We start from the raw sequence: 41,128 nt of genomic DNA, 5'->3' as shown, positions 1-41,128 counted from the left end.
GGCGCCCCGTGTCTGACCAGGCCCGGCCGTCCTCGCGAACGGTGTTGCCCCACACCCGCACCTGCTGGCGGGCGTCCTGGGTGTAGCGAGAGCTTCCTGCCCGTGCGCGGCGGAAGTTCGTCGGCAGTCCGACCGTCGCCCCGTATGCAGCCCGGCCGCCGCGGTGCAGGATCCGGTAACCGCGGAAGCGGACTAGCCGGTTGTGGGCCCGGGTCGACAGCAGCGTGCGGTCGCTGTTCTGGTCGTGCAGCACCTGGCCGGTGTTGCGGTCGACGACCTGCCCCTGCTCGTTGCGATACCGGTCGGGCGGGCCTGAGGGCCGACGCGGCCCGGTGCCGCGGGACCCACCGTCCCCGCCGTCCGACGGGCCGCCCGCACCGGGGTCGCCGTCGGCGGTGGGCTTGCGCCACTTGGCCAACTGCTCCCTGTCCGGCCGGCGGCCGATCAGCAGCCATTGCGCGCCCTTGGCGCCGAGCCGTGCGCCCAGCCCGCCCATGGCCGCCGCTGCGGTGAGCGGGGCCAGGCCGCGCCTGGCTTCGGCGGTGGCATCGGCGAGGATCCCCCCGGTGTCCACCGGCATGCCGGCGCCGTCGAACAGCGGGGTGAGTGCGCCCATCAGCCGCTGGCGGGTGCCGAGCATCCCGAACCGGCCGCCACCACCGCTGGTGAAGGCGCGCAGCCCTGCGCTGTGTCCGCTTGCGCTGGGGGAGTTCATGGCGAGCGCTGCGCCGAGCTCGGAGGTGTCGCCCGGCATGTGGGTTCCGCCGACCTTGGCGTAGCGCATCCGCATGGCCATCCGCCGGCCGAAGGAGGTTATGCCGGTCAGGAGCCTGCGGTGCCCAGCCGCGCCGGCGATGGCCAGGACATCGATGAGCAGGATCCGCTCCACCATCAGGTCGGGCCCGTTGGTGATGGTGGCGTCGACGGCGATCCCGAAGAAAGGGATGAATGCGCAGATCCCGACCACGGCCAGGACCGCGATGCCCCACAGGGACAGCCACTTCCACACGCTCTGCCGCGCGGGCCCGGGCAGCATGCCCGCGACGAAGGTGATGCCGCCGGCGGCCGCCGCGGCCGCGCAGACGCCCTGGGTGCCGAGCAACACGATGGCGCTGGACAGGAGCATGCCGCAGATGAACAGGGCGGCGATCAGCAGGAGGGCGGCGCCGCCGACTCGCCACCAGGTGGGCTTCTCGGCGTAGGCGGCGCACGACGTGCCGACGGTGCCGGCCCGTTTCATGTCCGCGAGGAAGGCGGCAAACTCACGGTCCTCGTCTGTGACGAGCGCATTCGATGAATCGAGCAGTTCCCCGCCGGGTGTGAGGGCCGGCAGATCGTCCTCGGTGTCCTCCCCGCTCGGCACTCCCGCTTCAAAGCCGCGCTCGCAGTACTTCCTGCCGGGGCCGCGGATCTTGCGGCAGACGTCCTTGCCGTGGGCCGAGACCTTGACGTTGCCTGCTTTGTACCCGCCGGTGATCCATTTGAGGTGGACGGCATACGCCTTGCGGTCAGTCTCCTGGGCCGGGTCGAGGATGCGTCCGTACTGCAGCAGCATGTATGGCTTCACGACGAGAGCGTTGGTGATCGAATCCTGGATGGGCCGGGCCACCTCCTGAGCTGAGACCGGGCCTTCCCCATCGCGCTGCATGCACTTGGTCTCCTGATGGCCGGCCATGCCGTCACAGGGAGCCTTGCTGGCGAGCTTGCCGCCCCAGTCGTAGGAGTTGACGCTTTGCTGGGCGACCTCGGCGGCCACCTGCTGGGACTGGCCCAGAGGGCCGTGAGGGCCGAGCAGGGTGTCGGGGCGGATGAGAGTTGAGGCGGCGATCGCCCCGATGAGCAGGGTGAGGAAGATTTCGCCCAGACCGCGGCCGACCCGACCGCGCACGATCATGAACCCGGCGAAGACGAACGCCCAGGCCAGCAGCAGACCCTTCAACCCCAGGGTGTCGACCACCACGTTGTCGTAGGTGTCGGCGACCTTCTGCGCGGGCTTGGTCAGGATCTTCAGCAGCGGGAACCGGAAAGCGACCTCGATCGCCCAACCCGCCAGCCCGACCAGAAGCCGGATCAGAGTGAACAGTCCCGACAGGGCGAAGGCCAGGGCCTGCGTCTTGAAGGCGACGATGGATCCGCCCTCGGCATTCAGCTCGTATCCGTCGATCGGCACCCCCTCGGAGGAGGTGATGTTCAGTGGGGCGAGCAGGTCTGAGCTCTCGCTGTTGCTGCCGGCCGCGTACACCACCTGGGTGTTCACCAGAAGGAACACGCCGGTGAGCAGCACGACGAAGCCGGCCGAACGCCAAGTCGCCCGGTCTGGACGGAACACTTCAGCGCCGCCTTTGCCCAGCCGCACGCCGCCGCCACATCACCAGGGCGGCCACAGCCGCACCGGCAGTCCCCAGCCTCCGCACGCCACCGGCCACGTCCCGCTTGTTGCCCGCGGTCGTCGTGGTGCCCCGCTCGCAGTACGCCTTGGCCGGTCCGATGATTCGAGCGCAGGGGTCCTGGTGGGCGGCGCGGGAGTCGGCGGCGAACCCCTGTCCGGTGTGCGGCCACCACGTCTCCGGCACGGACACGCAGAGAGCGAAGATGACCGCGCTGGCCACAAGGGCGATCACGGTGAGGACGCTCGCGGCAGCCGCGACGCGCCGGGAGCGGTCCCAGGAAGACGTGGCCATCAGGCGTGCTCCTTCAGACGTGCCTCCACGGCCTCGCCGGACAGCGGATCCGGCACGGAGGGGGAGACAGCGCTCGTGCGGCGTCCGGGCGTGGTGGTGATGGAGGTGGCGATCCGTGGGATGCGGGGGATGGAGACCTTGATGCGGCCGGTGTTCTGCCGGGGGCAGGTCAGCAGGAACTCGCCCTCCCGGCCCTTGTGACCGACCGGGGACAGACCAGTCGTCACCAGCCGCACCAGCTCGTCGTCGTTCGGGTCGAGACCGATGAACTCCAGGCCCCGGCGAGCACGTTCGCGGTCGGCGGTGCGGGCGAGTGCCCGGTAGGCCATCAGCCCGCGGTCCGGGCCGAGTTCAACGGCGTCGTGAGATCCGGCAATGAGCCCTGCGCCGTGCTTGCGGCCGTCGTGAAGGATCTCGTGCACCAGGGCAGTGCCCTCGGCCGAGCTGGTCAGCCAGTACAGCTCGTCCAGCACCACAGCTGTGAACCGCGCCGGGTCCTCGAACGCGGTCTGCCGGGCGATCGCGGCGATCAGGTAGAGCACCGCTCGGCCGATCAGCGCCTCCAGCGGCTGCTGGTGCAAGACCTCGGGCTTGTCGAACGCGGCCTTAGGCGGCAGCTTCAGCCCTGTCGTGGTGATCACGATCATGTCGGAGGCGGACGAGGCGTCCAACCTGACCGGCGGCAGCGTCGGGTCGAAGACCATCCGGGCCAGGGTGTTGGCGGCGACGACGCGGATGAGGCCGGCGAGGGTGGCGGCCGCATCCTGCCGTTTGCCCGTCTCGCGCGTGGCCATTTCTTCGAGGACCTTAAGGACGCGGTGCATGGAGGGCGCGTCGCTGAGGGCGGCCTGCTCGACAGCGTGGTGGAGGACTTCGCCGCTGGTGCTCATCGGGCCGATGCCGAGCTGCAGGGTGAGGTAGGACAGGGCGTAGTGGCGGCCTTCCGGCCCGGTGAACATCCGAAGCGGGTCAATGGACACTTCGGCCTGGGCGGCATCGATGATCTGGACACGGCCTTGGGCGGCGGTGCGGGCGAAGGCGGCCCACTCGCGCACGGGGGTGCGGTCGATGCAGATCGCGCAGCCACCGCGCGCCCATACCGCTTCCGCGATCAGCTTCTGCAGCACGCTCTTGCCCGCGCCGAGGTCCCCGACGATCCCCATGGACGCCGATGCGTCGACCTTGGGCGCATCGGCCACATTGATCATGACGGGGCGAGTGGTGCCGCAGTCCAGGTCGATGCCGAGGAACATCCCGTTCGGGTCGCCGACCTCAGCCGCGGTGAAGGCCCCCGACAGCGCCCAGTCCTCGCTGACCTGGTGCTGGGTGAACTCCCGCACCACACCCGGACGCACGGTGCCGGGCAAGCCGAGGGTGAACAGGGCCTCCTGCAGGCCGGCCGGGCGCACGGCGCGGTAGTCGGCACCCGCCAGCAGCGCGGCCAGCGCCCGCGCCCTCGCGTCGCACACGGCGGCGCTCGGCCCCCACACCGTCAGCACGGTCACCGACTGCACCTCCACCTCCACGGAGGTGCGGGACAGGCGGGCATCCAGCTCGCCCAGGTCGCGGGCGGCCTCGGTGAGGGAGGCGGGCATCCCGGTCGGGCGGGCGTCGTACTGCTCGGCCTGGTCGATCAGCTCGTTCTTCTTGCGGCGCACCTGGTCGCGGGCCTTCTCCGCGGGCACGAGCGTCAGGTCGACGGTGTAGTCGACGGGAAAGTCGAGCATCTCCAACTGGGCGAACAGGTCGGCGGCGTCCTGGCTGACCGCGGGCGGGCACTCGGCCAGCGCCAGCTGCGCCTGATAGCCCACCCCGGCGTCGGACTCGACCTGCAGCCAGCGCCGGCCGAGCGGCGAGCCGGTATTCACTCGCCACCAGGCCGTGCGGCCCGACCGCGTGATGCTGCCCGTGCTCTTGAGCCCGTCGACGTCGTCGAGCTCGGGGTCAATGCCGCCCTCCTGCAGGCGGACCTGACCGAGGTCGGCATAGCTGGGGGAGCGCAGCACCCCGTCCCGGATCTTCCCGCCATACAGCTCACTGGCCTCGGCCTCGGCCAGCAGCGGCTCGGCCAGGCCGCGGTGGAGGGCGTGCTGGATCATCCACACGATCTCCGCCGGGCGGGCCGGTCGGAAGGCGATGCCACCGGCGAGCGCGGCTTCCACCCGGGAGGCCTGCTGGCGGTAGGCGGTCACCTCACGCCGTGCCACCGGTGCCGGGCGCATGCCGAGCATCGGCGCGATCTCGGCCCACGCCGCACCGAGCGAGGCCGACACCTGCAGGCCGCCTGTCTCGGCCTGCAACGGCACGGCCAGCCACAGGGTGCGGCGGTGCATCTCCTGGTCGTCCAGCAGGTCCAGGGTGGCCTCGACGTTCTCCACCCACGGATGCCGGCCCGAACCGGGTGCCTGCTTGGCCGGCTCGATGCCCTCAATCATCTTCAGGGCGATCTCACCCGGGTCGACCTGCGCGCACAGACCGAACAACCTGGGCGCCCCGGACAGCGACCGCATCAGATGTGTGATCTTGGCGAGCTGTTCGTCGCGGACCGCCGCCGGCACGTACGTGCCCTGGACGGTCTCCTCACGCTGTCCCTGCGCGTCCGGGCCGGGGTGAAGGCGGTAGACGGCCCACACGCTGCCCTGCGTCGACCACACCAGGTGCCCGGCGATATGACGGATCGGAACCCTCAACGGGCACCCCCCTGCTGGGCGAGCGTGAACAGCTGCTGCACACCCGACACCGGCCCCGCTGCCACCGCAGCAGCAACCGACAGTGCGCGACGGGGTGCCAACGAGGGGCCTGGGGCCGGGCTCGGGTGCGGCGCCCGGGATGGACGCCGCTGAACCTGCCGGCAGGGCGCGGCCTGCGCAGCAGTCCCGGGTGCGGGTGCCTCCTCGATGGTGAAGCCGCCGAGCAGCGGGCGGGCAGCGCGGTCGCGGGCGGCCCGCCCGCCGATCCGCCCCCCGCGCGGCTGCCAGAGAAGCAGCACCCAGCCCAACGCGGCCTGCATCGGCGCTCGACCACGGATCTTCGGCCGGCGCACCGCCCAGATAGCCAGCACCCACGCGACGATAGGCAGCGGGAACATCCACGACCACCAGCTGATGGTCTTGATCAGAAGGAAGCCGCCGCCGACGGCGAGAGCGATCTGAGCAGGGGTGTAGGGACCGAGGGGGATCTTCCAGTCGGCGACCTTGCCCAGCACCCAGGGGTGCCGGCGGGCGGCGGTGTAGAAGCGGCCGACCTGGCCGGCCGCCGCCGCGCTCACAGCCCGCCTCCGACGCCCGGGGAATGGCCACGGGAGGCGGGGAGCTCGGACTGTACGACGCCGGGGACGGCGTGTGCGCCCTTGGCCGGGTTCTTGACCTCGTCCACGAACATGTTCGCGAGACTGTCGCGGGAGTTGTACAGCCCGAGCGCGATGATCATCAAAATCATGGCCCCGATCCCGGCCTTGAGGCTGAACTTCTGAACCATGATCACGACGACGAGGCAGATCAGACCCGCCTCCAGGCCCTTGGTCGCCCAGTCCTTGAACATGTTGATCCACGAGTCGCCGAGATCGTCCAGCTGCCCGGCGAGCATGAAGGTGTGCACCGTGTTCACCGCGCACCCCCGTCCCGGGCAGTCCCGCACTCCAGCGCCGCGACTTCCCACCGGCCAGAGCGGGCCTTCAGCGTGAGCTCGTACGCCAGCGGCCACCGGCCGGCGGCGTCCCGGGCCTCCACCGAGGCCTGAACACGCACCTTCGTGCCGTCGGCCGGTACCTCCCCGGCGGTCGCGGCCTCCTCGATGGCTGACACCTGCTGCACGGCGACCGCCGTGTAAGGGGCGGGGGAGAGCGGCGCGACCGTCACGCCGGGCGCGAGGTAGCGGTCGACTTCTCCGGCGCCCGTCAGGTAGGCGGCGAGGAACTCCTCGACTGCGGAGGACAGGTCCCCCTCGGGGACGGTCACGCCGTACGGCGACTTCGGAACCGAGGCGCGGGCCGGACCGGCCACCACGCCGGGGGCACCCGTCACCGTGAACGAGGTGCCCGCCCGGTCGGCGATCACCGGCAGTGCGTAGTACCGCACGGAGCCGTCGGCATACTGCACCGCCACCGTTACCGACCACGCACCGCCGTCGCGCTGCGCAGTGCGCACCGCCGTCACGGACAGTGGTGCCGGGTGCGCATCGGAGGCGGGGTCAGGCAGGTCGACGCCCGGCGCCATCGAGTGCGCAAGCCGCGCCTGCGCACTCGTCTCCTCGCCGGCGCTGCTGCGCAACCAGGCGCTGAGGAACAGCTGCGCATAGCCGCCCGGGTCGGCGGCGGCCACCGCGGTGCGCACAGCACTGGGCTTGGCCGCCGTGGCCGCCTGGACCGTGGTCGGGGTGGAAGCGACGGCGACGCACAGGGCGATGGGGCCGGCCGCGACGGCGGTCAACACCGCCACCCGCGACAGCCGTACCCGGCGCCGCATCAACTCCAGCCGTGCGCCGGCCGCCATTGCAGCAGCCGCCTCGCTCTTGGAGGCCTGCTTGCCAGGGGACATGGTCAAACTCCCAGGTCAGTACCGGATGTTGCTGACCTTGAGAAAACCCGTCGACCCTGACCTGACCACCGACCATCAGACCCCGACCAAGGTCACGATGGGGACACGAAGTGCATGGTCGGGGTCATGGTCGGCCCGACCACAGGCCTGACCACGGCTGCGGTGAGCGGATGAAGGGACATCGGGGCCCGGTCCACGGTCCAGCAGGGCGAGCGTCTGGCCGAACACGCGACGCTCGTCCACCGGTCTCTGCGATGCGCAGACGGCAGCTCCCGGGACCCTCGTCAGGCGCCTACGCAGTGCCCCACCCGGGATCTGCGCAGCGGAAGAACAGGAATCATCGGCCCGACTGCGCAGCCTGACCGCGCATGCAGGCTGCGCAGGATCCTCGACCGGTTGCGCAGGCCGATTGCGCATCGCCTGTCCGCCGCTGCGCAGTCGGGTGCGCAACCGCTGCGCAACCGTCATGGCCCCTGCCTGAACTTCTGACCCGAGCAGCGCGTGCTGATGCCCGGCCCGCGACGGCGCGGCCGGGGCATCAGCAGTCCAGGCGAAGCCCTGCGCCCTCACCGCGTGCGCGCTGCGGGGAGGCCTGGTCGGCCCGACCAAGAGCCCGACCGCGGCAGCTGGACGGCTCGTTGCTGGATCGTGACCGATGGTCGGGGATCATGGCTGTCAGCCTGGTCGGGGCCGGCGGGTGAGCTGTCCGCATGGAGTACTCGCACGCCTGCACCCCCAGGCCCAAGGCCCGCCTCATCTCGGCGGGCCTGGTGTGCTGCTCTGGCTACCGCGTGCGGCCCGATTCGGGAGCACGGCGGTGAGCCGTCTTGGGGCAGGGGTCCGCCGAGGCGTCATGGCGGGCGATCAGTTCACCCAGATCGCCAATGGCCTGTTCCGCGATGGCCGGTTGTCCTACAAGGCGAAGGGTATTTTCGGGTACGTCAGCACGCACCGGGACGGCTGGCAGGTCACCGTCGCCGATCTGGTTGCCGTGGGTCCTGATGGGCGGGAGGCGATCCGCGCCGGCCTGAAAGAACTGGAACAGTACGGCTACCTCGTCCGTGAACGACTGCGCCGGGCAGACGGGACGCTCGGCGAGGTCGTCTACTCCATCACCGACCGCCCCGCCGCCACCCGCGACGTCGCCCTGCGGGAAGCCACCTCCACCGCGCTCGCGATCGCAGACGAACACCATGCCGGCTTCGCGGCGGGGATCCGGCGCGGGGTGATGGCGGGTGATCAGTTCACCCAGATCGCCAATGGCCTGTTCCGCGACCCCAGACTGCCTTTCAAGGCGAAGGGGATCTTCGGGTACGTCAGCACGCACCGGGAGGGCTGGCAGGTCACCGTCGCCGATCTGGTGCGCCGCGGCCGCGAGGGGGTCGACGCGGTCACCACGGGGCTCAAGCAGCTGGAGCGATATGGCTTCCTCTGCCGCACCCGCGAGCGGAACACCGACGGCACGCTCGGGCAGGCGCTGTACTTCATCACCGACCTGCCCGCCCTGCAAAACCCCAGGTCGCAACCAGAGTCGGGTTTTCCAGGATTGGATGAGCCTACGTTGGCTGATCCCGGCACTAAGAACACCAACAGAAAGAAGACCAGCAAGCAGAACACCAGACCCCTCCGTCCGTGCGGCAGCCGCGGCGCCGCGCAGACACCCGCGCGGACGGACCAGCCGGCAACGCCGAAGCCTCTGCCGGCGCCGCCCGCCGCGGATGAGCTGCATCCGGGCATCCGGCTGCTGCTCGACCTCGGGGCACAACGCCCCGAGCTGCTGCTGACCGGGCAGGCGCTGACCGATCAAGGCCGCGTCGTGACCGTGATGCTGGAAGCCGGCTGGAGCCGCGAGCAGCTGCTGCACGTCATCGCCGACCGACCCTTGCCCAACCCGGTGCGGACCACGGTCGGCGCGATCATCGCCGCCCGCCTGCGCGCAGCCCAGGCCTACCCGCCGCCCGCCCTCGCGGCCGACCACCACGACACACCCGGTTGGAACGACCCGCAGCCGCTGCAGCCGACCGGGTCTTGCGCCGCATCGCGCACGGTGAGCGAGGCGCTCACCTACCGGGCCCTCGTCGAATGCGCCGGCTGCGGCCTTCCCGGGCCTGCTCCCGGCGAGGACCTCTGCCCCACCTGTCTCGGCTGGCCTGTGTGCCACACCTGCCCGGGCCCCACGCCCCGTCGCGCCCACCCCGACGGCGACGGCCGCTGCACCACGTGCGCCTCCGCCTGACCCAATAGCCAGAAAGAAGCAGCCCGTGACAGACCCCCTCCATGCCCCGCCGCCCGCCGGGACCGGACACCGCGAGCCCTTCACCCGCGATCCCGGGCGGCGGAAGAAGGAACGCCCCCCGCGCCCTTTGGCGGCCGAGCCGCAGACGGTGCCCGCCGAGCTGGAGGTCACGGCCCGCACCCAGGACGGCATCGTCATGGGCCTGCGCCCCGCGCCCTGCGCGCCGGCCACGTCCGCGACCGCACCTGTTCGGCTGGCTGCGGGCTCGTACTCGTCTGCGAACGCACTGCGCCGCTCGTGCGAGGTCGGCCGGCACCTGCTGTGCGATGCGAACCTGCGCGGAGCCGGGACCAGGCTCCGCCTCAGCCGGACTGGTCGCCGGTGAGCCGGCGATGCTCCAGCTTGCCAGTTAGGTCACCCCCACCCACATCCTGCAGCGCATCGCCACCGGGCACGTCACAGGGAACGCTGCGGACGACAGATGTGAACCCGGGCGGCCCGTGAGCGCACATCCGCCGGGCGTTCGGCCGACGACCCGTCCGGTATCTCAGCACACGCCTGCACACCACCGTTGAAGGGAACTCGTCTCATGTCCCAGCCCGAGTGCACCCCGGTTGTCCGAACCCCGGACGTCTATCTGATTTTCGCGCACGAGCCGTACTACCCTGGCCCCGGGATCCAGGAGATCAACACCACCGTCGTCGCGGCAGGCTCACTGCTCCACCCTCACGTCCTGCAGCCCGACGGCACCCGGATCCACGGCCTTCTCACCCAAGGACGCCGGCCGGGCGAGATCATCCCGCTGGCCACTCTCACTCACGAACTGAACGGCGGCGCCGACTGGCCGAGCGTCGGCAACTGGGAGCGCGTCACCATGGACCTGGTGCACCTTGTGCGGAGCCAGATGTGCGACGCGCTCAGCCTGGGACTGCCCGACGTTGCCCGGGCCCTGATCTGCACCGGCCCCGACAGCCACGTGCGCGCCTTCGATACTGCAGCCGGGGAGTTCATCGTCTACGGACCGGACGACCGCACGAAGGTCCTGGCCGACGTCGGCATGTTCCTTACCGGCGTCGCGGCCGAGCAGCCCTTGTGGCCGGGCGACGGGCTCCTGCCGCCGCGGTGGAAGAGGGCCTGACAGCGAGGGCACGCTGATCAAGCGGCCAGGACAGCTCGAGACATACGCCTGCCGCCCCGGGAGTAGCGTCCCGGGGCGGCAGGATGGTCAACTGCTATCGCTCACCTGGGCGACTCATAGATCCGTCCACGGGCGAGGCTTGCCGCCGGCCAACGGCCTCCACACGCTGGGGGCGGGACCGTGCTCCTCCAAGTCTTCCAAGACGGCGGCTCCCATCCCCACTTCCCGGGCGAGTCCCGCTACGAGCGGGTGCTGAGCCACCATCGCCTGCAGATCGCTCATCCGGTTCTCCAGCCTGGCGCGGGAGGCACCGGTGAGCACAAAAAGGACACGGGGAAAGGCCGGATACCAGCGCAGCCAGCCAGGTCCTGTGGCGCTCTGTTTGCGCCGGCCGACGGGTTGGGCCTCGTACTGGAAGAGGCGGGCGTACTCGATCAGTTTCCCGGCCAGACGCTCACTGCTCATGGTGCTGCGATCGACTTCCACGAACGCGCGCAGCTTTCTGCGGTGTTCGCCCTCGACGACGGTGTAGTACATCACCGCGTCGGCCACGATCCGCTCGCCCTCGCCGATGGAGTGGGACACCTCAGGGGTCCAGTCCCAGGGGCCGTGCTCGTGTCCGAGCCGACGGGCGTTGGCGGCGAAGGCGAGGTGGGCGCGCACGACGGTGAGCGTATGCGGGGTCTTCAGCGACGCTGCCGTGGTGGAGGTGATGGGGTAGGGCGGCCGCCCCCGCAAGACGGGCAGGTCGCGGGTCAGCCGCGCGCCCTCCTGCGTGAGGTACCAGGCGTGGGTACGGGTGCGGCTCGCGCCGGGCAGCACAATGCAGTCGACGACGCCGTCGGAGCGCAACCTATTCAGCACACGGGACATTAGCTGTCGTGTGCCGTCCGGGCGCAGCATCCGGCGCAACTGGCTGGTCGTGGCGATGCGGTGCTGGGCAAGCCCGGCCAGCACTTGGTGGGCCAAGGGCTCAGCGGGACTCGGGGCCAATGTCGTTCCCGGATTGCTCCCTACGGCGCTGCTCATGACATGTCCTTCCACGGCCATGGCGGTCTGCTGAACAGACCGTCGGTTGCTGCAGAGGAAACCCCTGAGCCCCGACCAGACCCCCCACCACCAGGCGCCGACCGTGGTCACGAAGTCGAAACAGCCTCGTGCTCCGCGCCATTACCGGCCTCCATGGGCCCGACCAAGGGGCGTGCCCGTGCGCAAGAGCACTCTCCTTCCGGCGGGGGAGTGCGCCACCACTACGGCAAGGGCTGCGGTGCGAACAGCAAACGGCTGCTTGGGAGAAGTTCGGCGATGGCCGGTCCGCAGCAGCCGGGGCTGCTGCGGGGCGTGGTGGCGAGCCACGCCATGCCGGCCATCGTGCGACATCCGGCCCGCAAGGGACCAACGCCCCGTAACCGGATGCCGCGCCTATGGGACGGTGAGCGAAGAGGCGCTCACCGCCGTTTTGTGTCCCGCCGTTGCGCGGCCTGCTGAAGGATCCGTCGGCGCGTCCACCTTCGGCGTGCGCCCTTGTCGGTGAGCGCGTCAGGAGTTTCCAGGAGGGGAAGGTTGCCCTGGGACAGGCTGCTGGAGAAGGAGTTGAGGCTCTTGAACCCCAGCAGCGCCGCGGCTTGAGTCGCGCCCAGCAGCTCGTCGGGATCGCCGTCGACGGGAACGTCGGGCAGTGCGGGGGCCGTGCGCTTGGCGCCGGCTTGCCTGCCGCGACCAGGGCGGGTGGCCATCCAGCCCAGCAGGGTCTGCACCCGCCACAGCTGCCGGCGGTAGGGGTTTTCGGCAGTTCCCAGCTCTTCGACGACATCCGGGTCGGGGAAGTAGCCGGGATGATCGCGGACGAAGGTGGTGACCTGGTTGGGGTTCTTGTACCCCAGGAACCTCGATGCCTCGGCAGCGTTCAGCAGGTCCTGAGGGTCACGGGCGGGCGGTGTGTGCTTGCGCAGTCGTGCCGGCGGGCGGTTCGCGAACCACTCGCTGACCTTCGCGTGATCCCACAGGCGGGCGCGGCCGCGCATGGCGGCGATCTCCGGGAAGCCGTTCTGGGCGCGGTCGTTGTAGAGGCCGCTGATCCGCGCTGGCGTCAGGCCCTGTTCTGCCGCGATCTCGGCAGCGTCGGCCAGGCGAGGCTCACGGCGCGAGGTCATGGCACAACTGTCCGTCCTGTCGGAAGTGAGCCGGCCCGCCCGGCTCACCTCACATAATGGCAGGAGTTAGAGAGGGGGGTCCAGCAGGCTGCCCAGGTTTCCCGGCTGGGGCGAAGAGGAAGTCATTCCTCGGGAAGCAAACACACCCCGCGGCGAGCCAGGTCCTCCGCCATCTCCGAGTAGGCCAGGGCAGCAGGAGTCATCTCCCACTCGGCCAGGGCGAGCAGCACGATCAGCTCCTCACGGTCCTGAGAGGCGTCGCACGGCACACCGGCCGCGGTCACGGCCGCCAGCAGATCCTGGCCGGACAGCCCGGCGCAGCGGTCCGCCACCCTCTCCCGCAGGTCTGCAAAACCCTGCTGGTACAGCTCGCTCGCTTCACGCAGGAGCAGCACCAGGTCCTCGTCGTGGCCGGCCGATGCGGCCGCGGCGAGGTCGAGGAGGCGCTGGGTGGTCGTCATCATCAGCAGTATGCCCTTGAAGAAAGCTCAGAGGCTTCCGGGAGATCTCAGAGCGGACCGGCACAGCCGTCGCACGCGACCGCCGAGTCCGCCGGGCCGCAGGTCGGGTTCCCTGCGCGGCCCCTCCCGCAGGGCTGAGCGGACCTGCTCCACGAGGGCCGCGAACTACAGGCCGTCGTCCGGGCAGGCCACGCCGGGGTCGGGCGCTGCGCAGGCTGCGGCGTGCCGGATCAGATCGATGATGCGGCAGTCGGCGCGGAAGCTGTCTCCTCGCACCTGTCCCACCGCAGCGTACGGGGCGGCCAGCCGCGGCCGCCGGCCGATGGAGAGCAGTACGTCGTGGCGGGAGGCGAAAACACACAGCGAGCAGGAGCAGCCTTGCCGGACCACGGGTGCACTGTATAGCAGCATGTATCTTCGGATAGGTGAGTCGGCGAATTGGATGTGGCTGTCAGTCGGGACCGCCTGGCCGAACAGATATGCGTTCATTCACTCCGCATGCGGATCCGTAGGATCCGCCCCCGGGATTCTACCCAAGTGGCGAAACAGAGTGTTTGTTTTTACGTGATTTTGAAGGACAATGCCGATCTGTTCTTTTTGCAGGGCTATTCCGGTCGCCTCTTGGAGGAGATTGCCGTAGTCTCGCAGCGCCAGCAGGTGATCCCGCAGCTTGAATATTGGGCTGAGCGGCCTGTTTAGCCACCAGTTTCTCAGCCACTCAACGGGGCGCTGGACAAGGTTCTCGGCGTACTTTTCAACGTTTAGCGGATCGGCGGCCATGCTTGCAACGCTCGGAACTATGTCAAGCGCCTGATTGACGAATGCTGGATGCGGGTTATCGAACTTCTCGGATATTCTAGTGAGCGACTCGTTGAACTTGCGTTTTGCTGTCCGTGCTTGACCCAAGGTCGCGCTATTCGATATGTCTTCCTGGTATTTCGCAAGCATTTTTCGCAGCGGGGCGTATTCTTCCCTTAGATGGTCTACCGATTTGGTGATGTCCTTCCCTCGGCGGAACGTTTCCAGGAACAAGGCAAGTGCGGGAGGAAGGTAAAGAATTGCGGGTTGCTCACCCTCGAATACTTCACTTACTGTCGACCGGAACGCATCCGCTACCGCACCATAGACGCGCTCCTGCGCGGATTCTCTGACGTATTCCGTCATTCGATGGTATTCAGCTAGTCGGCGAAGTGACGGAGAGAACGGCATGTTCGCATGCTCAGAAAGTCTCCAATAGACGAACGTGCGAAGATGGGAAATTCCCGCGATGACACTTCCACTTTCGAAATAGCCGATGTGGTCCAGTAGTTCAAGTGCAAGGGCTCGTAGAGGGTCCTTGTGATATTCGCGCTCCAGCTCCTTGACGCGCTCGACCAGCCAGCGGTCGGCTAGCACGCCTTCGAGAGCCCCGCGTAGACCCTCAGCGAGGTCTTCTTTGGGCTCGTAATGGCTACTCCACCCCGATGGGGGTGTGGAAAGTTCGAGGCAGGCTCGCACCGTCTGAGCCACTGCACGTGGATCGGCCAAGCTGTGCCACGTGTCCAGACGGTAACCCGTTGAGTGAGCGTTGGCTAGGAAGGATTCCAGTTCGGAGGATATGGGATGTGAGTAAGGCCTCGTATCCAACACTCGCAAGATTCCTCGATCGAGAAGAGCGCTCCGCAGAGTTAGTCGATCGCCGTCTGGTGGATTCTCGGAAGCGAGGACGAACAGGTTCTCGTATAGAAGTATTGCATCCAAGAGTGCGCTCAGTTCGATCAAGCGCTCCTCGTTTGAGGGAAGCCACCACGATTGAATGGCCGTCCTGTATTGCAGGCCAATTCCAGAATAGAGCCCTCTTCCCAGGTAGAATCCGAATTCTCGCCCAACTGGAGCGTGATCCAGAAGTCGTGAGCTTTCACAGACTGCAGTTTGGTCCACAATTACTGCACTGCCGCAGGAATGTTTCATCTCAGATCCGATCGCCATGCCGTCTCTTCCAGGCTGCAGCGGATCGACTCGCGAGGCCACTGGAGAAGATCAACAAACGTAGAGCTGATCGACAGTACGACTTCGGCCAGTGCAGGCTGAACCGGTCCAGGACGTAGGCCTCGCACTGCTGCCGGTCCCAGCCCCAGTCGATGAGAGGGAACACGCCCGTGCGCCCGGGGACCTTGAGGCGGCCTGGTCGCCGAAGCGGCGGCCTTCCTCGTTGGCTTTGAGAGGGCAGGATGTGAGCTGATGTACGTTTCGTCGTTGTGGATGAAGTAGCCGTCGCCTGACGACTTCGGACGTGGCAGGTGAACAGCCCCGGCTCTGGCTCGGTCAGGATGTCGCGCCGGGTCAGGCGCCCAGGTCCATCGCCTCGCACACGCCCCGTGCCCGCAATCGCCCGTGGTCTGCAGGTGGGCATCAGCCACGCGGTCTGGTCGAGTCTGGGCACCACCCTCATCGTGCTCGTAGGCGCAGGTGCCTGCTGTTGTCGCGGCGCACGTGCCGCTGCCAGGCGTCGGCGGGGGAGTGGTCGGCGAGGTCGGCGGCGACTTGGTCCCGGGAGAAGCGGGCGGTCGGCGCGGGGGGCCACGGGGGACGGGGTGGGTTCGGGCGTGGTGGCCTGTCGGGCAGGGCGCGGCGCCGGCAGGCGAACCGGTGCCGCGCCGGGGTGGGTGGAGAAGGGGAAGACAGGGGTAGGGCGTCAGTGGCCGGTGTGAAGGGGGGAGCTGTCGGCGCCGGAGGCGGCGTTGGACCAGCCGGAGGACCTCTGTTCTTCCCAGCAGGCGGGGGGGATTGCCGGTCTGTTTGGTGGGAGGAGGGGGTGCGCTCGGGGCAGCGGGCTGCGGCGCAGAGGGAGAGGTGACGGGGCGGCGGCCGGGTGGGGGAGGCTGACTTCGGTGTAGGCGATGCGCTGGCGCAGGCTGATGCCGAGGTCGTCGACGCTGAGGTAGATGGAGTTGCCCTTGATCTCGGTGATGCGGCCCTTGACCAGGACGGTGACTCCGTTGGTGAGGGATTCGGCGGCGTTGCGGGCGAGGTTGCGCCAGGCGGTGCACACGTAGCGGATCGGGGTCCCGTCGCGCCACTTCTGTGTGGCGGTGTCCCACTGGCTGGGGGTCTCGGTGAGGCGGAAGCGGCAGACGGCGATGCCGGATTCGGTGAAGCGGCATTCGACGTCGCTGGTGACGGTGCCCGACACGTGCATGATCGACGGGGCCATGCGAACACCTCCTATCTCAAATAATGGTGTATTCTGAAGGGGGGTCAACGCCTCGTCCGCTGTATCCAGCGGCGCACCCGTCGCGGCCACTGCCGCCACCCTCCGGCTGCCGCTGGCGCCGGTGTGGCTCCTGCGCTGAACACGGTGGAGTCATCGACCTCCATATGCAAAGGCACCGTCTGTCCGGGGTGGACGAGCAGTCCGTCGGGGGTGTCGAGGTGAACTGAGACCCGCACGGCCTGCATGTCGGCGTCCAGGTAGGCGAAGACCAGGACTCCGGCGATCTCGATGCACGGCAGACCTTCGTCGTCGAGGCCGGCCATCGGGTGGAAGACAGCTGCGCTGTTGACCTCGGCGCAGACCTCCTCGTCCGGGAAGCGAAAACCGTCCGGAGCGGGCAGGGTTCGCGCCAGTCGGCCGATGGTGTCGGCGTACAGCGAGTAGTGCTCGTCTCCACGTGCGTGGTCCGCCCCGTAGTACAGGTCGACGGCCTCGCGGTCGTTCCGGGGTGGGTGCTGCGGGATGCCGTCGTCCCCGAGCAGGTTGTCCCAGCTGCTGCGGACGTGCCCGGCCAGGTCGGCCAGCGCGGAGTCCTCGTCGTTCCACAGCGTCACCTCGTCGACGTGACGGTCCTGGCGGCGCAGCACCCAGACGCTGCCCGCGACGAGCCGTGTGCGGGGCACCGGGCCGGTGAAGTCGAACCGGTCGAGCCATGCGCCGAGGATGTCGACGGTGTCGGCACCAGGCCAGTTGCCGGTGTGGTCATTGAGCGCGTTCATCTGCTCGTAGAGGTCGATGACGGCTGCGCCCTCGGGCGTGGCCGGGTCGGGCCTGATCACACAAGCCTCCTTCAACGAAGGGATGGGGCGAGTGGGGGTCACGGGTGGCCGTCCAGGAGGCTGCGCACCAGCCCCGTCAGGCGTTCCTGCTCGGCTGTGAGCTGGGCGGTGCGCAGGAGTCGCCTGCGCAGGACGGGCACGTCGAGGCTGATGCCGGAGGGAACGTCGGGCCGGTCCGGCGGGAAGACCAGGCGGTGGTACCGGCTGTGGATCATCCATGCCTCGTACCGGTCGGCCGGGCTGCCGCTGCGGGCGGCGTGGCCCTCGTCGGGCGATAGCGAGGGGCACGGTCAGGACGGATCGGTGCAGGGCCGCCCGGCCGGGTGGCTGGCCTGGACCGGACGCTGCCGATATTGCGTGGCCGTGCCGTTGAGCATGGGACAGTGCGCGGCGGCGTACGGCAGGCACTCGGGCTGTAGCGCCGGTTCCGGGGAGCAGCCCTGGGTCACGTCGGCCGGGCGCGCGATCAACAAGCACCGCTCGTCCAGGTGCTGGCCGCAGATCTGGCACAGGCGGTGCAGGAACGCGGTACGGGCCCGCTCGGCGTCGAGACTGCCGAATGCCGCGTGGCCGCCGTGGATCACAGACACCCACGGCACCACCAGCCCGCCTGCCAGCGGCTGGCGCGCACAGCGCTGGGGGATCGGGTGCATCGGTGATTTCCTTCGGATCGCGGGAGGGCGGGCCGGCTGGGAATGGCGACGGTCGGGCATCAGCTGTTCTCCTGTGGGGGCGGTTCGGGCAGGAGCGCTTCCCAGGGGGCGTAGCGGCAGTCGGTGGCGGCGTGCAGGCGCAGGTGCAGCCAGGCCAGGTCTTGCCCGGCCGGCAGGACGGCTTCGGCGCCGATGGCCGCCGCCCGGGGATACGCCGTGGCGTCGTCTGGGTCGGAGGCCCCCTCAGGCCCGGTCGGCGGGGCATGTGTCGGAGCGTGAAGTTCGTGGAGCTGCGGTCGTCCAGGAGTACGAGCGGAGCGCGCCGGAACTCGTCGGAGGTGAACAGAGGTGAGGGCACGTGCTTCAAAGGGACCGGGCACGGCAGCAGCCCGATCGGGTCGTGGTCGAGGCGGTCGCTGATGACCAGCACCGACTGGTGGGGTCTGTCCTCGAAGGCGTGTGCGGAGGCGGACATGGTGGGTGACACGTCGCTTTCGTCAGGGGGCGGGACAGCCGGCGGGCTGTCCCGCCTCGCGCGGGTCCGGATCCGCCTGCGCCGCACGCGGCATTCGTGATGGGGCCGAGGGGTCGGTCTGGCGTTCCGGGGCGGGCACCGTCTTCCGGCACCCGCCGGATCCGCGTGGGTCAGGCGGCAGCGGTGGGCCGGTGGCTGGCGACGGCCTGCTGCTCGACCTCGGACAGCTGGTAGCTGCCGTCGTCGGCCTGGCCGAGGGATTCCAGGAGCAGCAGGTAAGCGGCCTGGAGCCGGTCGGGGGACTCCCAGAGGTAGACGTGGGTCATCCGGGCCGCATCGAACTGCTTGGGTTCGCGGATGGCGTCCTCGAACGCGGCGGCGATGTGGGCGAACAGCACGTTGGCCAGACGGTTCTTGGGGAAGCTGGCGGCGGTCTCGCAGGCCGAGTCGTTGTCGGGGTCCTTGGTTCCGAGCAGCAGCGCCACGGTCTGGGTGCGCTGCTTGTCGGCCCACTTGCTGTAGAAGCGCGGCAGGTCCATCAGGATCTGCTGGGCGAACAGCCGGGCCTCGTCGGGCAGGGTCTTGCCGCGCACGAGCCGCTTGACGAACTCCTGCCTCGGTCCGGCGGCAGCCTTCCAGGCCCGGTTGCACGCCACGATCCGGGCCCGCTCCTCGGCCTTGTGCTCGTCCTCCTCGGTCCTGGGCTTCTTCGGCCGCGCCCGGACCTTGTGGCCGTACGCGGCCGGGTCGGCGCAGTGCCACACCGGCCGGTGCTCGTCGTCGAGGCGAGCGCTGTGGCCGGGGCAGTTCGCGTGGTTGTCCTCGGTGAGCCGGTTGCCCAGCCCGCTGGTGAGCTCCGTCAGGGGACGGGAGGGGTCCTTCTCGCAGGACGGCACCCGGCCCAGCAGGGGGATGTTCGCCGCCCTCAGCTCCTCCTCGGCCTTTGCGCGGGCCTGGGCGTCGGCGAGCTCGGCGCGCAGCAGGGCCACCTCCTGATCCCAGTGACCGCGCCCGCCCTTGCCCTCGGCGTGGTCCCGCTGGAGCGCACGCATGAGCCGGTCCTCCGCGCCCCGCACACCCGCCACCTCGGCGAGCTGGGCCGTCTGCTCCAGGTCCATGCCTGCCGCCGCTGTACGGCGCAGGGTGGCATCGGTGAGCTTCTGCGCCGCCTTGGCCTGCCTGGCCGCGTTGCGCCCCACACCGAGAGCCTTGGCCGCCGTGCGCCGGTCGACGTCGCTCATGTCGATCAGGGCGAGTTCCTGGGCCCGCAGCGTGTCGCGCTCGCTCATGCCCTCGCGGTGGTCGTTCTCGACCAGGGACAGAAACCGCGTCCAGCCGTCGCGGCCGACCAGGTCCTCCCGCACGTACGCCTTGACCAGGCGTACGGGGCGGCCGTCCTGCTCGGCGGCGGCGTTGGCGGCTTGGGCCGCCTGGGCACGCCTCCAGCCCTTGAAGACGCCGTAGGTCCCGTCGGGCCGGGGCCGGACGCTGATGGGCTCCTCGACGCCGAGTTCCTTGACGGAGGCGATGAGCTTCTCGTCCGGCTCGGTGTCGTGCTCGCGCGCGTTGCACTCGTCGCGCACCAGTAGTGCCGGGTCGAGCCTGACGACCTGCGGCGGGGCCTCCTCGTGCTCGTCGGTCGGGTTCGAGACGGCGATGGCCATGCGGCTCTCCTCCTTTGCCTCATCGGCGAATTGCGAGAAACAACCAACTCCCCATGAAATAAATAATAGTGTGTCTTGTTGTGGAGGGTAGATACCCCTTGACCTGCGCAAATGTGGGTCTGCTGCGCTGTGTTGACCGCTGAACTGCCGTGCGTCTGGGGTCCGTTGGCGCCGGGTGGTCGGTTGCCGGGCTGGGCCGGGGTCAGGTGGTGGGCGGGCGTCGGCTGCGTAGGTGGGTGGCCCGGTTCTAGGCGTCCAAGTCCGGGCGCTGCCCGGATGATGAGGGCAGCGGTGCGTTGCGGACGTTCATGGCCCAGGTGAGCAAGCCCAGTTGCGCGGATGGCAGCACCCAAGGACCTGCTCGTCGGTGTCCAGGACGGCCAGCGGGTTCTCGGCGGCCTGAACGTCCTCGGCGTGCCTGTACACCCGGGGGGCCGGTCGAGCCGCAGGGCGAGGGCCAGGCTCGCGCCCCGCTGTGGTGCGTGACGGCGCTGGGCAGGCGTGATCACCTGGTGGCCGCCCGGAACTGAGATTTCGTCGCGCTGGAGCCGCAGGTAGATGCGATGGTGTTCTTTTCGGCAATCTACCGGTCGAGGTACGTCAGGATCTTCCGCCGGATGGGCGATTTGCTTCGCATTTCGGGCCCGCATCGCTTGTGCGCAGCTGGCGCTGCGCGCCGTAGGCTCCTCGCGTGATTGAAACGTTCGTGTTCGACGTCGGTGAGACCATCACCAGGGATGACCGCTACTGGGCCTCATGGGCCGATTGGCTCGGCATCCCCCGCCACACGCTGTCCGCTCTTGTCGGCGCAGTGGTCGCCCAAGGAGTCGACAACGCTGAGGCGCTCCGCTTGGCCCGGCCGGACATCGACGTTGCTGCCGAATATCACGCTCGTGAGGCTGCCGGCCGGGGGGAACAGCTGGCGGAGAGCGATCTCTATGACGACGTGCGCCCGGCGCTGACTGCCCTCCGGCAGGCCGGTGCGCGCGTGGTCATCGCGGGCAATCAGACGCCGCGTGCGGGCGAGCTCCTTCGCGCCCTCGATCTGCCGGCTGATCTCATTGTGACGTCGGGCGAGTGGGGGGTCGCGAAGCCGCAGCCGGAGTTCTTCCAGCGGGTCATCGATGTCGCGCAGGCAGCCCCGGAGGCCACCCTGTACGTGGGAGACCACCCGGCGAACGACGTCTTCCCGGCGAAGGCGGCCGGGCTTCGTGTGGCGCACCTGCGCCGTGGGCCGTGGGGGTACTTGTGGGCGGATGACCCGGACGTCAGGGAAGCGGCGGACTGGCGGATCGACAGTCTCGCCCAGCTCGTGGCGCTTGCCGGCGACTGACCGCGCGGGCCGCGGCCCAGGCACCTGGCGTCTGTCACCACGCTCCAAGTCGTGCACTGAGCGTCTCCGTGCCGGTACGGTTTGAAATGACCGTACTGAACTGGAGCCGCAGTGGCAGCACTTGGGTATGGCGGGGTAGGACGTCGCATCGCCTACTACCGGCGGCTGAGGCGCATGACGCAGGAGCAGCTCGCCCAGGCTGCCTGCGTCGCGCTCGGGACTATCCGGAAGATCGAGCGTGGAGAGCGAGGGGTAGGCGACGCCACCCTCGAAGCCATCGCTGCCGCCCTGTCCCTCGACCCCCCGCTGCTCCGCACAGACCGCGGCCCAGCCCACACTCCGGTGCACGACGCCCTCCCCGCCCTCTCCGCGGTCATCGCCACGTACGACGTGCCCGAAGACGGCCCTACCCGGCCCCTCCCGGAGCTGCACGTCGCTGTCAGCGAGGCCGCCGACTGGCGCCTGTCCGCTCAGTACACGCGCATTGCCCGCCGGATGCCTGACCTGCTCGCAGAGCTGGCTCGCGCCTACCACGCCACCGCGTCAGGCCAACGAGCCGAGCTGGCCGGCCTCCTGGTCCAGGCGTACCGCTCAGCCGACGCAGTCGCGTACAAGTTCGGCGCGCGCGACCTCTCCGCGCGACTCGTTGAGCTCATGAGGTGGGCCGTTCCGGAAGCAGACGATCCGCTGCTGACTGCGTCCGTCGCCTACGTGCGCACCGAGACCTTCTTCGCCGCGCGCGCCCACGCCGCAGGCCTTCGCGCTCTCGAACAAGCCCTGGACGCGGCCCCGGCACCCGCCAGCACACCCGACATCGCGGCCCGCGGAGCGCTCCACATGCGAGCCGCAGTCATCGCCGGCCGAGCGCGCGACGCATCAGCCGCCGTCACCCACCTCGACGAGGCCCAGGCGCTCGCCAGCCGGGTACGAGAAGACGTGTACCACGGCACCGCGTTCGGACCCGACTCCGTTCGCATCCATGAGGTATCCGTCGCCGTCAGCCTCGGCGGCGAGCACGTCGGCCGCGCCCTGGACGTGGCCAGGGAGTGGAAGCCACCTGCAAACCTCCCAGCCGAGCGGCGATCCGGGTTCTACATCGAACTGGCCAGAGCGCAACTGTGGTCGGGGATGGCCGACGACGCCTTCGAGTCGCTGAAGGTCGCCCGACGCATCGCGCCGCAGCACACGCGCGAACACCCCTGGGTGCGGGAAGACGCCTCCACGCTGCGCCGCTTGAAGCGCGCGGACTCCGAGACCCTCTCCAACTTCGCCGAATGGTGCTCCGCAACCTGAGCTCAGCCGACCCCCCTGCGGCTACCCCTGGGCGGGGTACTTAGGGTTCCCGGCAGCCCCCACCATCTGTTGCACGCGTAGGAAGCAGCAGATGGGGGACGCGGTGCCCGACACACAGCTTGCGCCCACCGTCATCGATGGGCGGCTGAGCATCGCCCGGCTGCACGGTGAAGCCTGCTTCGACTGTGGGGCAGTGAACAAGACCCTGCGCGCCGCCGGTCACGTCGTGCTGCGCGGCAGCGATCGCGTGTGGCAGATCGTCACATGCGGCTGCCGCGCAAGGAAAACACCGGCGTGACCGCCACAACCCCGGCAGACCCCGGCGACCGCTCGCGACGGCCCCGGGGCGTGGCCAACGCTACGTAGGAGCGTCGACATGACGAACGGTACCTGTCCCAGCCAGGACTGCTCACCCGGATCGAAGATGACGATCCGGGTCTACACGGTGGACCGCTACGGCACCGTCACCCAGGACCGTGGCAAGGTCAGCGTGCTGCCCGCACAGGAGCCGCCGCCGGCCACGTCCGCCTTCCCCCCGTGCGCGTGCCCGCGCTGCCGCGGCGGACAGGCGGCCGCCCGGTGAACACCGTTATCGAGAGCAGCAACGCAACCGCCCCTGCGGACATCGCCACGATGCGCGAGACAGCGACGCTGCTGCTCGGCCCGGAAAACGGTCGTGAGATGCCGCCGCCGGCGCCCGACGATCTGGAGACGCTGACCGCCCTGCTCCGCGGCCACCTGCAGCTGCTGATCCCTCTGGTGGAAGCCAGGGCCGCACGACAGCCGGAGGACAGCATCGCGCGCTACTGCGCGCTCGCCTGCGTCGGTGAGGCCCGGCGCAAGCTGAGCGAACAGGCAAGCCCCCGCTACGGGGGTGAGGCCGGTCACGCCCGGCGCCTGGCTCGCGTGCTGCGCGCCCTGTGTGACCACTACGAGGCCAGGGGCCACGCACAGCGATGAAGACGATCACTGGTCTGCTCGTGTACGTGGCGGCTGTGACTGCCCAGGTCCTCGCCCTGGTGCTGGCGCGGACGTCCAGCTAGCGCACGCCCAGGGCGGTCGCAGGGTCAGGGCCGCACCGCAGAAACGCCCCTCCCGTCAGCGGACCGCAGGACCCGGCGGGAGGGGTCGCAAGACACCCGCCCCAAGCCCCAACCCTGGACAGGTCGAGCCTTGGGGCGGGTCTTTTCCCTGAAACACAGCCACTGCCAGAGGTTCTGGACGGCATCCGGCCTGGTCTGCTCGCGCTGGATGCCGCACGACACCGAATGGAGAAGATCATGACGACAGCTTTGCAGCGGGACGCGTTCCCGCTCACCCCGCCCGAAGGCCGTACCCCGTTCAGCGCGGAGGCGCCGTCGGAGCCGGCGACCCGGCCGTGGGCGCTGCGGTTCGCCCGCGTCCCCGACTCCACCAACGCCGTCCGTATCCCGGCGCACGTCTACGACCACGGTCGGCAGGTCAACGTTTGCGACGACGGCGGCCTGCTCACCTGCATGGCCAACACGCACACGCCGACGGTGCCGGGCGGGTCGACGACGAACCCGCCGCCGCTGGACGAGGGGCCGAAGGACTGATGGCCGCGCCCGTCCTCATCGTTGCCGCCGCCGACGACTGGCCCACCGATCGGGTCGTCGTCGAGCTGGAGGAGCGCGGAGCAGAGGTGTTCCGCATGGACACCGCCGACTTCCCGCTGCGGCTGGCCCTGTCTGGCCGCATCGGCCAGGAGGACGCGTGGACGGGCGATCTCACCACCGATCACCGGACGGTGGAGCTGTCCCGGGTGGGCGCGGTGTACTACCGCGCCCCCAGAGCGTTCCAGTTCCCCGAGGGGATGTCCGGCCCGGAGGAGAGATTCGCCGCCGCTCAGGCCCGCGCCGGCCTTGGCGGTGTCCTGTCCGCACTGGAGTGCCGGTGGGTGAACCACCCGACCGCGATGGCGCGAGCGGAGTACAAGCCCGTGCAGCTCGCCGCCGCGCGTTCGGTCGGGCTGACCATCCCCGACACCCTGATCACCAACCGGCCCGACGACGTCCTCGCGTTCGCCGTCGACACCGGCCGGCCGCTGGTGTGCAAGCCGGTCGCCTCGCCCGTCCTCATCGAGGACGGGCAGCTCAAGTCCGTCTACACGCGCCGCCTGACCCCGGAGGATCTGCGCGACCTGGACGGCATCAGCACCACCGCCCACCTGTTCCAGACCTGGATTCCCAAGGCGTACGAGGTGCGCCTGACCGTGGTCGGGACGCGGATGTTCGCGGCCGCTATCCACGCCGGCAGCGAGGCCGCCCACGAGGACTGGCGCAGCGACTACGCCTCCCTCACCTACGAGATCACCACGGTGCCCCGGCCCGTCCGCCGCGCGATGCTGCGGCTGATGGACGTGCTCCGACTCCGGTACGGCGCGGCAGACTTCATCGTGGACCCCGAGGGGCAGTGGACGTTCCTGGAGGTCAACCCGTGCGGACAGTGGGACTGGATCCAGGTGGCGACCGGCCTGCCGATGGTCGAGGCGATAGCCGACGAGCTGCAAGGAGGCTCCTGATGGACTGGAAACCGCGCGCGGCCGCGCTCGCCGAGCAGGTCTCGTATCCGGGCTCGGGCTGGTGGGCGGCGCTGCGGGAGACGCCCCGGCACCTGCTCGTGCCGCGCTGGCTTCATCCCGGCCCGCGCGGGTGGTCGGTCGTGGACGGCCCGGCCGACGAGGAGGCGTGGGCGACCGCGGCCTACTCCGACGCCACCCTGGTCACCCGGGTCGGGGACGTGCACGCCGACCATGCCGGCGTCGGCCAGGTGGTCACCGGCCTGCCCACGTCCTCGTCGACACTTCCCAGTCTGGTCGTTGCGATGCTGCGGCACGGCCGGCTCACTGCCGGGCTGCGGCTCCTCGACCTGGCCACCGGCTCCGGGTACAGCGCGGCCCTGGCCTGCCACCGGCTCGGTGACGACCTGGTGACCACGCTGGACGTCGATCCGTACCTGACCGAGGCGGCCGCCGAGCGCCTGGACCGGATCGGTTGGCACCCCACCGTTGTCACCGCGGACGCTGGCCGCAGCGAACTGCCGGGCGTGTTCGACCGGATCGTGTCCATGGTGTCCGTGTCGCGCATCCCTGCCGCGTGGCTGGCAGCGCTCGCGCCGGGCGGGCGCCTGGTGACGACCCTGGCGGGGACCGGCCTGATCGTCACTGCCGACAAGAGGGAGGACGGAGGGGCGAGCGGGCGGGTGGAGTGGGATCGGGCGTCGTTCATGGTCACGCGCGCCGGTGACGACTACCCGCCCGGCCTGGACGACCTGTTCACCACGGCGTGTCAGGAGGACGGTGAGGTGTCCTCCTCGCCGTTCCCCGTCCTGGACGTCATGCGGGCGTGGGAGGTGTGGTCGATGCTCTCTCTGACGGCCCCCGGCATCGAGCACCGCACCGGCACCGCCGACGACGGCAGCCGCCTCACGTGGATGCTGCATCCCGACGGCTCCTGGGCCCGGGCGCGCACAGAGCCCGGCGACCGGCACACCACCGTGCACCAGGGCGGCCCGCGCCGCCTGTACGACCTCCTGGAACAGATTCGATGGCGGTGGCTGGAGCACGGCGAACTGCCTGTGTACGGGGCGAAGGTCACCATCACCCCCGATGGCGAGACGACGCTGTCGCGCGGCGGGTGGACGGCCACGCTGTGAGGCCGGTGGGCGCTTCCGGCCCGCGGGGCGGGCGCGGCACACTGGACGGACTCGACGAGGGAGGGACACGGGATGGACGACGAGCCCCTTGAGCAGTGGGCGGCACGCCGCGAGCAGCGTCGGCCGGCGCCCGGGGAGCGGCGGGCCATGCCGCTCGGCGACGACTCTGAGCGCGGTTCCCACGTTGGGCCCGACGCGCCGCGCGGCATCCAGGAGTGGGACGGCCACCAGTGGGCACCGGCCGGGATTGCCGAGGACTTCACCACCGCCGCGGCCGAGACGGGCGAGGACGCCATGGCGCGGGCCGAACGGGTTCCCCTGCCGAAGTTCGGCAAGCTGCCCGCGCGGCCTGAACCGTGGCGGCCGACCGAGGTCTTCCGCCGCCCCGCCCCGCCACGCTCCTGAAGCACCTCGGCAGCGCAACCCGGAACCGCCCCGCCCATCTGCCCCGTGGCAGATGGGCGGGGCATTTCCCGATCAGCGGGTGAGGACAAAGACGCGAGTTTCCAAGGCGTCGGCGATCCCCAACAGGTCACCGTAGCGCGGGTCGGTCTCGCCGGACTCGATGCGCTGGAGGTGACTGCGGCACAGCTCGGTGGCCTCGCAGAGCGACTCCTGCGTGTGGAGTGAAGCGATCCGCAGGTCAGCGATGCGTTCGCCGAGCTCCGACGCCGTTCGGTGATCCAGTCTGGAATGTCCGAGGCACTCGGCGGCCGACTGAAAACCATGGCCAGATGTCCGGCGGACATGAGCGTCTCCAGGCGGTCGTAGCTGGAACCTCCCATCACGGAGAGCATCTCGTCCAGCGAAGGCTCCAGGCGTATGCGTACCGGCGCAGGATCCGCGGCTCGGCGGCCGCTGGGCCGCTCTGGGCGGCGTCGAGCCTCTCTACGGCCGCGATGACGCCGGTCGGTCGCAGGCCAACTCCGGCGCCGCGGCCTCGGCGGCCGGACCGGCCGAGCACGTACCCGTGCAGATTGACCACGCTCTGGTGGGCCGCGTGCTCGATGACGGTGTACCGGACGGGCGGCTGGCGGCGGCGTCGGGGCATGACGGAACTCCATCTGTGCAGGGGACCTGCGGGATCGGGGGCGGATGGCCGGCTGGAGAGGGGCGCCAGTCAGGCGGTGGGCAGAAAGGCGTAGGAGGAGAGGACGTAGTGGCCCAGTTCCCGCAGGGTGTCGGCGGTGAGTTCCACAGCTGCGGGGCTGTTGTCGGTCGGTCGGGTGAACGCCTCGATTTCGCTGTTCCAGGCGAATCCCTGGGCTGTGAGGGTCTCCTCTGTGCCGGGTGAGAGGTCGTCTGAGGACCTGGGGGCGGCGACCAGTCCGTGAGCGGGGTCGAGTACGACGAGGAACACCGGGTCTCCTTCCGGCGCGGGCCGCCCGCGCGGGGCGGCCCGCAGGTCAGGGCGTACGGCTGGTCAGTGGGTGACGGTGATGGTGTAGTCGGCATCCAGGGCGGCGAGCGCGGCACGGATGGCGGCGCGGGTCTCCGGGCTTGGCACCGAGTGGGGGAAGTCCAGGGCGTGCACGGCGTCGTCCAGGTCGAGGTCACTCATCGGCAGCGTGTAACCGCTGCGGTAAAGGGCGACGGCGGTTGCGGTGGCGGCGCGGCTGCGGTTGTAGGCGATGGCTTCCTCGGCAGTGACGTCGGTGCTGAGCGCTTCGCGAGCGGCGGGCGATAGCGCTGCGATGCCGGCGCTGAAACGGCGGGCGGTATCGGAAGCGCCGATCGCAGCGCGCGGCGCAGCGTTAGAAGCATGGCAACTCCTGGGGCTGGAAGGAGCAAGGGGCCGCCATGCTGTGAGGGAGGTGACGACCCCGCTTCATTGCTAATAATAGTGTGAGTATTGTGAGTGCGAACCCACCCCCTGACCTGCAAAAACGGGTGAATTGCGGTGCTTGCAGACCATGATGCGCGCCATGGCCGACGACCGACGCGGCGGGCGTTCTGGCGCGGCAGATGGGGCGGCGGGTGTCGAGCGATACAACTTCGCCCCGGCCGCCCAGCTCTCTCTGGACTCTTGCCTCAACCTGGCTGCGGTCGGCCCGCAATCCACAGCGGCGGCGACGACGGGAGTGCGGACATCCGCCCGGAGTGGTGAATCCCGCGAGCGGCAAGTAGGGAGCCGTGAGCATGCCGGGGACGACGGCGCCTGCACCAACGGGACGAAGCGTTGCTGTTTCGCTATGCGCCAGACGACAGCCGACCCGCGGCCTGCTCCCACGGCTGAGGCTCGACCACGTCGCCCCCGTCGAAGGCGTCCTCCTCGAACCAGCCCGTCCCCGCGAGCCATATCTCCAGCCACGCTGCGAGGCTGGCGGAGTCGAGGAACCAACACTCATCCCACGATCCGCCGCTATACGGGCTCGGCTCGAAGAGCAGGACCTGACCGTCGTCACTGAGGCAATCAACGCCTGCATACATGCCACAGCCCCAGGTCAGGATCGGTACGACGCCTTCGGGCCACTCCGGGTGCTCCACTCCAACCGACGCCTCACGTCGCGTCAGGTATTCGCCAACGACGCTGGAGCCCGGACCAAGCAGTGGCAGCAGTCGGTAGTCAGGGCCGAAGCCGCCGTCAGCAACCTCGCGATACAGGCGCGCAAGTAGGGGATGCAGCGCGAAGCCCAGTTGCCTCTCGGCTTCCGCGATCTGGGCGTTGTCGACGGGCGCGGGAAGGTCCTTGCTGTCCGATGCGGCCCGGGTGGCAACGCGTTGCACGAGGTCATCAATGTCGGTCATGGCCGTGATGCTGCCAGAGCCCACTGACATGTCGGCGCCCAGATCCGCCGGGCAGACAGGTAGGCGACAGGAAGTTCAGAGAAGAAGGACGCGTGCGTTGTCGCGGACGGAGCGAGCCCTGCGGCTAAGCCGGTCCTGGACATCTGGAGCGGAAGCACGGCCTAGACCGGGGCCAGCGTCACGGCCATCACCAGGTGGTACTGGCTACGTGTCCCAGGCACGCACCCCAGCCCGGCCGCGGGCTCACGCCGTCGCGACCTCGGCCGCCGACGGCGCCGCCTTCCTCGCGGCCGGCTGGTCGGTCTGCCCGATCACGTGATCCGCGAAGTTGTGACCGACGGAGAGAACCGCCCATACCGCCTAGAAGGTCGCCAGGGTCGCGATCTGCTCAATGGAGGTCATCGGGGGTACTCCTGCCGCCGCCAGGAGACCGTGGTCCACAATCAACGCATGGACGTCCCCGAGCTGCTGGAAGCCGCCTCCCTGCTGGTCCCCGCAGAGATCGCCACCGAGAACGACATCACGATCAACGATGTCTGGGACTACCTCGCCCACGACGAGTGGGAGACGGCCTTTGGACTCCTGGAGGAACTCGGCGACGTCCACCCGCTTCCGCTCGACTTCTGGGAGAGCCTCGCCACGGCCGCCGGGCAGATGCGGATGGAGAGGAGCGCGGCCTGGTGCCACTGGCGCTGCTACGAATCTCGAAACGGGATCATCCGCGCCGATCTCACGCTTCGGCCGGCCAGCGAGAGCCGACGGCAGACTCCGTTCTCCGGAGCCGGTGTTCTGCGGCCGATGTGGAGCATCGGAAATCGAACACCAACCGGTGAGGAAGCCCTCAACATCGCACGCCTTTGGGTCGAGTTCACCCCCGCTCTGGGGCCTGGCGAGCGTTCCTCGGTGCGGCTTGCCCCCCTCGACCCCTCGCAGTGGCGACACCTCCAGCCCGGCCAAACGATCACGATGCATGAAGACCGGACCATCGGTGGCACGGCTGTCGTCCTGAAAGTCCAGGGGCCTACGGCCACGCCCGCCCGATAAGACCTGCCGCCCCTGGCTCCTGCCGTTGGTGCAGAGAAGATGCACGTCATGCGGTCCCGCTTCCACGTGGCCGGGCAGCGGCCGTCGCGGGCGGCCGGGCTGTACGCCTGGTCAGTGATCGTCGCGTCGGTGTACACGGCGCGGATCCGGTACCGGGGCGGAACGGACATGGCCCCCGGTGGTATGTCGACGAACGGACATGGCCCCCGGTGGTATGTCGACGCGCACCCCCCGGGGGCCCACGGGTTTTGCTGTGCTGCCGTTACGGGACGTTCGGGGTTGTCTCGCAGGACTGGGTGGCTCTGTCGGTGCCGGCCTCGCCGTCGCAGACGTCCGGGCCGTCGGCGCCGCCGTCGAGGTCGTCGTCGCCGGGGCCGGCGCGGAGGGTGTCGGCGCCGGCGTCGCCGCGCAGGTCGTCGCGGCCGCCGGCGGTGCCGACCGTCCTGGTGACGAAGAAGTCGGTGTTGTCCCCGAAGATCTGGTCGTTACCGCCGCCCCCCTCGATCCGGTCGGCGCTGGCCGAGCTGAGGTTGGCGTCGACCACCGAACTCTCGCCGACCAGCAGGTCCGGCCCGCCGGTGCCGATGATGTGGTCACGGCCTGAGCCCGTCGCGTAACCGCCGAACTCGTCATGGATGTTGTGGTCCCCGATAACGAACACACTGGCGCCGCCCGCGATCAGGGTGTCATCGCCGCCGTTGCCTTCGACGGTGCCGTCGGCGTCGCTGTCGCCGACCATGCGGTCGCTGGCGCCCGCTCCGCTGAAGAGCACGTCGTCGCCGGCGCCCTGGGCGGTGCCGTGAAGGGCCCGGGAGTCGCCGCCCATGTCGTCGGTGCCGTCGCCGCCGTCGAGGTAGTCGCGCCCGCCGTCGGACGCGTTGGTGCCGTAGCTGTCGCCGATCATGACGTCGGCGTCGTCGCCGCCGTACAGGCGGTCGTTCCCGCCGCCTGTGGCGTCTCCGCCGTCCACGGACCGACTGTCCCCGATCAGAGTGTCGGCCTCGTCGCCTCCGATCAGAAGGTCGTTGCCGCCGCCCGTGGTGTTGCTTTGAACGCCGAAGGTATCGCCGACCAGCTCGTCGGAGCCCGTGCCGCCGTCGAGCTGGTCGTTGCCGAGTCCGCCGCTGACGACGTCGGTGCCACCGAGGCTGCAGATCCGGTCGTTCCCGCCCAAGCCGTGGATGATGTCATCGCCTGAGGTCCCGATGATCACGTCCGCGCCGCTGGTCCCGTTCGTCGTCACGCCGGGCGTGGTGATGACGATCGTGGCCGGGCGGCCCAGGCAGGTCGGCGCCGCCGCGCCCGCGTCCGTCGCGCCGAGACCGAGGACGCCTCCGAGCACGAGCGCCCCCGCAAACCCGCTCGCGGCGGCACGACGGAGCCGCTTCCTGGCTCCGGTTCCCTGACGACTGCTCATCATCCTTCTGCCTTTCGGTCGGCACGGTCGTCCGTGCAGACCGATGCCCCTGCGGGGCGCGGCCAGCAACGACGCGGGCTCGCAGTGCAACCGGATGGCGGCGCGAAGCAGCCCGGACGGATCCTCCGATCCGTCCAGCCGTGCCTGTCATGTGTCAGTGGTTGCGGGGGAAGCCCAGGTCCACGTCCGCCGGGGGCCTTGGACGGGTCGGGCCAGCGGGTGGTGACGACGTTGCCGCGGGTGTAGAAGTGCGTGTCGTCGTTGCCGTGGATGGGGTGGTCGCCGACGACCACCACACTGTCGCCGACTGCGGTCAGGGTGTCGTCGCCGCCGTTGCCCTCGATGACGCAGGTCGAGCAGGAAACCCTCCTCGCCGGCAGGAACACACCCACGCCGTCCGCGGCCGAGCGGGCCTTCAAAACGGCTCGGCCGTGTCGCCAAAGCCACGGTCGGTGTTGTGGCCACCACCCTCGCCTACGGGCCCGGCAGCGCGCATGTCGGCGCGAAGGTCACCACCGCCAGCCCGGAGCGGTTCCCCGGCGCGGAGGTGGAGCCCCGTCGCGAGCTGGAACTGGGTGGGGCGCCGATCGTGAAGACGCTCACCCTGGGTGGCGAGGAGCAGCAGCGGGCGGGGACCACGATCGCCTATGACGAGGCGGAAGGGCCGGTGACCGAGACCGCCCCAGCGGCAAGGTGACCACCACCGGATCGTCACCACCGGCAAGGATGGCCGCACCGTTAGGACCCGTCAGTAGTTTTACGACGACAAGAGCGGGCGCCTCACCGCCCTTTTGGGAGCGAGGGCGGCGCGGCGGGCTCACTGCGGCAGGAGTTCGATCTCGATGGCGAGCGCGCCGAGCGCTTCCTTCTCCGCCGGGTAGATCTCGCGGATGTTGGTGAGCTGCTGCTCGCGGGAGGAGGCCGGGTTTACGTTCGCCGGACCCTCCCCGTCGAGCAGCTCCTCGAAGGTCTTGTACTCCGTGACGCGCTTCACCAGGACGTCACACGTCTCGTCCGTGCCCTTGATGCGGAAGCGGATGACGTTCCCGGCGGCCAGGTCTTTGAGGTGGGGATATTTCACCCGCACTTCGATCGTCTTCTGGCCAGCGGCGACAAGGTCGAAGTACCGGCGGTAGAGGTTCAGTTCGTGGACGCGCGCGGCGGCAGTTTCCGTCATCGGGCGGGAACGCTCCTAGCAGTTGCAGTGGACATGAGTCGGCCGAGTTCACCGGCCGAGTACGAGCGGAAGAAGTGGCGGGGGTCGGCGAGTAACACGTCCGTCAGACCGAGCAAGCGGTCGACGTACTCACCCAACGAGCCGGGCCACTCTCGGGTGTCGAGCATCCACGGGGCCGCCCCTTCCGGCAAGGGTGCGCGACCCTCGCGGATGAGGGACTTGGACAGCTTCGCGCCCGTGTCCGTGACCACCTGGGGGCAGAACAGCCGGGCGGGCAATTGCCCGGGGGTGAGGCCGACCGCCTGGAGGGCACCGTCGACGAGGATGCAGCCGGGCATCCAGTCGCTGCCCTTGACCATGACGTACAGCGTGCCGACCGCCCCGCTGATCATGAGTTCCTTGACCAGGTTCCGGTAGAGCGTGGCCAGGTCCAGGTAACCGCCGTCCGTCGGTTCGATGACCACCTCGTACTCGCCGTGGTGGAGGCACACGGCCGAGACCGTTGCCCGCTCGAAGCCGTCGTCCCGTACACGGGTGCGCTCGGCGTACTTCTCGGCCCACCCGCAACCCGGACGCGGGCAGGGGACACGGACATGCGGCACGCCGGACGACGGGGACAGGTACCAGCGGGCAGCGTCCATGCGCGGCAGCACCCGTAGCCAGGTGCGTCGGAAGTGCGGGGCCGCTTGCTGCTGGGTATACGTCTCGACCGAGAACGGCACCTTCAGCCGCTCGGAGAGCGCGGTGAACAGCGGCCGGTAGAGCTTGTCGATCTGCTCGGCGATGCCGGCTGCGCCGAAGGCGTGAGCGTAGGCGCGCTGGTAGCGGTGGCCGCTCTCTTTGTCGGTGATGATGGCGTACGGGGCGTTGTCCAGTGCGCCGAGCTGTACAACGGCCGGGACGCCGAACCGGTCGCGGATGCGGGCCGCGGTGGCGAAGGTGAGCGACTGGACCAGGGACGTTCCGATGTGCGGGGCTCCGTTGATCTGCGTTCCCACCACGAACACGATCCGCTCGGGTTCCGCGTTGACGATGTGCGGCCTGAGCAGGTCTTCCGCACTCGTGAGCGCGTTGGCGAGCACGGTGTTCGGCGATACGGGATAGGTGGTCACCGCGTCTTCCCCTCGGTAGATGGGCAGGAAAGCGCCGCAGAGCGGCGGGTGTGGTTGGGCGGTCGAGTGGTGGACCCGCCCCCGCGCCGGGAGGGAACCAGGAAAAGCCCGGGGGCGGGAGTCATCGGAAGGTGCGCCGCCCCGTGGTCTTCGGTGGCGGCCCGTCCCCTCCGGGCAGTGGGGTGGGCACCGGGCGGGGACGGGAGCTTGCGGGGGCGCTGGTCGACGGGTGGGCAGCGGATACACGCCCAGGGAGTACCGGGCGTCGGAGTCCGTCACGGTGAACATGAATGCCCGGCCCGTGGCAAGGGAGCGCAACGCGTGCTCGTAGGCGCGGTCATCGTCTGCCCACGCACGCAGGTCTGCGTCAGGGCGAGGAACGTCTGGGCCAGCGGCAGTGAGGGGCGCGTCTCGGAGGTACAGGGCGTCAGGGGCCGGGGACAGCAGCCGGGCGAGGTGGTGAGCTTCCGCGCGGAGCCAGCGGGCGGCGAGGCGCGGGGAGCGGCCACGGTAGGTGGCGAGCAGCACCTCGCGGGAGCCGCTGAGGTCGTGGGCGGTCGCCTCACAGCGGAAGGCTATTGGCGACCGCATTGGGGCACGTGCAAAGGCCGGCGGGGCGAGCGTCAGCACGGCCGGGCTCACCGCGCGTGCTCCCGTGCCGATTCCTTCGCGGCGATGAGCTGTGTGAACTGGATGGAGTACAGCTCAACCTGCGTCGGGGTGAGCACGAGCACTGTCTCGCAGGTGCCGCCGTCTTCGTAGTGGACGGTTACGGGCAGCGCGGCCTGCCGGGCGCGGTGATCGTAGATGGCGTCTCGACGCATCGGCGTGACGTGCGTGACCGGGACGGGCACGGGGCGCAGGGTGGTTCCGTCCGACTTGGCCCGCCAGTCTTCGCCCCCACCCGGCGGGCGCAGGTGGTACGACGCCGAGGTGTCGCTCGGCAGGGCGACGCATACGCCGATCTTCCCGCCCTTGGCGAGGTCGAGCGCCAAGTCGCCGAGGCGGGGGTGGAACGGGGCGCCAGCGCTTAACGCAGCGCCATGAGCGGGAAGTTGCTTCGCGGTTCGTTCGGCCATGCCCCGAAGCTAGAAATGTCTCCGGGGCCCAATATGAACCGTAGGAATACGACCCTCACCCGTCGAGGTGAAAGCGGTCTGACATGCGACGCAGCTTCTCGCGGGTGCTCGCCCGTTCGGCGTACACGATGCTGCGCAGGGTTGACCGGGCGATGGGGTGGTTGCGTACGAGCTGGGGGGCGATGCGCTCAGCCTTCTCCAATTCCTTCAGCGCCTTGTCGCGGTTCCCGTCCCACAGCCAGGCCCGCGCCAGGTCCATGTGATGGTGTCCCTGACGAGAGTTGGGAAGCGACTCGATCACTTCCTTGCTCGTGCGCCGGTTTATCGACAGCGCCTCGCGTTGCTCGTGCATTTCCAGGGCGACGCTGATCGCGTGGATCTGCACGTTACCCGGCGAGAAGGTGAGGCTGTGGCGGTCGTAGACCGGAGGGCCGGCGGTCTCCATCCGCTTGGCGGCAGCCCGTGCGTGCTTGATCCGGTCTTTCGCTTCGGCCTTGCGACCACCCCGCGCAGCCGAGACAGCCGCACGCAGTTGCAGGGACCCCCACGCCCGCACGGCCAGCGGCTCACCGCGGTCGTATTCCTGCTGCACGCTTCGGAGCGCTCGGTCAGCCAGGGCCATGGCGTCATCCCAGTCCGCCGTGGCCCACATGTCCCACATACGCATCCAGTCGGCGACGGCAGGTATGACCGGGTCGCCCGACAGCCGCGCGGACCAAGCGGCCCGTTCACATGCCATGGCGACCAGCTCAGGGTGACCCAGGGCGTGCGCGGACGTGTGAGCGAACTTGCAGCACACCGCGTAGATCGCGTACGCCTCTTCCCGCTCGTGGCCCGTGGCGACTTCGGCCAGGGCGCGCGTCTCGCGGAAGAGATCGGGGAGTACCTCCATGATGGCCGTATTGGCCGCAGCATCGCGCAGGCGGTGCAGCCGAGTGGTTTCCTGCCACAGCTGACGAGCGGGCCGGGGTGTCCCGTCGAAGACGGGAGCGAGGTCGTAGCGGCGCAGTTCGCGCATGATCGCTGCGGCAGAGACCTGCCACTGGTTCTCGGCCGGAGAGCTGTTGTACGGCCGTCCGATCAAGTCGTTCGGATGTACGTGCAGCTCCGAGGCGATCAGGTTGAGCAGTCCGACGCGATCCAGTTCGATGAGTCCGCGTTCCATCTTGGACACCCAGCCCTGCGTCTTGCCCAGGGCGGTAGCGAGGTCGGCCTGAGTCATGCCCAGGCGGAGCCGGGCGCGGCGTACGCGGTCGCCGATCTCTTCGGCTTCCTCAAGCATCAGCGCGCCCCCCTGTAGGTGAGGCGCCGGCGATCCAGCAGGCTGCTAGGCATCGTGCTCCATCCGTCAAGGCTCTTAGCCTCGACGGTACCGAGACTGCGCATCGAGTGTGCAGTGGTATGGGTCGGGGAGCGCCCAAGGGGATGCAATCCGCGTCGGGGATCGGAGTGTGACAGCAACAACCGCAGCAGGGCGGGAGCGTCCCGCTGCCTGGGAAGGATCGCGGGCTGGTCGTCGTGCTGCGAGACATGGGCGGCGCAGGCGTGCAGGACGGCGGTGAGCGTCGTCGCCGTCTTCTCGGACGGTTGGTGTCCAGCGGCGGCCTCCATCTGCTACACCGAGACGTGGGGGCGGTGGGTGAAGTCGTCTTTGTGAAGGGTCAGGCTGCCGCGGTAGCCGCTGCTGCGGGAGAGCCGCGGCAGGTCCTCGTCGGGGGTGGTGGTCTCAAGGCGTTGACGGGGGCCCAGGCAGGCGCGCATTGCGGTGAACCGGTCCCAGTGGCGGGGGGTGGTGGGTGCCGGTGACGTGCACCGCGCCGCGGATTGCCCCACCCAACTCGAAGACGACTGTGTCGTGCTGGCGGGGGCCGGCGGTGGCGCGCACGGGGCCGGTGGGCGTGTCGATGGTCAGGTTCGGTGGTTCATGACTGCTGCTCCTCGGCGGTTGGTCGGTTGGGTGGGTTGGGGTCTGCCGCCCCGCGCTCGCCGAAGGGGAGGGTGCGAGCGTCGGGGCGGCAGTTCATCGGCCAGTGGCGGACTGGCCGGGTCGGCCGTTTCCGTCTCCCTGGGGGAGGGGAGGCGGGAACGGCGTCTGTGGGTTGGTTCTGGGGTGGCTTGTGGCGGCGCAGGTTGGCCTGTTTGGTCAGGGACACTTCCTTGCCGCACGGGCAGGCGCCGTAGCGGCGGCCGTGCAGGTGGAAGAACTTCGCGCCCGTGTTCGTGGCGTTGGCGGCGTGGATGGTCCCGGGGGGCGGGGTGGTGTTGGTGCAGTAGCCGTTGGCGGTGACGGCGGGCTTGTCAGCTACGGGGGCCGTCGGTGTCGGGGATCTGGGGCAGGACCGGCGCGTCGTAGACGTCCGGGCGTGCGGCGGGGACGTCTGGGCACGGGATGACGGCCTGCTGGAGTTCGGCTGTGTCCATGGGGTGCAGCCACCTGTTCCGTACGGTCCAGCCGCACGCGCGGGGGTGAGGCTCGGCGGCCGTGGTGGCGACCAGGACGGCGCTGCGTACGGTGCTGCCTTCCAGCGCGAACACCAGCAGCGTGCGCAGCGCGCAGAAGTCGTCCTCGTCCAGCACGGCCAGGCGCAGCGGGGCGGTGCCGACGCAGAGGTCGGCCTGAGCCCGGACGAACGTGTCGTCGGTGCGCTCGGCCACGAGGTTGATTGTGTGCTGGCCGTCGGCGAGTGCTTGGAGCAGGGCGGCAAGCGCGGTCAGGGTGCGGCTCATGGCGGTCGCTATGGCGGCGTCGGCGGGGCGGGTGAGCTCCGGGCGTGCGGGCATGCGGGTACTCCTTGCGGACGGGGGCGGTGGGCACCGGGGGCCGGCGTACGGGTCTCGTGGCGCGGCGGGGTTCTTGGGGGCGCCGCGGTCTGCTCCGCAGATGCGTCGCGCTGCCGCTGCGCGGCAGAGGGAGGGGCGGGCGCGCTCCGCGCTGGCCGGATGGGGGAGTGTTCCGCGCGCTGGGGCCGGGCGCGCACCCCCGGGCGGTCCGGGAGGGTGCCCGCCGGGTGCTTGGGCGGGGCGTGGGGCCCGTGCGGGCCGGGGCCAGGGGAGGGGGAGGTTCCCGGCCCGCACGGGGTCTGTCAGCCGTGGGCGGCGGCGGCCGTCAGGGCGGGCAGGGCGAGCGCTTCGAGGGCGGCGGCCTGGTCGGCGTCGGTGAGGGTCTGCGCGGTCGACGTGACGGCCTGCATCACGCCCCCGGCCGTCATCTGGCCGCCCCGCACGAAGTGCGAGAGGATCATGTCCTTGGCCTCGGCACCGATGCTGAGCGTCTTGGTGACGTGCTCGATGGTCTTCGTCGGCTCGGCCAGCGTCTTGGCGGCGGCGGCCTCCACCTGGCGAACCTTGGCCTCGACGTACTCGCGTGACAGGAAGGTGCGCACGGCGTCGGCGGTCTTGGAGGTTATCAGCTCCAGCGTCTTACGCTGGGTCTGCCCGGACCAGGACACAACGCCCTCGTCCTGCTTGCCGCCGAGGTGCACGGCGCGCATGACGTCCTTGGTCTCGGTCAGACCGTTGCGGCACACCTGGATGACGGCGCGCGGGGTGATGGTGTAAGCACCGGCGCCGACCTCGCTGTTGGTGATGACGAAACCGGCCGAGATCATCGGCAGTTCGTCGCCGCTGCGGCCGTCGAACGGGGAACGGTAGCCGCGCAGCAGCTCGCAGGCCTGGACGGCGACCGCTTCGGACTCCACACGCACATACATGCGCCGGTCGGTCAGGTCGCACCCCGTGACGCGGGTGGGGTGGCCGGACTGCCGCACCCCGTCCAGGGCGGCCAGCAGCATGTCGAAGTTGTCCATGAGCTTGTAACTGTCGGACAGCAGCGCGCGGGCCACGCCCTCGCCCGGCGGCACGCCGGGGCCGCTGTCGCCCCGGAACGCGCGGAGCATGAAACGGCGCTCCGGCTCCTCGCGCAGCCACGCGTTGACGTTCTCGTCCAGCAGCGGGACGTTCTCGGCGCGCATGCGGCGCAGGTAGGCGAGCGGAATACGGAGCTTGTCGGAGATCCCCTCGTCGGCCACGCCGGTGGGCCGGTAGATGCCGTCGACCTCTGTCACCCCGTCCTCGGTGATCAGGGACTCGATGCCCTCGACGTGCAGGTTGCCTTCCCGGAAGTGCAGGGCGGCGGCGGGGGCGATCACGTCGAGCTTGTGCCGGTTCTGGTCCTCCAGGATGCGGACCAGGTCGCAGAGGTCGGCGTTGCGGGCACCGGTGGGGGCCACGTTCGTGGCGCGCTCGGCGAACTGCTGAGTCATGCGGTGTTCTCCCCTTCGTGTTGGCTTCTGCGGTTCGGGGGCGGGGCCACCGCCCCCGAACAACTTCAATAATAGTGTGTTTCAGGGTTGTGTGAACCCACCCCTGACCAGCACACTCAGACCGTGGCGCGGTACTCCGGCAACGGCGTCAGGCTCGTACGCCGCACACGCGTGACCACAGGCACGACTGCCACGCCACGCATCTCACATAGGTCGTAGCGCAACTCCGGCTCCCCGCCGAACGGGTCCGCGTACGCGTGGATGGCGCACACCCAGTACGTCCCGTGCCGCTGTGTCAGGCTGCCGTGATAGTCGGCCTTCTGCCACAGCACCGGCCCAACGTGCTGCGGGTCCAGACTCCGCGCGACCGCGATCACCATCGGGTCCGCCATCCGCTGAGCCAACAGCAGGACGAACGCACGCGCGACCGTGGAACGGTCCACAGGGACACCGGCCATGGCCAACCCGGTGTGCCCGGTGCGTACCCCCAGAGCCCAACCCAGCTCGAAGAACGGCCGGACCATCTCCAACTGCTCCAACGGCACCCGCAACGCTTCCGGGTCACCCAAGCTACGCGCTAACTCCTTTAGCGCGTACGCCGCCTGCTCCTGCTCCGCCACCGTGAGCGGCACCCCGGCCTCTTCGGCCGGCTGCGCCATTCGTGTGCTCTCCATGGCTCCCATCCCCTTTGATGTCAGGTGGGTTGGGGGGCGCTCACCTTGAGCGCCCCCTGAGCGGATTACTTGAGGAATCCGCGCGAGCGGAGGAACTCGGCCGTCAGGTGCGCGACTCCCTGGGGCTTGTAGATCTGCGGGAATCGCCGCATTTCCACTTCCGTGCGGCCCTGCGCGTCGGGCTCGATGAATTCGTGAACGAGCCGGTACGGCTGGTCACCCATCGGCATTTCCAGCACCACCGGCCCAACCTTGGTGTCGAACCGGATTCCGGTGTAGCTGGCGTCGGAGTTGTGCACGACCTTCGCCCCTACGCGCTGGCAGATGAGTGGCAGGAAGTTGGCGATGGTGCGGGCCTGGATGGCAAGGCCACCCATGGGGACGTCCTGGCCACGTAACCGGCGCACGATGCCGTCAAGGATCTGGATTTCCACGTCTTCCCCTTCGTTGGACTTCTGCGGTTGTCGGGGTTCGCCTCCCCCAACACTTCAAATAATAGTGGCTGTGATGCGGGATAGGAAGCCCGTTGCACCTCGCGTTGCGTACGCGGTTTCGCCCGATGTTGCGTCAGGTGTTGCACTGGTGGTTGCGGCGACCTCGTGGCCGGCTTCTGCGTCCCTGCTGGTCAACGGCCTACAGACAGTTGGTCGGACAGCTGACAACCCCTCTGCTGCCACTTGCCCCGGCCCGGTTGGAGAATGAGTGAGGAATGGGGTGCGGTGTTGGTGACTGCTTCGGGGATAGGGGACGGGGCGGTGTTAGTTGCGCGTCGGCCCGAAGCCGCCGCGCGATGCCGTCGTGTGTGGCGTGTGTGCCTGTGAGGGGGTGGGCCGGGCCAGGCAGCTGCCCCGCTCTCCCTGTCCCTTGCTGCTCTCTCCTCCGCACTGCCCGGGCGGTCTGCTCCCCCCCTCCGGGCTCGTCCTACCAGGATGGGTGGGTCAGGCGGTGAAGTTCGGTGACGTTTTCGCGGTGAAGTTCGGTGACATCCACGCGACGGTTTCGGTGTCACGCCGGTGCAAAAGGGGCCGCGCAGGCGTCCAGGCGGGAACCGGGCTGAATTCCAGGTTCTGCGCAGTGCATCATTGATGCAGGGCTTGGCCTCCGACAATCTGCATCTGACATGACGCCAACCCACCCCGCCCCCGCTTACAGCCAGCCGCCCGCGTAGCGGGCCCCAGGGCCGGGAGCGTCAGCGGACGGACCCTCACACCCCGCAAGCGGGATGTGAAGCGGGATGTGAACTGAGCGAAGCACTAGTCGGAACGGGGGAGCGCAGCGGACTCGTT

Annotated in this window: 44 protein-coding genes; 14 read left to right on the top strand and 30 right to left on the bottom strand. The window is 69.5% G+C overall.

What is annotated here, in order from left to right; all coding sequences use genetic code 11:
* The 6 genes from C3489_RS29075 to C3489_RS29050 form a co-directional block, all read right to left on the bottom strand.
* The coding region (locus C3489_RS29075) for a hypothetical protein (protein WP_103785056.1) at positions 1-2,329 on the bottom strand (2,329 nt) is incomplete at its 3' end.
* 1 nt (position 2,330) lies between these two features.
* Positions 2,331-2,681 carry a hypothetical protein gene (locus C3489_RS29070; RefSeq protein ID WP_103785055.1) on the bottom strand — a complete coding sequence of 117 codons (351 nt, stop codon included), beginning with the start codon at positions 2,679-2,681 and terminating at the stop codon, positions 2,331-2,333.
* Positions 2,681-5,371 (bottom strand): ATP-binding protein, encoded by a 2,691-nt coding sequence (locus C3489_RS29065; RefSeq protein WP_103785054.1) that lies wholly within the window; start codon positions 5,369-5,371, stop codon positions 2,681-2,683. Before C3489_RS29065 ends, C3489_RS29070 begins: the two co-directional genes overlap by 1 nt.
* A complete protein-coding gene (locus tag C3489_RS29060) occupies positions 5,368-5,949 on the bottom strand; it encodes a hypothetical protein (RefSeq protein ID WP_103785053.1) in 582 nt (193 codons plus the stop codon). Before C3489_RS29060 ends, C3489_RS29065 begins: the two co-directional genes overlap by 4 nt.
* Positions 5,946-6,287, bottom strand: a complete 342-nt coding sequence (locus C3489_RS29055) for a hypothetical protein (RefSeq protein WP_103785052.1) — start codon at positions 6,285-6,287, stop codon at positions 5,946-5,948. The genes C3489_RS29060 and C3489_RS29055 overlap by 4 nt, the downstream gene beginning before the upstream one ends.
* Complete coding sequence (locus C3489_RS29050; RefSeq protein WP_103785051.1) at positions 6,284-7,216, bottom strand: conjugal transfer protein; 933 nt, start codon at positions 7,214-7,216, stop codon at positions 6,284-6,286. Before C3489_RS29050 ends, C3489_RS29055 begins: the two co-directional genes overlap by 4 nt.
* Positions 7,217-8,069: 853 nt before the next feature.
* Between C3489_RS29050 and C3489_RS29045 the strand changes: the two genes are divergently transcribed.
* From C3489_RS29045 to C3489_RS29035, 3 genes are all read left to right on the top strand, one after another.
* Positions 8,070-9,452, top strand: a complete 1,383-nt coding sequence (locus C3489_RS29045) for a hypothetical protein (RefSeq protein WP_374936787.1) — start codon at positions 8,070-8,072, stop codon at positions 9,450-9,452.
* Between the two features lie 25 nt (positions 9,453-9,477).
* Entirely contained in the window at positions 9,478-9,837 is a 360-nt protein-coding gene (locus tag C3489_RS29040; protein WP_146075368.1) for a hypothetical protein, read from the top strand.
* 204 nt (positions 9,838-10,041) lie between these two features.
* The gene (locus tag C3489_RS29035) at positions 10,042-10,590 is read left to right on the top strand and encodes a hypothetical protein (protein ID WP_103785048.1); all 549 of its coding nucleotides are present in this window, start codon (positions 10,042-10,044) and stop codon (positions 10,588-10,590) included.
* 114 nt (positions 10,591-10,704) lie between these two features.
* Here C3489_RS29035 and C3489_RS29030 read toward each other — a convergent pair whose 3' ends face one another.
* The 10 genes from C3489_RS29030 to C3489_RS28980 all read right to left on the bottom strand — a co-directional run bounded on the left by C3489_RS29030 (position 10,705) and on the right by C3489_RS28980 (position 20,028).
* Positions 10,705-11,619 carry a replication-relaxation family protein gene (locus C3489_RS29030; RefSeq protein ID WP_103785047.1) on the bottom strand — a complete coding sequence of 305 codons (915 nt, stop codon included), beginning with the start codon at positions 11,617-11,619 and terminating at the stop codon, positions 10,705-10,707.
* Positions 11,620-12,038: 419 nt separating this feature from the next.
* The gene (locus C3489_RS29025; protein WP_103785046.1) at positions 12,039-12,743 is read right to left on the bottom strand and encodes a hypothetical protein; all 705 of its coding nucleotides are present in this window, start codon (positions 12,741-12,743) and stop codon (positions 12,039-12,041) included.
* A 122-nt stretch (positions 12,744-12,865) separates the two neighbouring features.
* On the bottom strand, positions 12,866-13,204 hold the full coding sequence (locus C3489_RS29020; RefSeq protein ID WP_258055004.1) for a hypothetical protein: 339 nt from the start codon (positions 13,202-13,204) through the stop codon (positions 12,866-12,868).
* A 165-nt stretch (positions 13,205-13,369) separates the two neighbouring features.
* Entirely contained in the window at positions 13,370-13,594 is a 225-nt protein-coding gene (locus tag C3489_RS29015; RefSeq protein ID WP_146075367.1) for a hypothetical protein, read from the bottom strand.
* 99 nt (positions 13,595-13,693) lie between these two features.
* Positions 13,694-15,172, bottom strand: coding sequence for a hypothetical protein (locus C3489_RS38425; RefSeq protein WP_146075366.1), 1,479 nt, complete (start codon positions 15,170-15,172; stop codon positions 13,694-13,696).
* Positions 15,173-15,878: 706 nt separating this feature from the next.
* Positions 15,879-16,397, bottom strand: coding sequence for a single-stranded DNA-binding protein (locus C3489_RS29000; protein WP_103785042.1), 519 nt, complete (start codon positions 16,395-16,397; stop codon positions 15,879-15,881).
* Positions 16,398-16,441: 44 nt separating this feature from the next.
* Positions 16,442-17,236, bottom strand: a complete 795-nt coding sequence (locus C3489_RS28995; protein WP_103785041.1) for a hypothetical protein — start codon at positions 17,234-17,236, stop codon at positions 16,442-16,444.
* Positions 17,237-17,274: 38 nt separating this feature from the next.
* Entirely contained in the window at positions 17,275-17,451 is a 177-nt protein-coding gene (locus tag C3489_RS39630) for a hypothetical protein (protein WP_258055003.1), read from the bottom strand.
* A gap of 75 nt (positions 17,452-17,526) precedes the next feature.
* A complete protein-coding gene (locus tag C3489_RS39625; protein WP_258055002.1) occupies positions 17,527-17,889 on the bottom strand; it encodes a hypothetical protein in 363 nt (120 codons plus the stop codon).
* Positions 17,890-18,534: 645 nt separating this feature from the next.
* Complete coding sequence (locus tag C3489_RS28980) at positions 18,535-20,028, bottom strand: ParB N-terminal domain-containing protein (protein WP_103785040.1); 1,494 nt, start codon at positions 20,026-20,028, stop codon at positions 18,535-18,537.
* A 691-nt stretch (positions 20,029-20,719) separates the two neighbouring features.
* On the opposite strand from C3489_RS28980, the gene C3489_RS28975 reads away from it, so the two are divergent.
* From C3489_RS28975 to C3489_RS28935, 9 genes are all read left to right on the top strand, one after another.
* On the top strand, positions 20,720-21,361 hold the full coding sequence (locus C3489_RS28975) for an HAD family hydrolase (RefSeq protein ID WP_181139895.1): 642 nt from the start codon (positions 20,720-20,722) through the stop codon (positions 21,359-21,361).
* Positions 21,362-21,508: 147 nt separating this feature from the next.
* Entirely contained in the window at positions 21,509-22,654 is a 1,146-nt protein-coding gene (locus C3489_RS28970) for a helix-turn-helix transcriptional regulator (RefSeq protein ID WP_258055005.1), read from the top strand.
* A 91-nt stretch (positions 22,655-22,745) separates the two neighbouring features.
* Positions 22,746-22,952, top strand: coding sequence for a hypothetical protein (locus tag C3489_RS28965; protein ID WP_103785038.1), 207 nt, complete (start codon positions 22,746-22,748; stop codon positions 22,950-22,952).
* A gap of 78 nt (positions 22,953-23,030) precedes the next feature.
* Complete coding sequence (locus C3489_RS28960) at positions 23,031-23,237, top strand: hypothetical protein (protein WP_103785037.1); 207 nt, start codon at positions 23,031-23,033, stop codon at positions 23,235-23,237.
* Positions 23,234-23,614: a DUF6415 family natural product biosynthesis protein gene (locus C3489_RS28955; RefSeq protein WP_146075365.1), complete on the top strand. Its 381-nt coding sequence runs from the start codon at positions 23,234-23,236 to the stop codon at positions 23,612-23,614. Before C3489_RS28960 ends, C3489_RS28955 begins: the two co-directional genes overlap by 4 nt.
* 320 nt (positions 23,615-23,934) lie before the next feature.
* Positions 23,935-24,231: a putative ATP-grasp-modified RiPP gene (tgmA, locus tag C3489_RS28950; RefSeq protein ID WP_103785058.1), complete on the top strand. Its 297-nt coding sequence runs from the start codon at positions 23,935-23,937 to the stop codon at positions 24,229-24,231.
* Positions 24,231-25,196, top strand: a complete 966-nt coding sequence (tgmB, locus tag C3489_RS28945; RefSeq protein WP_103785035.1) for an ATP-grasp ribosomal peptide maturase — start codon at positions 24,231-24,233, stop codon at positions 25,194-25,196. Before tgmA ends, tgmB begins: the two co-directional genes overlap by 1 nt.
* Positions 25,196-26,329, top strand: coding sequence for a methyltransferase domain-containing protein (locus C3489_RS28940; RefSeq protein WP_103785034.1), 1,134 nt, complete (start codon positions 25,196-25,198; stop codon positions 26,327-26,329). Before tgmB ends, C3489_RS28940 begins: the two co-directional genes overlap by 1 nt.
* A gap of 72 nt (positions 26,330-26,401) precedes the next feature.
* Positions 26,402-26,734, top strand: coding sequence for a DUF6087 family protein (locus C3489_RS28935; protein WP_103785033.1), 333 nt, complete (start codon positions 26,402-26,404; stop codon positions 26,732-26,734).
* Positions 26,735-26,806: 72 nt separating this feature from the next.
* Here the strand turns inward: C3489_RS28935 and C3489_RS40085 are convergent, their stop codons facing one another.
* From C3489_RS40085 to C3489_RS28915, 5 genes are all read right to left on the bottom strand, one after another.
* Positions 26,807-27,016, bottom strand: coding sequence for a helix-turn-helix transcriptional regulator (locus C3489_RS40085; protein WP_107499755.1), 210 nt, complete (start codon positions 27,014-27,016; stop codon positions 26,807-26,809).
* 97 nt (positions 27,017-27,113) lie between these two features.
* Entirely contained in the window at positions 27,114-27,380 is a 267-nt protein-coding gene (locus tag C3489_RS28930) for a hypothetical protein (RefSeq protein WP_103785032.1), read from the bottom strand.
* 69 nt (positions 27,381-27,449) lie between these two features.
* Positions 27,450-27,689: a hypothetical protein gene (locus tag C3489_RS28925; RefSeq protein ID WP_103785031.1), complete on the bottom strand. Its 240-nt coding sequence runs from the start codon at positions 27,687-27,689 to the stop codon at positions 27,450-27,452.
* 63 nt (positions 27,690-27,752) lie between these two features.
* Complete coding sequence (locus tag C3489_RS39620; protein WP_258055001.1) at positions 27,753-27,890, bottom strand: hypothetical protein; 138 nt, start codon at positions 27,888-27,890, stop codon at positions 27,753-27,755.
* 629 nt (positions 27,891-28,519) lie between these two features.
* A complete protein-coding gene (locus C3489_RS28915) occupies positions 28,520-29,077 on the bottom strand; it encodes an SMI1/KNR4 family protein (RefSeq protein ID WP_258055000.1) in 558 nt (185 codons plus the stop codon).
* 450 nt (positions 29,078-29,527) lie between these two features.
* Between C3489_RS28915 and C3489_RS28910 the strand changes: the two genes are divergently transcribed.
* The gene (locus C3489_RS28910; protein WP_103785029.1) at positions 29,528-30,121 is read left to right on the top strand and encodes a hypothetical protein; all 594 of its coding nucleotides are present in this window, start codon (positions 29,528-29,530) and stop codon (positions 30,119-30,121) included.
* Between the two features lie 262 nt (positions 30,122-30,383).
* Here the strand turns inward: C3489_RS28910 and C3489_RS28900 are convergent, their stop codons facing one another.
* On the bottom strand, positions 30,384-31,463 hold the full coding sequence (locus C3489_RS28900; RefSeq protein WP_181139894.1) for a calcium-binding protein: 1,080 nt from the start codon (positions 31,461-31,463) through the stop codon (positions 30,384-30,386).
* 532 nt (positions 31,464-31,995) lie between these two features.
* Between C3489_RS28900 and C3489_RS28890 the strand changes: the two genes are divergently transcribed.
* Positions 31,996-32,235, top strand: a complete 240-nt coding sequence (locus C3489_RS28890; protein ID WP_103785026.1) for a hypothetical protein — start codon at positions 31,996-31,998, stop codon at positions 32,233-32,235.
* Positions 32,236-32,355: 120 nt separating this feature from the next.
* On the opposite strand, the gene C3489_RS28885 is transcribed toward C3489_RS28890, so the two are convergent.
* From C3489_RS28885 to C3489_RS28840, 8 genes are all read right to left on the bottom strand, one after another.
* Positions 32,356-32,715, bottom strand: a complete 360-nt coding sequence (locus C3489_RS28885) for an ASCH domain-containing protein (protein ID WP_103785025.1) — start codon at positions 32,713-32,715, stop codon at positions 32,356-32,358.
* Positions 32,712-33,827, bottom strand: coding sequence for a hypothetical protein (locus C3489_RS28880; RefSeq protein WP_103785057.1), 1,116 nt, complete (start codon positions 33,825-33,827; stop codon positions 32,712-32,714). The genes C3489_RS28885 and C3489_RS28880 overlap by 4 nt, the downstream gene beginning before the upstream one ends.
* A 638-nt stretch (positions 33,828-34,465) precedes the next feature.
* A complete protein-coding gene (locus C3489_RS28870; protein WP_103785024.1) occupies positions 34,466-34,906 on the bottom strand; it encodes a hypothetical protein in 441 nt (146 codons plus the stop codon).
* Between the two features lie 55 nt (positions 34,907-34,961).
* The gene (locus tag C3489_RS28865) at positions 34,962-36,188 is read right to left on the bottom strand and encodes a helix-turn-helix domain-containing protein (protein WP_103785023.1); all 1,227 of its coding nucleotides are present in this window, start codon (positions 36,186-36,188) and stop codon (positions 34,962-34,964) included.
* A gap of 1,016 nt (positions 36,189-37,204) precedes the next feature.
* Positions 37,205-37,687: a hypothetical protein gene (locus C3489_RS28855; RefSeq protein WP_103785022.1), complete on the bottom strand. Its 483-nt coding sequence runs from the start codon at positions 37,685-37,687 to the stop codon at positions 37,205-37,207.
* A 302-nt stretch (positions 37,688-37,989) separates the two neighbouring features.
* Positions 37,990-39,168, bottom strand: a complete 1,179-nt coding sequence (locus C3489_RS28850) for a DUF932 domain-containing protein (protein WP_103785021.1) — start codon at positions 39,166-39,168, stop codon at positions 37,990-37,992.
* Between the two features lie 116 nt (positions 39,169-39,284).
* On the bottom strand, positions 39,285-39,842 hold the full coding sequence (locus C3489_RS28845; protein ID WP_103785020.1) for a hypothetical protein: 558 nt from the start codon (positions 39,840-39,842) through the stop codon (positions 39,285-39,287).
* 65 nt (positions 39,843-39,907) lie between these two features.
* Entirely contained in the window at positions 39,908-40,276 is a 369-nt protein-coding gene (locus C3489_RS28840; protein ID WP_103785019.1) for a hypothetical protein, read from the bottom strand.
* Positions 40,277-41,128: the final 852 nt, after the last annotated feature.

Origin of the sequence: Streptomyces sp. Ru71 (genome assembly GCF_002920535.1) — a bacterium.
GTDB lineage: Bacteria > Actinomycetota > Actinomycetes > Streptomycetales > Streptomycetaceae > Streptomyces.
The sequence above is the reverse complement of the archived record's forward strand: the minus strand, read 5'-3'. Positions and strand labels throughout refer to the sequence as shown.

Coding starts and splice junctions, on each gene's coding strand:
- C3489_RS29045 (WP_374936787.1), top strand. CDS start 8,070: ATGGCGGGCGATCAGTTCACCCAGATCGCCAATGGCCTGTTCCGCGAT.
- C3489_RS28980 (WP_103785040.1), bottom strand. CDS start 20,028: ATGGCCATCGCCGTCTCGAACCCGACCGACGAGCACGAGGAGGCCCCG.
- C3489_RS28850 (WP_103785021.1), bottom strand. CDS start 39,168: ATGACTCAGCAGTTCGCCGAGCGCGCCACGAACGTGGCCCCCACCGGT.
- C3489_RS28965 (WP_103785038.1), top strand. CDS start 22,746: ATGGGGGACGCGGTGCCCGACACACAGCTTGCGCCCACCGTCATCGAT.
- C3489_RS29000 (WP_103785042.1), bottom strand. CDS start 16,397: ATGGCCCCGTCGATCATGCACGTGTCGGGCACCGTCACCAGCGACGTC.
- C3489_RS28910 (WP_103785029.1), top strand. CDS start 29,528: ATGGACGTCCCCGAGCTGCTGGAAGCCGCCTCCCTGCTGGTCCCCGCA.
- C3489_RS39625 (WP_258055002.1), bottom strand. CDS start 17,889: ATGCACCCGATCCCCCAGCGCTGTGCGCGCCAGCCGCTGGCAGGCGGG.
- C3489_RS28845 (WP_103785020.1), bottom strand. CDS start 39,842: ATGGAGAGCACACGAATGGCGCAGCCGGCCGAAGAGGCCGGGGTGCCG.
- C3489_RS29030 (WP_103785047.1), bottom strand. CDS start 11,619: ATGAGCAGCGCCGTAGGGAGCAATCCGGGAACGACATTGGCCCCGAGT.
- C3489_RS29050 (WP_103785051.1), bottom strand. CDS start 7,216: ATGTCCCCTGGCAAGCAGGCCTCCAAGAGCGAGGCGGCTGCTGCAATG.
- C3489_RS28870 (WP_103785024.1), bottom strand. CDS start 34,906: ATGGCCGAACGAACCGCGAAGCAACTTCCCGCTCATGGCGCTGCGTTA.
- C3489_RS29025 (WP_103785046.1), bottom strand. CDS start 12,743: ATGACCTCGCGCCGTGAGCCTCGCCTGGCCGACGCTGCCGAGATCGCG.
- C3489_RS39620 (WP_258055001.1), bottom strand. CDS start 27,890: ATGAGTGACCTCGACCTGGACGACGCCGTGCACGCCCTGGACTTCCCC.
- C3489_RS29020 (WP_258055004.1), bottom strand. CDS start 13,204: ATGACGACCACCCAGCGCCTCCTCGACCTCGCCGCGGCCGCATCGGCC.
- C3489_RS28930 (WP_103785032.1), bottom strand. CDS start 27,380: ATGCCCCGACGCCGCCGCCAGCCGCCCGTCCGGTACACCGTCATCGAG.
- C3489_RS29035 (WP_103785048.1), top strand. CDS start 10,042: ATGTCCCAGCCCGAGTGCACCCCGGTTGTCCGAACCCCGGACGTCTAT.
- C3489_RS28935 (WP_103785033.1), top strand. CDS start 26,402: ATGGACGACGAGCCCCTTGAGCAGTGGGCGGCACGCCGCGAGCAGCGT.
- C3489_RS28855 (WP_103785022.1), bottom strand. CDS start 37,687: ATGCCCGCACGCCCGGAGCTCACCCGCCCCGCCGACGCCGCCATAGCG.
- C3489_RS28960 (WP_103785037.1), top strand. CDS start 23,031: ATGACGAACGGTACCTGTCCCAGCCAGGACTGCTCACCCGGATCGAAG.
- C3489_RS28915 (WP_258055000.1), bottom strand. CDS start 29,077: ATGACCGACATTGATGACCTCGTGCAACGCGTTGCCACCCGGGCCGCA.
- C3489_RS28865 (WP_103785023.1), bottom strand. CDS start 36,188: ATGCTTGAGGAAGCCGAAGAGATCGGCGACCGCGTACGCCGCGCCCGG.
- tgmB (WP_103785035.1), top strand. CDS start 24,231: ATGGCCGCGCCCGTCCTCATCGTTGCCGCCGCCGACGACTGGCCCACC.
- C3489_RS28885 (WP_103785025.1), bottom strand. CDS start 32,715: ATGACGGAAACTGCCGCCGCGCGCGTCCACGAACTGAACCTCTACCGC.
- tgmA (WP_103785058.1), top strand. CDS start 23,935: ATGACGACAGCTTTGCAGCGGGACGCGTTCCCGCTCACCCCGCCCGAA.
- C3489_RS38425 (WP_146075366.1), bottom strand. CDS start 15,172: ATGGCGATCGGATCTGAGATGAAACATTCCTGCGGCAGTGCAGTAATT.
- C3489_RS39630 (WP_258055003.1), bottom strand. CDS start 17,451: ATGATCCACAGCCGGTACCACCGCCTGGTCTTCCCGCCGGACCGGCCC.
- C3489_RS28940 (WP_103785034.1), top strand. CDS start 25,196: ATGGACTGGAAACCGCGCGCGGCCGCGCTCGCCGAGCAGGTCTCGTAT.
- C3489_RS29070 (WP_103785055.1), bottom strand. CDS start 2,681: ATGGCCACGTCTTCCTGGGACCGCTCCCGGCGCGTCGCGGCTGCCGCG.